Below are 57,671 nucleotides of genomic sequence, written 5' to 3'. Positions count from 1 at the left end.
CTAAAAGTGCGCCTGAACATAAGCCAGCACACGCTCATCGTGGGTCTTGGTTTTGACCTTGTCCAGGATGTGCTGAAGACGACCCTCCTTATCAATCAGGAAGGAGGTGCGCAGGATTCCCATAAACTCCCGGCCCATGAACTGCTTCAGGCCCCAGGCACCATATTTTTCGGCCACGGCATGATCCGGATCGGACAGGAGATCGAAATTGAGCCCCTGCTTGTCGATGAACTTGCGCAGCGCCGCTTCCTTGTCCGGGCTTACACCCAATATGACCGTATCGAGACTGGCGAGTTCCTTCTGGGCATCGCGCAAGCCGCACGCCTGAGTCGTGCACCCTGGCGTCGAAGCCTTAGGATAAAAATATAATACGACATTTTGCTTACCGCGGAAGTCTTTCAGACTGACGGCTTCGCCGTCCTGGTTGGTCAGCGTGAAATCCGGGGCAAGGTTGCCGATCTTGGGAAACGCCATACAAAGGTGCTCCTGATGTTCATGTTTGCGGATTAAGATTCATCAACGGATGGTGGGTGTTTCATCCCGACCGTTGGCTTCCGTCAATCCCGGTAAAGTTTTAGCAGGTCCCCGTAGTGATCCACACGGCGATCGCGCAGATAAGGCCAGATTCGCCGGACATTTTCACTGCGCGCCAGATCCAGGGTGACGACCGCATTGTCCGCCTCGTCGGTGGAGGCGCAATAGAGAAACTCGCCCTGGGGCCCGGCCGCAAAACTGGTGCCCCAGAAGTCGATGCCCTCACCACCGCCCGGGTCTGATTCGTGACCGATACGGTTGACGCTGATCACCGGCAGACCATTGGCAACGGCGTGCGAGCGCTGAATGGTAATCCAGGCCTGGCGCTGACGCTCCTGCTCGTCCGGGTCGTCTTCCCGACTCCAGCCGATGGCCGTGGGGTAGATCAACAGCTCGGCGCCGGCCATGGCCATCAACCGGGCCGCTTCGGGGAACCACTGATCCCAGCACACCAGTACACCGAGCTTACCCACCGAGGTCTGGATCGGTTCAAAACCCAGGTCACCAGGCGTGAAGTAAAACTTTTCATAAAACCCGGGATCGTCCGGTATGTGCATTTTTCGGTACTTTCCGGCAATGCGGCCATCGCGCTCCAGAACCACCGCCGTGTTGTGATACAGGCCGGCCGCCCGACGCTCAAACAGAGAGGAGACGATCACCACATCCAGCTCGCGCGCGAGCGCTCCCAGCGCCTCGGTGCTCGGGCCGGGAATCGGCTCGGCCAGATCGAAGGCATCGACCGATTCCTGCTGACAGAAGTACAGGCCCCGGTGCAATTCCTGCAGCACAATCAGCTGGGCGCCCTGCCCGGCCGCCGCCCGGATGCCATTGATGGTGGTCTCCAGGTTGGACGCCAGGTCCTCGCTGCAGGCGTGTTGAATCATTCCAACCTTAAGCTGGGTCATAAAGCACTCCTTCCGGTAGTTGCATGGTGATGCAATGCAAGCTGCCCCCCTGCTCGATCAACACGGAACAGGGAATGCCGAAAATATGGTAGCCGGGAAAGGCCTGGGTGATCTGCTCCAGCGCCACTTCGTCACTGGGGCAGTCGTACTGGGGAACCAACACAGCCTGATTGACCACCAGAAAATTGGCGTAGGTCGCGGGCAGGCGTTCGTCCTCATCATTGAGCACGGGGCCAGGCCAGGGTAAAGGCACGAGAGTATAGGGACGACCCTCGGCGTCGGTCATTTCGGCGAGCTCCAGAGCCATGGCTCTGAGCTCCGCAAAGTGCTCGTCCTCGGGATCGTCGCACTGCACATAGGCAATGACATTATTGGGGCAGAGCCGGGCCAGGGTGTCGATATGGCTGTCGGTATCGTCGCCGACAAGGTGCCCGTGCTTGAGCCAGTTGACCTTGCGCACGCCCAAGGCCTGCTGCAGGCGATGTTCAATCTCTTCCCGGCTCAGGTCGGGATTGCGATTGGGGTTGAGCAGGCAGGCTTCCGTGGTCAGCAGCGTGCCCCGCCCATCCACTTCAATGGAGCCGCCCTCGAGCACCCAGTCCTGCCGCTCCACAGGCACTTCGGGAAAGGCCCCGTCCCGGTGCAGAATTCCGGTCAGAGCATTGTCATGTTCGTGCTCGAATTTGTTGCCCCAGCCGTTGAACTGGAAATCGAGCAACTTGACCTGACCATTTTCCAGGACGGTAATGGGTCCGTGATCCCGTGCCCAGGTATCGTTGCTGGGGGCCGGCCGCAGATGCACAAATTCCATGGGAACCGACATGGCCTCAAGCCGCTCGGCGATAACGTCGAGCTCCGCTTCGGGAACGGCGATGATCAGATCGGCATAGTCGGCAATGACCGTCACCAGCCCTTCGTACAGCTGGGTCACTTCCTCCAGCAGTGGCGCCCAATCGCTGTCGCGATGGGGCCAGGTCAGAAGTATCGCGTCCTGGGGTTCCCACTCGGCGGGCAGTCGCACTTCGGGCGACGGGGCCCCGGCTTCTTGCATAATGACCTCAATTCAATACAGTCCAATGAGGCGCGGATTATACCTGATGGTGCGCCGCGCGGCCCACTACTCACTCCGTCTCAGCCGGTTCGGGGAAAATGAGCGCGTCGGTATCAAACCCCAACGCGTCGGCGCGCTCCACCAGACGCGCCTGAAGCTCATCATCCAACGTCGGAGTGCGCGCCAGAATCCACAGATACGAGCGGTCGGGCCCGGCCACCATGGCATACTCGTAGTTGTCGTCCAGCTCGAAGATGTTGTACCCGCCGTAAAAAGGCCCGAAGAATGACACTTTCAGACGCCCGGTGTCGGGCGAGTCAATAAAGTAGGCCTTACCCTCGGCCTGCTCCCAGCTGCCCTCTTCCGGATTGTAGCCCCGGTTGATCACCCGCACGCCGCCGTCATTGCGCATCTGATACTCGGCGGTGACTCGTTCCAGGCCACGCTCAAATGAGTGGTCCAGCCGGGCGATTTCATACCACTTGCCCAGATAGCGCGGCAACTCAAAACCCTCCACCGGCTCGATGCCTTCCGGTAGTTCGGTGTTGGAGCAGGCGGAGAGCATGAGGGCCGTCAATGCGATGAGCCAGGCGTGTCGTATCTGTTTCATGGGTTTACCCTGTCTTCTGTGAGCGGTGAGCCGTTATAATGCGCCCATTGTATACGTCGCCAGGTATTTCGCTAGATGAGTCCTCTATGATTCGATTGCTAATCGCCCTGATTGTCATGATCGGGGCCTGGGCCGGATTGGCTTATATCCGGCGCCTTCCTCCGGAGAAACAGCGCAAGTTGCTATGGCGCTGTGCGCTCTGGGGCGGCGGTTTGCTGCTGGTGTTGATGGTGGCCACGGGCCGCGTGCACTGGATTTTCGCGGTCATCGGTGCGCTTTTCCCGCTGGCCAAAACGATATTGGCGCTGGGGTTTCAGTTGTTTCCGCTCTGGAGGCAGCATAAAGCCAAGACGCAGCAACAACCCCCGCCGGGCAGTCCGCCCAGCGGTCAGATGACGGCACGCGAGGCGATGGATACGCTGGGCCTGAAAGGGGTGGAGTCGGAGGTCACCCGCGAGGAGGTGATCGCCGCACACCGCCGGCTGATGCAGAAGCTGCATCCGGACCGGGGCGGTAATGATTATCTGGCGGCCAAGGTCAATGAGGCAAAGGAGTTGTTGCTTAAGCAGCTTGGGTAGTTCGGGTTTTGAGGTTACTTGAACTTTTGGTTTGGGAAGACACTCGATGGGCGGCTTCACGTCCGGCCCGCTTTGGGGTGGACTGTTTCAAGACACGTGGCGAGTACATCCCTGTAACTCGTCAACACTAGTCCCGCGGTTGACGGTCTTGAAACAGTCCGCCCCAAATCGGTCCTACGAGCCTTGTAGAATCGGTCTCTCCAGAAAATTTGTTGGGAATTGGTACGCTCTGCGGCGGATGCGCTTGACGCTTATTCGCCCTACGGGCTCGCTCGGGGGTTACTACAAGGTGCGGAGGACCGATCTGGGGTAGGCTGTTCCCGGACCGTCACCAACAGGATGTTGGTGGAGAGGCCCCAGGGATGGGTTCACGCCGTGTCCGGGAACAGCCTACCCCTGAGCGGGCCGGACGTGACGCCAACCACCGAAACTAGTCAGGATCGTCTTAGTAGCAGGTGTAAATACCGGCCCAGGGAGCGATAAGGCTCCTGGCGGGAGAATTTGAGCTCCAACTCCAGGAGCGCTTGCGGGTCCTGCTCGCGGGCGGCTTTATCCAGAATATAATCGTGAAACACCCGGATACCACTCGAACACAGGCGCTCCAGCGGCCACTGCGCCAACCATTCATCCACGTCCTCCGGGTAGAGCGGATGAGTGGGCGAAAGACTGCCGCGGAAGCCGGCGTAATCCTCGTTTTTGACCTTCTTGAAATTGGTGCGCAACAGATTCTTGTAGACCGCGCCGTGCAGATTGTAATAACTGAGCGACAGATAACCGCCCGGCGCCAGACGGTTTACCAAATGTTCCAACACCTGCCGGGGATTGCTCACCCACTCCAAAACCGCATGGCAGATCACCAGATCAAAACTGGTGCTGTCGTCGGGCAGGTGAGACGCCAGCTCCTGGATCGGACTCTGGATCAACTGAACCCGCTCTGACACACCCTGCCGCTCGGCTTCCTCCCGGGCCGCGAGCAGCATCTGTTCGGAGATATCACACAGCACCAGCGAATGCCCGGCCCGCGCCAGCGGAATGGAGAACTGACCCTGACCCCCGCCGGCATCCAGAATGCGCATCGGGGGTTTACCAGTGTCCGGAATGAAGGGCGGCATGGGTATCTGCTGGGCGAAGTCCCGACGCAACACCGCCAGCCGTATCTGCCCTTTCAGGCCGCCATAAATATTGCGGCCAAAACGCGCGGACAAATCATCGAAGTTGCGATCGCCGCTGTTCGGTTGCTTGGGCATAAATTGATCCGTTAAGCGTAGTGGGCTGCGCGGCTAATTCGGTAACGCTCAGAGCGCCTGTGCCGGTGCGAATCAAGGCGCGTTTCGCAGGCCAGGGTGGTTCCCTTGTCAAGAAGCGCAACGCTGAGTCGTGCCGGCACAGGCGCTCCCGGAGGGCCGCCGCACAAGCGCCTTGGGCTGTGTTGCGCTCGCTTGAATTGACGACGGCCAGTCCTGCACTCGCGCGCCTTGCCCACGACGCTTGTGCGACGGCTGAGCATTACCGAATTAGCCGCGCAGCCCACTAGGGCACACCGCTGTGAAAGCGGAAGGTGTCATCCGGCTGTTCGATCAGCTCGCGCTCGCGCGCCAGAAACAGCTGTACCCGAGATTCGATCGACTCCGTTCCGGCGGCCTTCTGAGCCAGACGCAGGTAGTCCTGAAAGTGGCGCGCCTCGGACTTGAGCAGGGACTCATAGAACTGCTGCAGCTCCGGATCCAGGTGCGGCGCCAGCCTGGCGAAGCGCTCGCAGGAGCGCGCTTCGATGATGGCGCCCACAATAAGCGTGTCGACGTAGCGCCCGGGTTCATGGGTGCGAATGGGTTTGCGCAGCTCCGAGGCGTAGCGACTGGGGGTAATCTGGTCATAGGCCTGACCGCGCTTCTGCATCAGGCTCATCACCTGCTCATAGTGGCGCAGCTCCTCGCGCGCCAGCCGGGACATCTTGTGCATCATCTCGTAATCGCCCACATAGCGATACATCAGGGTCAGCGCGGTGGAGGCGGCCTTTTTTTCGCAGTTGGCGTGATCGAGTAACAAGAGTGCTTCGTTGTCCAGAGCCCAGGTGACCCAGGCGTCCGGGGTCTCGCAGGAAAGAAAGTCAATAATCGGTTTTATATCAGTCATTTACGTCACAATCTTCAAGTGTTTTGTGCCGCCTTCTGCAGCGCATCCTGGGCAAGACCGGGCTCGATGAAGCGCTCGTAGTGGGCGCAGGAAAGTTCGTAATAGTCGTGATCGATCTGGTCGCGCAACTGCGTGAGCGCCACCCCCTGCCACTCGGGTCGGACTCTCAGACCGAAATCACCCGGGTTCCTGATCTGACTGGCGCCCGCCTTGAGCAGGTCAAACACCCAGCAATAGGGGTCGCTGTCCGGGTTGAACCGCACCTGCTGATGCTGCATCTGCCGCTGCAGGAGCCCCTCGTCAAAAATCTCGAAACGCCGGCTCACGACCTGGCTCAAAAACGCCTCCAGACGCTTGACGATCAGGTACCGCTGCTCCTGATCGTAGGCGTTCCAGTCGATCACTTCGTGCGCAAAGCGTTTGCAACCCCGACAGACGCTATCGCCGATGCCGGTGGAGCAGACGCCTACACAGGGTGTTTTAACGCGCTTGAATACTGCCATATCAATAGGGAAATCCCGCTACATCCAGATCAATGTGCCACAGGGTCCCCGCACCGGTCAGGTACAGGGTTTTACGTTCGGGGCCGCCGAAGGCGGCGTTGGTGATGTTGGCATCCACCCTGATCTCGGCCAGAGGTTCGCCTTCAGGCGTAAAGACCCGAACGCGCTGGCGAGTATGCTCGGTCACATAAATATTGCCAAGACAATCGATCGCCATCCCATCGGGAACGGTAATATCGGCCAGGTCCCGGGCCTCACCCACACGGCCATCGCCCTGGAGTGGGTAGGCGCGCAACACGCCGTTTTCACCGCCGCCGGCTACATAGAGCGTTTTCTCGTCTGGCGAGAGCGATACCCCATTGGGGTTGGCCAGGGTGTCGTCCACCACGGTAACGCGATCGTCTTCTATACGATAGACCCGGGTCTTCGGTTGTCCGCCCGGGGCCGCCGAGCGCTGAAAGTCCGGGTCGGTAAAGTAAATGACGCCATCCCGGGTCATGGTCAGATCATTGGGCGAGTTGAAAGGACTGCCTTCGTACTCGTCGACAATAATCTCGCGCTCGCCACTATTCAGATCGTAGCGGGAGATCGCCTTGCGGTCGTGGGTCGCGGCCAGCAGGTGACCCTCGCCATCCACGGCCAGGCCATTGCTGCCGCTGTCCTCGAGGGCGGTTTCGAGGCTACCGTCGCCCTTCAGTCGCTGCACCCGGGAAGGGAAGCCTTCCTCAAAGGTGAAGTCGGAGAAGTACAGGGCGCCATCAATCCATACAGGACCCTCATACAGGCCAGCCTGCTCCCGCTGGCTGGCGGAGCCGGGAATACGCTCAGCGGTCAGTTGACCGGACGGGGCCGTTCCCGGCGCTGTGGGGCACGCCCAGCCCGTGTCCGGCGCCGACGCGCGAACGTTGCTGGTACTTTCCGCCTGCCCGGTAACGCCACCGGCGTCCGGCTCAGCGTTGTCATGTTCAGTCCCGCAACCGGCCAGAGCCAATAGCAGGCTCACGCCCAGAAGGCGTTGTGCAGAAATCGTGTTCAGCGTCATAAGATGTTCCTTTGTTTATGCCGACTCATGTTATAAACAGCCTCACATAACATGCTCAAGCTTCTGTTTTTATTGAAGTTATCATTCTTGTGAGACAGTCGGCCGTCAGGGCCAGCGTCATTATACAGGGCCCGAGGCCCAGAGCGAGCCCGCCACTGTCCCAATCACTCGCCCGCCCGGCGCTGACTTAACAGCAAGAGGGCCTTACTGTATAATTCGCGCCCGACCCGCCGCGCCATCAACCTTTCAGGGGTGCGGCACCGGGCTCCCGGCCCAGTTCGATCCATGACGATCATGGATAGTCTCTCAAGGCAGAGATCCTGTTGCGAGAGTAACCCCACAAAATCAGAGGAACTCAATCGTGCTTGAAGCCTATCGTAATCACGTCGCGGAACGCGCCGCGGAAGGTGTCCCCCCCAAACCCCTGAACGCTGAACAAGTCGCCGCCCTGGTGGATCTGCTTAAAAATCCCCCCGCTGGAGAAGAAGAAACGCTGGTAGAGCTGATCAGCCACCGCGTACCCGCCGGTGTGGACGAAGCCGCTTACGTGAAAGCCGCCTTTTTGAGCGCTATTGTCAAAGGCGAAGCCGAGAGCCCCCTGATTGACACCGAGCTGGCGGTAAAGCTGTTGGGCAACATGCACGGTGGTTACAACATCGAAGCCCTGGTGGGCCTGCTGGACAACGACAAGCTGGCCGCTCTGGCCGCCGACGAACTGAAGCACACTCTGCTGATGTTCGATGCCTTCCACGACGTGGAAGAGAAAGCCAGAGCCGGCAACCCCTTCGCCCAGGAGGTGATGAATTCCTGGGCCGAGGGCGAGTGGTTCACCCGCCGCCAGAAGGTCCCCGAGAGCATCAAACTGACGGTCTTCAAGGTGCCCGGCGAAACCAACACCGATGATCTATCCCCCGCCCAGGACGCCTGGTCGCGCCCCGACATCCCGATGCACGCGCGCGCCATGTACAAGATCGAGCGCGAGGGCCTGACCCCGGACGACCCGGGCACCGTGGGTCCGCTCAAGCAGATTGAACAATTGAAAGCCAAAGGCTACCCGCTGGCCATGGTGGGCGACGTGATGGGCACCGGCTCCTCGCGCAAATCCGCTACCAACTCCGTGCAGTGGTTTATCGGCGAAGATATTCCGGGCGTGCCCAACAAGCGCACTGGCGGTGTCTGCATCGGCAGCAAGGTGGCGCCGATTTTCTACAACACCATGGAAGACGCCGGCGCGCTGGTCTTTGAGGCCCCGGTGGACGATCTGAACATGGGCGACGTGATTGAAGTGCGTCCCTACGAGGGCAAGATCCTCAACGCCGAGACCGGCGACCTGATCTGCGAGTTCAGTCTCAAGTCCGACATGCTGCTGGACGAAGTCCAGGCCGGCGGTCGTATTCCGCTGATCGTGGGCCGCGGCCTCACCGGCAAAGCGCGCGAATCCCTGGGCCTGCCGCCCGCCGATCTGTTCCGCAAGCCCGAGCAGCCCAAAGACACCGGCAAGGGCTACACTCTGGCCCAGAAAATGGTCGGTAAAGCCTGCGGCATGGACGGCGTGCGCCCCGGCACCTACTGTGAGCCCTACATGACCACGGTCGGCTCCCAGGACACCACCGGCCCCATGACCCGGGACGAGCTGAAAGACCTGGCCTGCCTGGGCTTCTCCGCCGACCTGACCATGCAGTCGTTCTGTCACACCGCCGCCTACCCCAAGCCGGTGGATATTGACACCCAGCACACCCTGCCCGACTTCATCATGACCCGTGGCGGTGTCTCCCTGCGCCCGGCCGATGGCATCATTCACAGCTGGCTGAACCGCATGCTGTTGCCCGACACCGTGGGCACCGGCGGCGACTCCCACACCCGCTTCCCGTTGGGCATCTCCTTCCCGGCCGGTTCCGGTCTGGTGGCCTTTGCCGCCGCCACCGGTGTCATGCCGCTGGATATGCCCGAATCGGTTCTGGTGCGCTTCAAGGGCGAGATGCAGCCGGGCATCACCCTGCGCGACCTGGTCAACGCCATCCCCTACTACGCCATCCAGAAAGGCCTGTTGACCGTCGAGAAGAAAGGTAAGAAGAACATCTTCTCCGGCCGCATCCTGGAAGTTGAGGGGCTGCCCGACCTGAAGGTGGAGCAGGCGTTTGAAATCTCCGACGCCTCGGCCGAGCGCTCCGCCGCCGGTTGCACCATCAAACTGGGCAAAGACCCGATCATCGAGTACCTGAAGTCCAACATCACCATGCTGCGCTGGATGATCGAGCAGGGCTACGGCGATGTGCGCACCCTGGAGCGCCGCGCGCGCAAGATGGAAGACTGGCTGGCCAACCCGGACCTGATGGAAGCCGATGCCGACGCCGAGTACACCGAAGTGATCGAAATCGATCTGGCCGAAATCAAAGAGCCGCTGCTGGCCTGCCCGAACGATCCGGACGATGTCAAAAAGCTGTCCGACGTGCAGGACACCAAGATCGACGAAGTCTTTATCGGTTCCTGCATGACCAACATCGGTCACTTCCGCGCCGCGGGCAAACTGCTGGACGCCACCAAAGACGAACTGGCCACCCGCCTGTGGATCGCTCCGCCCACCAAAATGGACGAGCACCAGTTGATGGAGGAAGGCTACTTCAACATCTTCGGTCGCAAGGGCGCTCGCACCGAGATGCCCGGCTGCTCACTGTGCATGGGCAACCAGGCCCGGGTGGCTCCGAACTCCACCGTGGTCTCCACCTCCACGCGCAACTTCCCCAACCGTCTGGGACAGGGCGCCAACGTGTACCTGGCCTCGGCCGAGTTGGCCGCCGTGGCCGCCATTACCGGCAAGCTGCCCACGCCCGAAGAGTACCTGAGCTACACCCAGGACCTGAACAGCATGGCCAGCGACATCTACCGCTACCTCAACTTCAATGAAATTGAGAACTACCAGAAGTCGGCAGATGAAGGCAAACGCATTGCCTCGGTGCAGATCGAGCAAGTGGCGGTGTAACCGCCGTCTTGCCGTAACAATAAAAGCCCATTGGCCAACACCAATGGGCTTTTTTATGGGAGCTACAAAACATGATCATCCAAAACGAAAGCGTCGATCTGGAAACCCCGACCGGCACCATGCGCACCTACATTTACCGTCCCGTGGCCGAAGGACAGTATCCGGCGATCATTTTCTACTCGGAAATTTTTCAACAGACCGCGCCTATTGCCCGCTCGGCGGCGATCATGGCAGGCCATGGCTTCGTGGTGCTGGTGCCGGAGGTGGCACACGAACTGAACCCGGTTGGTACCGTGCTTGGCTATGACGATGCCGGCAAGGAAAAGGGCAACGCCGACAAGTTTGCCAAACCGCTGCGAGACCACGACACCGATACGCAAGCCATGGTGGATTTCCTGGCCAGACAGAGCTACTACTCGGGCTCGGTCGGGAGCATGGGCGTCTGTCTGGGTGGTCACCTGGCGTTCAGAGCCGCGCTCAATCCAGCATTGACGGCCGCCTGCTGCCTGTACGCGACCGACCTGCACTCCAACACTCTGCCGGCCGATGCGGATGACCAGACGCTGGTTCGTGCCGACGAAATCGGGGGAGAACTGCTGATGATCTGGGGACGCCAGGACCCCCACGTACCGGACGAACCCCGGGCCAGCATCAACCGGGCGCTGCGAGAAGCCGATTGCAATTTCAGTTGGGTCGAGGTCAACGGGCAGCATGCCTTCATGCGCGATGAAGGTGACCGTTATGATCCGGAATTGGCGCTGCAGTGTTATCAGATGGCAGTGAATCTGTTTCGCCGAGTGTTGCGTTAACGAGCCAAAAAGCACCACTGGACAACCATTCGTTCCCTCGTGGCGTAAACTATGAATATAGTGTTACTGACTCGAGTGCCTTCATGTTTGCCCTGACCTCCTTTCTTGCAAAACGCGCCCTCCCGGCGCTGCTGATTCTGGCAGCGACCGGCTGCCTGTTTCGCCCGCCGGCGGAGCGGCTTCTGGACGATTATCTGGGGCGCCTGTCCCGGGTACTGGACCAGCCCCGGCCCGAGCTTGAGCGGGGGACGCCACCGCGCATGCCACGTCCGCGGGAGCTACAACAGACCATAGAACCGCTGTCAGTCGGAGTGTTGGATTACTGGGGCTTTCGCGAATGTGGTCTGGCGGAAATTCTGGGAGAGCGCAACAGCGTGCTCGGCCGGGTGATGGTGCCCTCCCAGCATCTGCATATGGACGGGCGGCTGCTGATCCAGCTCGACTATTGCCAGCGCGAACTGGAAGACGAGGAGCTGCTCGAGTTGGCCGCCGACCTGGCGGAAAAAAAGTCCGAGCAATGGCCCGCACGTTACTGGAACGCCACTCTGGCGGCACCGGAAATGCGTCGCTTCTGGAGCACCTCCACCGAGCCGCTGACGCCCGACACCACTGTGGGCTATCGGGAGTCCGAGGCGGCGCTCAACTATCTGAGCAACTTGCCTGACCGGCTGGAGGCCGAGCAGTGGCCTTCGCTGTCGGACCTGGAGGGCCAATACCAGCACCTCGATGGCGATAAACTGGGCGGCAAGCTGCTGCAAAGCCTGCAACTCGCCCGGGATTATCTTGAGGCCGCCAACGATATGCTGGCCGAGGCGCGTCGCGAGGCGGCGCTCTGCCCCCGGGGGCTGCAGCAGCCAGAGCTCGAATACGCCCGCAACGTCATGGTCAAAGTGTTTGTCGGTGAGGTACAGCCCTGGCTGGCGAGCGTCGATCAACGCACCGGTGCCATCCTGACGGCCTACAACCAGTTGGCGGAAAAACAGCCGGAGAGCCTGAGCGCCTCCCTGAATGACTACCGACGGGCAGTCAATCAACTGCACACGGATTTTCAGCAGACCACCCGTGAGCACGTCGATCAATGGCAACAACTGTTTGAAAGCTGCGACAGTGAGGCTATCGAATCAGATTAGCCGGGGTGCTAGACTGGCCATCGACCACTTTTATAACTCCGGACAGCAGGGATACTCCGCACCATGAACCAATCCAGAACCCTATTCGTGACCGGCGCTTCCTCCGGCATCGGCCACTATTGCGCCCATGCACTCCAGAAAGATGGCTATCGCGTCATTGCCAGCTGCCGAAAGCTGGCCGACGTATCCCGGCTGCAGGCCGAAGGGCTCACCTGTATTCAAATGGACCTGGCAGACTCGGGCAGTATCCAGCGAGCCGTCGAGGAGACTCTGCAACTGTGCGAGGGCAAGCTCTATGGACTGTTCAACAATGGCGCTTACGGACAACCGGGCGCCGTGGAAGACCTCAACCGCGACACGCTCAGACGGCAATTCGAAACCAACTTTTTCGGCTGGGCCGAATTGACCAACGCCCTGCTGCCCTCGATGATCGCCAATGGCGAAGGGCGCATCGTGCAGAACAGCTCAGTGCTGGGTTTTGCGGCCCTGCCCTTTCGCGGCGCCTATAACGCCAGCAAATTCGCACTGGAAGGGCTGACCGACACTCTGCGGCTGGAACTGGAAGGAACCGGCGTCCATGTCAGCCTGATTGAACCGGGCCCCATTACCAGTGATTTTCGCAAAAACGCATTGAGCGCTCTACAGAGCAATATCAACATGGACGCCAGTCGTCATCGGGAAAAATACCAGAGCTCGGTAGAACGGCTCAGTAAGCCCGGCCCGGCCATGCGCTTCACGCTGGGGCCCGAAGCCGTCTACAAACGGCTGAAGAAAGCCCTCGAAAGCGCCCGCCCCCGGCCGCGTTACTACGTCACCTTCCCCACCTATCTGTTGGGCTACCTGAAACGGCTACTGAGCACCCGACAGCTGGACCGCTTCCTGAGAAAAGCCGGCAATTGAGTACCCAACCCCTACCCCAAAGCTTTAAGACACATGTCAACTAGCGCGCACGCATCGACATATAGCGCTCGTAGTCGGGAATTGAGCGTTCAACGGTGTTGTTGAACAGTGGTGAGGCCACCATAAAATCCGCCGAAATCTGATTACAGGCCACCGGAATATTCCACACCGCCGCGATGCGCAACAACGCCTTGACGTCCGGGTCGTGAGGCATGGGCTCGAACGGATCCCAGAAGAATATCAGAAAATCCACTTTGCCCTCGGTAATCAACGATCCCACCTGCTGGTCGCCCCCCAGAGGGCCGCTGATCAAGCGGGTAATGGGCAACTCCGTCGCCTCGCCAATGACCGTGCCCGTCGTGCCAGTCGCATAGAGATTATGCTGCGATAACGTCTCCCGATGTTTGGTACACCAGGCCACCAGATCTTTTTTCTTGTTATCGTGAGCCACCAGAGCAATGCTTTTTTTGGCGGGCAGGGTTACGTTTTTGAATTCCATCTTATATCTCTCGAACAAAGCGTTTATTGAAAGGCCGGGAGAGCCGTACCGTCAGCGCGTGGACAGCGCCCGAGTGACCTCGCCGACCAGTGACGGTCCTCGATAGATAAAGCCCGTGTAGGTCTGAACCAGGCGGGCGCCCGCCTCGATTTTTTCCCGCGCACTGGGCCCATCGCTGACCCCGCCAACACCGATAATGGGCAACTGGTCTTTCAGGTGTTCCCGCAGGGCCGATACCATACGGGTGCTCTTCTCACGCACCGGCAACCCGCTGAGGCCTCCCGCCTCTTCACTGTGCGGCAGCGACTCAACGCCCTCGCGACCAATCGTGGTATTGGTGGCAATCACCCCGTCCATACCCTGCTCTACCAGCACACCGGCCACCTGCTCAATCGCGGCGTCGTCCATATCCGGAGCGATCTTGACCACCAGAGGCACATAGCGCCCCTCGGCCTGATAGCGATCCTGCTGCTCGGCTTTCAGTCGTTCCAGCATACGGCTGAGACTGTCGCCAAACTGCAGATCCCGAAGCCCCGGAGTGTTGGGCGAAGAAATATTGAATGTGATGTACTCGGCATGCGCGTAAACCTTCTGCAGACACACCAGATAATCATCAACCGCATTTTCCAGTGGTGTGGTGGCATTCTTGCCAATATTGATCCCCAGTATCCCGGTGTAGCGTCGCCGCTTGACCCGCTCTACCAGGTAGTCCACGCCTTTGTTGTTGAAACCCATCCGGTTGATGATTGCTTCGCGCTCGGGGAGTCGGAACAGGCGCGGTTTGGGATTGCCCGGTTGCGGCCGGGGCGTGACCGTCCCGATCTCCACAGAGCCAAAACCGAGACCGCCCAGGGCGTTGAAGTAGTCGCCGTTCTTGTCCAGTCCCGCCGCCAGACCCAGGGCGTTGGAGAAGCGTAGCCCCATCACCTCCAGTGGACTGAAGGAGGGTCTGGATCGGATCAGGCCCAGCAGTTTCAAACGCTCGGCCGCCCCGAGCCAATCGAGGGAAATGTGATGGGCGGTTTCCGGGTCGAGTTGAAACAGGGCTTTGCGGATCAGGGAATACATGCGAGTGCTACCTAGCCTGGCGGGACCAATTGGCCTGCAAGTCCCGGGACAGGGGCCGGGACTTGCAGGTCCTTTCAATACGTAAACAATGGTCAAAGGATACTGGATTTGCGCTTTCTAGTCGATTTTTTCAATGGACTGGAAGCGGTTGTGCTGGTCAAAGGCGATTTTGAAGCGCCCACGAATGCCCTGTCGGGTGACAAATTGACGCAGAATCGGAGCGGGAAAGCGGACGCTGCGGCCATCGACCGTATAGGCCAGAACGTTCTGGGCACTGCCCTGGTACCAGCGTTGGTATTCGTCCGGAGAAATGGACAGATTGACAAAAACAGCGTTCACGGCTGGTACCAGAGCTCCTCACGATCCAGTGGTGTCTGCGGTGTCATCATGGGATTATCGATCCGCAGAATCTTGCGCTGGTCCAGCTTCGCTCGACGGATGGACTCTCCATGGTATGACAGGAACAATTCGTCGAACGAGCCATCCTCAATCGCACGATCAAGGCCCCGCTCTATGGCTTCGGCGACCTCCCGGTTGGCGCGATTGACAAAAAAGTAATAGGCCGAAGGGTACACCAGAGCGAGCGATTGATCGACCGAAAAATCAAGCTCGGAGAAGGCTTCCACTTCGTCCCAGACCTCCAGGGCCGAGCGCGGAAAGTAGTCCACCCGACCGGCGTAAAGCATTTTGAACATGCCCTCCCAACTGGCCGAGCGGACAACATTAAAACCGTTGTGAAGGAGCACATTGGTATCCGGCCAATCATGCCCCTGGACGGTTTTCAGCGACTTCAATGGCTCGAGACCATCCAGAGTCGCAAAACGCGCCTGGTCACCGTCGCGAATCATCAGAAGGCGCCAGCCAATCAGGCCTTTATACAGAGGAATCCGTATCGGTCGCAAAACCGACTCGCGACGCTCGTTGGTATTCATCCAATGGACATCGTACATCCCCTTGGCCACCGACATCACGCTTCGGCTTTCGCGGAATTCTGACATGATCACCGGCTCAAGACGATAGACTTTGCCCGAGCGGGAAAGCGCAAGATTAAGCAGCTCCAGAAAGTAATCGGTCTGGATTTGACCATACTCCTCACCCAGCGCCGGATAGCGGATGACCATTACCTCTTCTTCGCTCGCAACCGCTTCCTGCGCCCACGCGCCCCCGGCGAGAGCCCAAAGCAGGAGAACTCCCGAAATCAGGCGACTCTTTATAACGTATTTAGGCATAAAGGGGATGATTTCCAAGCGTTAGTTATTAGCACTGTCTTTTTAATCGTATGACAATACAATAGCCTACCCGAATGCGGAGCGCAATCGAATAGAGAGGATGCCAACCAACCACCGACCACCAGGCACAGAAGCATTCCCGCAGACGCCGAGGCGCTATTCATGCAGGGGGTTTTACTCGCGAATCCGGCCGTAAACCCGTAGAATCCGGTTCACGACAACCGCCCCTTCTGTTGCCAGTCAATACCGAGAGCTCCCGTGAATAATACCGACTTTTCATCACTGCCCCTGGATCCTGCCCTGCTCGAGAACCTGTCCTCTTTGCAGTACCACCGAATGACACCGATACAGGCCCAGAGTCTGCCGCCGATCCTCGCCGGAGAGGACGTGATTGCCCAGGCCAAAACCGGCTCGGGCAAAACCGCCGCGTTTGCCCTGGGGGTATTGCACAGGCTGCGAATCAGGAGCTTTGCGGTGCAGTCGCTGGTCCTGTGCCCCACGCGGGAGCTGGCGGATCAGGTGGCCGGAGAGATACGCAAACTCGCGCGCACCCTGCCCAACATCAAGGTGTTGACACTGTGCGGAGGCTCGCCTTTTGGCCCGCAGGTGGGCTCGCTCGAGCACGGGGCGCACATCGTGGTCGGTACGCCGGGCCGGATCGAAGACCATCTGCGCAAGGAGACTCTGACGCTGCGTCAGGTCAACACGCTCGTGCTGGATGAAGCGGACCGCATGCTGGACATGGGCTTTGAGGAGGTGTTGGATACGATCGTGAGTTATCTCCCTCGCACCCGCCAGAATCTATTGTTCAGCGCAACCTTCCCGGACTCGATAGAGACCATCGCCCGTCGCATCATGAGCTCGCCGGTTCGCATTACCGTGGAAGAGCCTCACGACGACACCAGCATTGAGCAGCTGTTCTGCCCGGTCAACAATCGTCCCCGAACAGAGGCCGTGCGCCTGTTGCTGCTGCACCACCGACCCGACTCGGCGCTGGTATTCTGCAATACCAAAAAAGCGGTGAAGGAGCTGACCAGCGCACTCAACCAGGCGGGGCTCAATACCCTGGCGTTGCACGGCGACCTGGAGCAGCGCGAGAGGGACCAGACCATGGTCATGTTCGCTAACAAAAGCGCTTCGGTTCTGGTGGCCACGGATGTGGCCGCCCGCGGCCTGGATATTGACGCGGTGGATCTGGTCATCAACTATGAAATTGCGCGCGACCGCGCGGTCCACACCCACCGGGTGGGTCGCACCGGCCGTGCCGGGCACAGCGGCAAGGCCATTACCCTGTACGAAGAGAAAGAGCAGTTCAAGCTGGAGCGGCTGGATTCACAGGGAAGAGTCACACCCACGGCTCTGCCCGATGCTTCCCTGCTGCAACAACCCGGTTACAAGGCCTCCATGGCCACGCTGCAGATAGACGGCGGCAAAAAACAGAAAGTCCGCCGGGGGGATATTCTCGGCGCGCTGACCGCACCGGGAGGCTTGCAGGGCAGCGAGGTGGGCAAGATCCATCTTCAGGACATGCGCACTTACGTCGCCGTCAGGCGGCCGCAGGCGCGCACGGCGCTGGATCTGATCAACAAGGGCAAACTCAAGGGTCGCCAGTTTCGGGCGCGCCTGCTTTAGTGCTCCACCCGGTCAATCGCCACAGAGTCAATCAAAGTCCTGCTGTTCCATCCAGGGGATGATGCGCTCGAACGCCTTTTCGATATTGTCCATGGAGGTGGAGTAACTCAGGCGCAGGGAGTTGGCACAACTGCTGCCAAAGGTCTCCCCGGGAATGGTGCACACACCGGTCTCCTTCAGCAGACGCAGGGCTACGTTCGTGCCGTTGGCTCCCTCCGGCAGAGAGGGAAACAGGTAAAAAGCGCCTTCCGGTTTATAGCCGGTCAAATGCGGAGTTTTCTCCACCAGCTCGACCAACCGGTCCCGCCGCTTGGTGTATTCCGCCAACATGTAATTGATAAAATCGTTGCTTCCGTGCAACGCCTCAACCCCCGCCCACTGACAGGGCGTATTGGCCACGGTGGTGGTGAACATGTGGTAGCGGCGCAACTTTTTGATCGCGCCCTGACTGCCGATCAGCCAGCCAATACGCATACCGGCCATGCTGTAGGTTTTGGAAAAACTGCTGACCACCATTACGTGGTCCAGGTCAGTGCAGGAGGCCAATACCGAGGGGTAGGTCTGACCGTCGTAAATCAGGTGGTCATACACCTCGTCGCTGATGATCTGAATCCCACGGTAAGCCGCCTCCTCGATAATGATATCCAGGGTTTCCTTCGGGTAAACAGTTCCCGTGGGGTTGCTGGGTGAGTTGAGCACAATGCCGTAGGTGTGGGGCTCAATTGCGTCAATCACTTCGTAGGGGTCGAGCTGGTGGTTGTTCTCCGCCCGGGTGGGAATTTCAGTCACTTCCCCACCATTCATGCGAATCAGCGGAGAATAGAGCATGAACGCCGGGTCGGGCACGATAAAGTGCCGTCCCGGAGCCGACACGGCCGTCAACGCGAGATAGAGCGCTTCGGTGGCCCCGGTGGTGATCATGATATTTTCCGGGCTCAGCGTGCGCTGGTACCGCTCGCCATAATAAATGGCCAGCGATTCCAACAGCTCCGGCAGCCCCGCATCCATGGTGTAGCCGGTCTGGCCGCGCTGCAACGCTTCGGTCGCGGCGTTGATCACATTCTGGGGTGTCGGCAGGTCCGGCTGGCCAATGGACAGATGAACGACATCGTCCAGTGTGGAGGCCAGATTCACCATTTTGCGGATACCCGGAATGGGAATGGTCATGAGCGCCGGATTCCAGATGGGATCTTCGGACTCGTAGAATTCGAAATCCATGTTGCTCAGTGGCATGACAGCACTCCCGTATTACTTCGTGGCGTATTGCTGGGCGACGCGGGGTTACCAGCGTCAATCGTTCTCTTGTCAATCATAGCTGCATCAGACCGGGGCGTCGGTCGGTCAGATCATTCGCCTGTTGGTAGGCATGACCAGCCTGCAGCACCAGGGCGTCATTGAAGCGCGCGCCCACCAGTTGTAACCCGATCGGCAGACCCTGGCTGTCAAATCCGCAGGGCACCGACAGGGCCGGCTGTCCGGTCATATTGAACGGATAGGTAAAGGGTGTCCAGGTCGGCCAACGGGTGTGGGGCCAGTCTTCGGGCACTTCCCGGCCGGTTTTGAAGGCGGTGATCGGAAGCGTCGGAGTCAACAACAGATCGTACTTCTGATGGAAGTGCGCCATGCGCTCGCGCAGCGCCATGGACTCATTTACTGCCCCCATATAATCGAGCATGGTCAAGCGGCTCGCTTTGGTGCCCACTTTGACCAGCTCCGGATCCATCTGGTCCCGTTTGCGGCTGCCCAGCTCACGGATGGCGTTGGCCACGCCGCTGTAGAACAGATGCCCGAACGCCGGCAGTGGATCACTGAAACCGGGATCCACCCGGAAGACTTCCGCTCCCAACTCTCTGAAGACTTCAACCGAAGCCGCCACGGCTTCTTCAACCTCGGGATCGACATCCACATAACCCAGGTTGGGGCTGTAGGCGATTTTCAGGCCCTTGATGCTGCGCCCGAGATTGGCCGTGTAGTCGATGTGGCGCCGCGGAATGGCATAGGTATCCCTGTGATCATTTTCGGACAGGACATTCATCATCAGAGCGCAGTCATCGACGGTCCGGGTCATGGGACCGGGATGCGCCAATGTACCAAAGGGGCTGGCGGGCCAGTGTGGCACTTCACCAAAGGAGGCTTTGAACCCGACGATGCCACAGAAAGAAGCGGGAATGCGAATGGAGCCGCCCGCATCGGTGCCCAGCGCCAGAGGCGCCATCCCCAGCGCGACCGCGACCCCGCTGCCGCCGCTGGAGCCGCCGGCGGTTCGCGCCGGGTCCCAGGGATTATTGGTCACCCCATCGGTGGGATTGTCGGTGACCCCTTTCCAGCCAAACTCGGGCGTTGTGGTCTTGCCGATGGGCACATAACCGTGTCGAGCCAGGGCGGCGGTTGCCGGCGCCGATTTGTCCAGCGTCGATTTGGGATCAACGGTTTTCGAACCTTTGAGGGTGGGCCACATGGGCGTGAGAAACACGTCTTTCACTGCGACAGGCACGCCGTCCAGCAGCCCCTGCGTCTGCCCCTGCTGATAACGTTGCTCCGATTCCCGTGCCAGGGACAGAGTGGTCTCCCGGTCCACCAGACAAAAACCATTGGTCACCGTGTCGACCCGCTCGATCTGATCGAGCATCTCCGTCGCCACGTCCACGGGTGAGAGAGTTTTATCCCGGAACTGCTGAAGCAACTGCACAGCGGTCATTCGCAGAATGTCCTGGTTCATCTAAGGCTTCTCCTCGCTTGTGGTTAACGCCCGACGCGCGCTTTGTCCACTTCGTTTTGCAATGAATCCCCCGCCTGCCAGCGAAGAAAGTTATCGACAAATTGCTCGCCCAGTGCACGGCGCCATCCGATAAAATCCCCCGCCATGTGGGCGGAAATCATCACGTTGGGCCGGTCCCACAAGGGGTGATCTTCGGCCAGCGGCTCCTCTTCGAACACATCCAGCGCGGCGCCCGCGAGCTCACCCTTATCCAGGGCTTCGAGCAACGCCCCTGTTTTTACAATGGGGCCACGACCCACATTGATCAAGTGGGCAGAGGGCTTCATGGCGGCAAAATTGTCGCGATCAAACAACCCCTCCGTGTCCGGGGTGAGTGGTGCGGTAATCACCACATAATCGGCGTGAGGCAGTAGCTGGGCCATATCCTCCTGGGCATGAACCGCGGCAAACCCCTCGATCTCGCGCGCCGTGCGCGCCGTACCGATCACTTCGAGTCCAGCGGCGGAGAGCAATTGCCCCACCGTGGTACCGATCGAGCCCGCCCCGACGATCAGTGCCTGCTGGCCCCGGATCAGTCGGGTTTCCCGATGCTGCCAGCGATGCTGTTTCTGGTAGTGAAGGTTGCCCAGAGTATCCTTGGCGAACATCAATATGGCGCCCAAAACGTACTCGGCAATCCCGCGATTGAACACGCCCCGGGCATTGGTTACCGGGATGTCGCTCTCGGCCAGGGCCGGGAACATGAGTGCGTCCACACCGGCGCTGGTGGCATGGACCCAGCGCACACTGGGTTGCTCGGGCCAGCACTCGGCGAGCATGTCCGAGCGAAAATCGGTCACCACCAGAACCTGCGCCCGGGTCAGCCCGTCACGCAGGCTCGCTTCATCCCGGACATGGGTCACGGTGACCGATTCGGGCAACTTGTCCAGGCCCGGCAGATCTTTTTCATCCGGGGCTGTGAGAATCAGAATTTCAGTCATAGCTCTTCCGCCACTGTCTCCAGAACCTTGTTGAACCGATCGGCCGCATCATCGATCTCCTCGGCGCTCACCACCAGAGGCGGCAGCCAGCGAACGATCTGCCCGGCCGTGCCGCAGCGCAGCAGCAGCAGGCCGCGGTGCTCGGCCGCCTCGGTCAGCTTTTGGGCGATATCGCCACGGGGCCGATCCGGACCGTTGGCGATTTCCATACCCAGCATCAACCCCTTGCCGCGCAGGTCGTCAATCCAGGCATATTCTTTCTTGAACGCATCGAGCCGTTCATACAGTTGCTCACCACGCTTGGCGGCGTTGGCGACCAGATCTTCTTCTTCCACCACATCCATCGTCGCCAGGGCGGCGGCACAGGCGACCGCATTGGCGCCATAGGTGCCGCCCTGGGAGCCCGGCAGCCCCTTGCTCATCAGAGTCTGGGAGGCCGCGATGCCCGACAGCGGGAAGCCACTGGCCAGCCCCTTGGCGGTGATCACGATATCGGGCTGAACGCCAAAGTGTTCCATGCTCCAGAACTTACCCGTGCGCCCGTAACCGGCCTGAATTTCATCGGCGATCAACAGAATATTGTGCTCTTTGCAACGCTGGGCCAGGCCCTGCATAAACGCCTTGTTGGCGGGATAGTAGCCATACTCGCCCTGCACCGGCTCAATGATCATGGCGGCGGTGTCGCTGGGGGCGCTGTGGGTCTTGAGAATTTCGTCCAGCTCACGCAGACAGAAGTCGGTGGCGGTCTGTTCATCCCAACCGTAACGATAGAGATGAGGAAAGGGAGCCACGACCACGCCGGCCATCATGGGATGAAAACCGGTGCGCACCTTGGTGCCAGAGGTCGTCATGGAGGCCGCCGCCATGGTCCGGCCGTGGAAACCGCCGTGAAAGGTCAGGATGTTGGCGCGCCCGGTTGCGTGGCGCGCCAGGCGCAAGGCCATTTCCACCGCTTCGGAGCCAGAATTGGCAAATGCCACCGAATCGATGCCCTTGGGCATTTTCTCCACCAGGCGGTCGGTGAGCTTGAGCATGGGCTCGTGGGTCACGGTGGTGTATTGGGCATGAATGACCTTGCCCACCTGTTCCTGTGCGGCTTTGACGACCCTTGGGTGGCAGTGACCGGTACTGGTCACGCCAATGCCGGAGGTGAAATCCAGGTAGGCCCGATCATTGCTGTCATAGAGCCAGGCGCCCTCGCCTTTTTTGACGTGCACCTTGCTCGACTGTTTCAACAGAGGTGACAGATGGCTCATGGTTGTTGCTCCTTTACTGGTTGATCGGTGTGTTCAACGCATCGGTTAACGCAGGTTATCGATGATTCCCCGCGTGACCTCCCGCGTGGTTCGCGCCCTGGCATCGCCCTGCTGTTGTGCTTGCAAATCTTTGGCCACCGCCGCTCGCAACTGTTCCGCTGGCGCGGAAAAGTCCAGCCACTCCAGCATCATCGCCGCGGTCAACAACATGGCCGAGGGGTTGGCAATCCCCTGTCCAGCGATGTCGGGCGCGCTCCCGTGGGTCGGTTCGAACAGGGCCGGCTGACTTTTGTCATCGGGGTTGATGTTGCAGGAAGGCGCTACACCGAGACCACCGGAGAGTACCGCTGCCAGATCCGTGAGAATATCGCCGTGCAGGTTACTGGCCGCCACCACATCGAACTGCCAGGGGCACTGGACAAACTTCATGCAGGCGGCGTCGACCAGCTCGTGATGTACGCCAATCTCGGGAAATTCCGGCGCCACCTGGTCGAGCACCTCGGTGTACATCTCGCCCCAGTTGGGCTGGGCATTGCGCTTGGTGATCAGGCAGACCTGAGCATTCTGATGCCCGCTGCGAGCACAGCTGTAATCGCGAATCTCGCCCGCTTCATGCCGCGCTTTCAAGCGTTCGGTGGCGCGGCGAAAGGCGTGGCGAATCAACCGTTCGGTCGCGCGGCGGGTAAACACTTCCAGCTGAGTGGCGACCTCATCCACCGTGCCGGGACGCAATCGCCCGCCCTGATTGACGTATTCGCCCTCGCTGTTTTCGCGAATCACCAGCATGTCGACATTCGCGGCGCGCGGGTCGGCCAGATATTGAGGTGCCCCGGGCAGCAACCGCGCCGGCCGCTCGCAGGCCCACAGGTCGAGGCCTTTGCGGAACGTCAGCAGAGGTGCCAGAGAGATTCCATCCGAGAGCCGGTACCGTTTTGGGTCACTGGTAGGCCCCGGGTCCCCCAGAGCGCCCAATAACAGTGCGTCGTAGCCGCGCAGCTGCTCAAGGGCATCGGCCGGCATCATCTCGCCATGCTCCCGATGCCAGGCCGTGCTGGGCCAGGGCAGCGTTTCCCAGCGCAGTGGCAACTGGTGACGCTCCCGCAGCGTCTCGAGCACCGTTTCGGCGGCGTCCATGACCTCCAGTCCGATACCGTCACCGGGCATCAACGCGAGCGTGATTTCCTTGGGTCGAGTCTGTGCCATCGGTGCTTACTCCCCGCCCATGCAGAGGTATTTGATCTCTTCGTACTCTTCCATACCGTGGCGTGAACCCTCACGCCCCAGGCCCGAGGCTTTCATGCCGCCAAAGGGCGCCGTGGCATTGGACACCGCGCCTTCGTTGACGCCGATGATGCCGCTGTCCAGGCCATCGGCGACCCGCCAGACCCGGTGGATATTCTGGCTGTAGTAATAGGCCGCCAGGCCGTAGGGAGTGTCGTTGGCGATGCGGATCGCTTCCTCTTCGGTTTTGAACCGGATGATCCCCGCCAGTGGACCAAAGGTCTCTTCATGACAGAGCTGCATATCCGGGGTAACGTCGGTCAACAACAGGGGTTCGACATAGTTGCCCTTTTTCCCCTCCGGCACCGGCCCGTAAACCCGTTGTGCCCCCTTGCTCATGGCGTCTTCGTAATGCTGGGTCACCTTTTCCACGGCGGCCCGGTTGATCAGGGCCGACTGGTTCACACCCTCTTCAAAGCCGTCACCGACTTTCAGTTTTTTCATGGCGGCGGTCAGCTTCTCGACAAAGGCGTCGTGCACACTGTCCTGCACCAGAAAGCGGTTGGCGCAGACACAGGTCTGGCCCGTGTTGCGGAACTTGGAGGCCATGGCCCCCTCCACCGCTTTATCCAGATCCGCATCGTCAAAGACAATAAAGGGCGCGTTGCCCCCCAGCTCCAGTGACACTTTCTGTATATGCTCGGCGCACTGGGCCATGAGTTTGCCGCCCACGACGGTGGAGCCGGTAAAGCTGAGTTTGCGCACCACCGGGCTGCTGGTGAAAGCCTCGCCGATGGGCCGGGGTTTGCCGGTAATCACATTGAGCACACCGGCCGGGATGCCCGCCTCGGCGCTCAAGTGGGCCAGAGCCAGGGCGGTATAGGGTGTCGCTTCAGCGGGCTTGACGATCATCGAGCAGCCGGCGGCCAGGGCGGCCCCCGCCTTGCGCGTGATCATGGCCGCCGGAAAATTCCAGGGAGTAATGGCCACACTCACGCCGATGGGCTGACGGGTCACCACGATGTGCTGATCCGGTTTGGCACCCGGGATGGTTTCGCCATAGGAGCGCCGTGCCTCCTCGGCAAACCACTTGATAAAAGAGGCGGCGTACTGGACTTCGCCTTTGGACTCGGCCAGAGGCTTGCCCTGCTCAAGGGTCATGAGTTTCCCCAAATCCTCGGTGTTATCCAACATCAACTGATACCAGCGATACAGACACTCGCTGCGCTCATTGGCTGTTTTCTTGCGCCAGACCTGAAACCCCTTGTCCGCTTCGGCGATCGCTCGGGCTGCGTCCTGGGCGTTGCAGTTGGGCACCTGCCCCAGGATATCGCCATTGGCCGGGTTATCCACGTCCAGTGTCTCGCCGCTCTGAGCGCCAACCCACTCACCACCGATATAACAGGCCTGCCGAAAAAGTTTGCTGTTGCTCAGTTTTGGCTGTGTCATTGGATATTCCTCCTGGGGTTCGATACTCATAGGGTGGTGTGCCTGGTAACGCCACAAAACTGTCGCAGGAGCCTCGTTTTGCCTGCAAACGTCGGGCTGTCCGCTCAACCACCGTTGCAACTTACTCTAGCAGACATTGGCCACCACCTGACAAATATGATGTAAAGTTTTGCTTCGAGTTCAATGGAGTTGTCTGCGTTCAACCCGGTTCTCCATACTGGGTTATCTGCACCAGATCCAGCAGCTCCCGCAGGGCAACGGAAAAAATGGCATAGTCACTGCCGCTGCTGTTCTGTACTTCATTCATCATGCCCCGCCAGCGATCCAGCTGAAAGCTCATCAGCACCTGCCACTGTTCAATGACCGACTCGACCGTCTGATCATTTTCCAGCCAGTGACACAGCGCCAACGTCAGACTTCGAAGCTGTGATTCCAGATCATCCAGGTAGGTTTCCCGTGCCATGGCCTGCCAGTAGTTGTCCACCGCCGCCTCGGATATCTGGCGGGCGAAGTCATGCAGCTGCAACTGTTCGTTAAGCTGTAAATACAGATCCGTCACGGTCATCAGGGGTAGCCGGGTCTGGCGTGAGGCTTCGGCAATACTCAGTCCCGAGTAGAGGTGGCCCGGGGCGGCAACCCGTGGTAACAGATCCTCCGGCACACCGGCCACCCGCAACCGCTCGCTCTGCTCGGTCCACTCTTCCAGCGCCCGCCCCTGCAGGTAATCGGGCAACGCCTGCATCACCTCCACAACCAGCGGCGCGAAGTGCTCGATCTCGGTTTGCGGCGTCAGTTGACTGCGACGATTGCGCAAGAACCAACGGGCGGCACGCCGGACACGGCGCATCATGGTTTTCATCAGCTCCATCTGCACCTCCGAGCTGACCACATAGTCGAGCGATTCCAGCGCTCGCCAGGTTTCATCCAGCTGGTAGATGTCGCGGGCGATCACATAGGCCTTGGCCATGTCGCCGGTATTGACGCCGGTCGAGTCGAGCAGTCGCTGGGCAAAGCTCAGGCCCATGGTGTTGACCAGATCGTTGGCCACTTGCGTGGCGACCAACTCTCCCCGCAACCGGTGGCGCTCGATCCACTCGGGAAAATCTTTCTGTAGCGGCTCTGGAAAGGCGCGCAGAGCGAAACGGGCCAGATAGGGATCGTCGGCCACGTCCGCTTCGGCCAGATCATTTTTAAGGATGACCTTGGCGTAAGAGATCAGCACCGACAACTCCGGGCGGGTCAGCCCCTGCCCCTGGGCCTGACGCTCGGCCAGGGTCTCTTCATCGGGCAGAAACTCCAGCTTGCGATCGAGCCGCCCCTGACTCTGCCAGACGCTCATCACCCGCCGGTACTCGGCATTGCGCCGCAATGCATCGGAGGCCGCCACACTGATCGCCTGGGTCTGGCGGTAGTTGTTGTGCAACACCAGCTCGGCCACCTGATCGGTCATCTCCACCAGCCGCTGGTTACGCTGCTTTCCGGTCAGATCACCATTCTCCTGAACTTCGTTCAGCAGTATTTTGATGTTGACCTCGTGGTCAGAACAGTCAACGCCGGCGGCATTGTCGATAAAGTCGGTATTGCAGGCACCGCCATTGAGCGCGTATTCCACCCGACCAAGCTGGGTCATCCCCAGGTTGCCGCCTTCGCCGATGACTTTACAGCGCAGTTGATCACCATCGACCCGAAGGGAGTCGTTGGCCTTGTCGCCCACTTCGGCGTGAGTTTCACTGGAGGCTTTCACATAGGTGCCAATGCCGCCGTTCCAAAGAAGGTCCACCGGCGCCTTGAGCAGTGCGGAAATCAGCTCGGTCGGGGTCAGCTCCCTCTCCTCGATACCGAAGCACTCGCGCATTTGTGGCGAGATTTTTATCGATTTGGCATCGCGGCTGAAAACCCCACCGCCTTTGCTGATCAACTTCCCGTTATAGTCGGCCCAGTTGGTTCCCGGCGTATCGAACAGGCGCTGTCGCTCCTCAAAGCTGCTGGCGGCGTCCGGCGTCGGGTCAATGAAAATGTGCATGTGGTTGAAAGCCGCCACCAGACAGATGTGTTTTGACAACAACATGCCATTGCCAAAGACATCGCCGGCCATATCGCCCACGCCCACCACGGTGAAGTCCTCGTTCTGGATATCCTTTCCCAGCTCCTTGAAGTGTCGCTGCACGGCCACCCAGGCACCGCGCGCAGTGATGCCCATGGCCTTGTGGTCATACCCCTGACTGCCACCGGACGCAAACGCATCGCCCAGCCAGTGGTGATATTCGTTGGATATTTCGTTGGCAATATCAGAGAAGGTGGCGGTCCCCTTGTCGGCCGCCACTACCAGGTAGGGATCGTCTTCGTCCAGACGCACCACCTGCTCCGGCACTTGAATCCGGCCTTCCACCAGATTATCGGTGATGTCCAGAAGCCCGCGGATAAACGTCTGGTAGCAGGCAATCGCTTCCTGCTGCAGTGCTTTGCGGTCGCCCCCACTGGGGGGCCGTTTGCACACAAAACCACCTTTGGCGCCGTTGGGAACAATCACCGCATTTTTGACCTGCTGGGCCTTGACCAGCCCGAGCACTTCGGTGCGGTAGTCCTGCAGACGATCCGACCAACGCAACCCACCGCGCGCCACCTTGCCCGCACGCAGATGGACGCCCTCCATACGCGGCGAGTACACGAATATCTCAAACATCGGGCGGGGCTCGGGGATATCCGCAATCTCCCGGGGCATCAACTTCAACGACAGATAGTTTTTGGCCTGACCCGACGCGTCGGGCTGAAAATAGTTGGTGCGAACACAGCCATCGAGAATGGCCAGGTAGCGGCGGATGATCCGATCCTCATTGAGGTTGCTCACCTGGTCGAGCGCTTTGATGATTTTTGCGCGCAGACGCTCGCCGCGCTCGCGCCGGGTTTTCTCATCACTGCGTGCGCGCGGATCGAAACGCGCCTTGAACAGGGCCACCAGATCGCGGGTGATGCGCACATGACTGGCCAGTGCCGAGGCGATGTACTGCTCGGTAAAGTTGAACAGCGTCTGGCGCATGTAGCAGGCGAGCGCCCGCAACAAAACGACCTCGCGCCAGCTCAGGCGCGCGCCCAGTACCAGGCGATTGAACGCATCACTCTCGGCCTCCTGGCGCCAGACCGCCGAGAAGGCCTCCTGGAAGTTATTGCGCACCGAAGCCACGTCCAACTTGTCACTGAGGTCGTGACTCAAGTGGAAGTTGTGCATCCACACGGATTTTTCATCCGCCGTCACAATCTCGTAGGGGTGCTCGGCCACCACCCGAAGTCCGAGGTGTTCGAGCACCGGAATCACATCGGACAACTCCATGGGGCGGTTGCGCCGGAACACTTTGAAGCGCAGCGCCCGGTCATCGACGTTGGGCGGTTGATAAAAGCTCAGCGCCAGCTCACCGTTGCCCCCGAGTGCCTCCATCTGGTCAATGTCCTGGACCGCCGAACGGGCATCGAAGTGATCCCGGTAGCCGGACGGAAAGGCGTCCTGATACTGCTCGAGCAACAACACCGCGCGCTCCTCGCCCTTGGCTTCGGTGAGCGCCTCCAGCAATTGATCCTCCCAGGAGCGGGTGATTTCAATAATCTGCGCCTCGAGCTGCTCGACATCGTAATCGCGCGCCACCTCCGGATCGACGCGGAACACCAGATGCACCCGGGCGAGGATGGATTCCGAAAAATAGGTGTTGAAGTCGACCTCATGGGCACCGAGTGCTTTGCCCAGAAGCGACTGGATGCGCATGCGAATGCGGGTGGTAAACAGATCCCGGGGCACATAGATGAGGCAGTTGATGAACTTCCCGAACACATCCTGACGCACAAACAGGCGCACGCGATAGCGCTCATTGATGCGCGCCACACCGGTGGTGATTTCGTACAACTGGGAGGTACTGCTCTGAAAGAGTTCATCACGGGGGAAGGTTTCCAGGATCTGGCGCAGCGCCTTGCCGTCATGACTCGCCGGGTCCAGCCCCGACCGTTCAAACACTTCACCGACCTTCTCCCGGATCAGCGGAATCTGATAGGGGCTCAGCGTATAGACCGCCGAGGTATAGAGCCCCAGAAACCGTGCTTCACCGCAGAACTCGCCCTGGTCGTCAAAGCGCTTCACTACCACATAATCAGAGTACGCCTGGCGATGAACACGCGAACGCCCGGGTGATTTGGAAAAGGCAATGAGCTTGGGCGACAGATGAAACTGCAGCGTACCGGCGCTATCATCATCCAGCACCTTGCGGTCGGGTTCGGTCTCGTCCAGACGAAACAGACCCAGGCGCTTGTCGGCGTTTTCCTTCAGAACCCGGGTGCCGTTTTCGCTGACAATGTCATACTCGACATATCCCATGAAGGTGAAGTGGTTATCCCGCAACCAGGCGAGGAAGGCCTGGCTTTCGTTGATTTTGCTATCCATCGGCGGGTGGGTCGCATGGGTCAGCTGAGCCTCAGCGGTTTCGGCTTCGGCCAATAACGGATGGTAGTCATTCACCACCACCTTGACCTGGTTGAGCACCACTTGCAGTGAACGGCGTATATCCCTCAGAACCCCGCTGTCGGTATGCAGGCGAATCTCCATGTAAATCAGGGCTTCTCTGCTGAGCCCGGGGTCATCGGTGCGCCCACAGGCGGCCTCGGTATCCGTCTCGCACCCGGCGGCCTCCAGGCGATTCAGCTGCCCTTTTGCGTTCCGCTCCACAGCGATGACCGTACTCTTGATGCTGTGAATGGCAATGTTGCGCCGGTTGAGTTCGATGCGGATGGAATCCACCAGGAAGGGCATGTCGGCGTGCTTGACCAGCAACACTGTGTGCGGGCACAGCCAGCCATCCTCTTCCAGGTTGGGATTGAACAGGCGTATCGAGGGCGCGCCGGGGGTATGGTCTTCGAGCAGGCGCCAGGCGCTGTAAACCGCGCCGAACACGTCCTGAATCGGGCGGCCCACCCATTCCTCCAGAGGCAATCGCGCAAAAAACGTTCGACGGAAGACTTCCCAGTGCGTAAAGTCAGATTCAGTGATGAGGTCACGCCCCAATCGGTCCAGGTCCGCAAACAACCCCTGAAGATCGTCGGCGTCCACCAGTCGTCTTTCCATGCATTCCTCCCGATCAATGGTCATTTTCTCTGAAGTACTATTCAGTGTGGGCCCGACATCTGTAAATGTCGAGCTTGAAAAAACAGGGAACTGACTCCACTAAGATGAGTCTACTGCGCAGCTTGGCAACAATAGGCGACACCTGATCAGTTTTTAATCAGACCCCGAACCGTACTTCATCAAATAAGCAGGCAAAAAAGTAGGCACCTATGCAGGCATACGACTCGCTAACCACTCTGAATCACTGGCTCAACAACCAGATCGTCGGCCAGGAGCACCTGGTCCAGCGTATGCTGATCGCGCTGCTCGCCGACGGCCATCTACTGGTGGAAGGCGCGCCCGGACTGGCAAAGACCAAGGCGATCAAAACCCTGGCCGAAGCGATCGAGGGCAACTTCCACCGGATTCAGTTCACCCCGGACCTGCTGCCCTCCGATGTCACCGGCACCGACATCTACCGCCCCGAACAGAACACCTTCGAATTTCAGCCGGGCCCCATTTTTCACAACCTGGTGCTGAGCGATGAAATCAACCGGGCGCCGGCCAAGGTGCAGTCGGCTTTGCTGGAGGCGATGGCCGAGCGGCAGGTCAGTGTGGGCAGTACCACCTACCCTCTGCCGGCACTGTTCATGGTGATGGCCACCCAGAATCCGATCGAACAGGAAGGTACTTATCCGCTCCCGGAAGCGCAGCTGGACCGCTTCCTGATGCAGGTACTGGTGGACTACCCCGATATTGAGTCGGAACGCCGGATCCTCAAACTGGCCCGCGACGAAGCCGCCCATATCGAAGGCGAAGCGCCCAGTGAAATCAGCCAGGAAGTGCTGTTTACCGCCCGCCAGGAAGTGCTGCAGATTCATATGGCCGAACCCATCGAGGAGTACATCGTTCAGCTGATCAACGCCAGCCGCCGACCCAATGAATACGATCAGGAACTGGCCCAATGGCTGGACTATGGTGCCAGTCCGCGCGGCACCATCGCGCTGGATCGCTGCGCCCGCGCCCACGCCTGGATCGATGGCCGAGATTACGTCAGCCCGGACGATGTCCGGGCGGTGGCGCACGACTGCCTCCGCCACCGGCTGATCCTGAGCTTTGAAGCGGAAGCCACCGGCGTTACCAGCGAGAAGGTCATTGATCGACTCCTGGAAACGGTACCTCTGGGTTGATGGCAATGACGACGGCTTCCGACACTCTGCTGGGCCCCCGGGGCGCGCACTGCGATCTGGCCGATCTGCTGCGTTTGCGCTTTGCCGCGCGCGACCTCACGCTCTTTGCCCAGCGCCCGGCCCGCAGTCTGCTGACCGGTGGGCTGCGTACGCGCATGCGTGGTCGGGGGGTGGATTTTGAGGAGGTTCGTCTCTATCACCCGGGCGACGATGTGCGCTCGATTGACTGGCGGGTCACGGCCCGCACCCAGGTCCCCCACACCAAGGTGTTCCGCGAGGAGCGCGAGCGCCCGGTCTTTGTGGTGGCTGACCAGCGCTCGCCCATGTTTTTCGGCAGCCGCACCTGTTTCAAGTCGGTGCTGGCCACCCATCTCGGGGCCCTGATCGCCTGGGCCGCGCTGCACCAGAGCGACCGGATTGGCGGCCTGGTGTTCGGCGACACGAGCCAGCGGGACATTCGGGCCCGTCGCAGCAAGCATGCGGCGCTGGAGCTGCTGCACCAGTTGCACGACTACAACCGGGAGTTGAACGACCCGGTTCCGGCGGACAATGCCGTTCACCTGAGCACCATTCTTGAAGACACGCGGCGGATCGCCAAACCCGGCAGCGCCGTTTTTCTGCTGAGCGACTTTCACGACTTTGATCGGCGCTGCGAACAGCAGCTGTTTGAATTGGCCCGGCATACGGATGTGACCCTGATGCATCTGTACGACCCGCTGGAAAAACAACTGGCCAGCAACAGCGGCCTGACCGTCAGCGACGGCGAGCAGCGGTTGCAATTGCCCGCACAGGATCCGGCATTTCAGCGGGCCTATCGGTCGCGCTTTGAGCAACAGCTGCACTATCTGACCGGCCGCTGTCAGCGACTGGCGCTGCCGCTGCTGTCCTACGCCACCAACGATGATATTCACACACTGATGCGCGAGCGCTTCGGGGCACGCACACGCCAACCGGGGCGTCGATCAGCCAGATGAGTGAGGGTATGAACGCACAAGATCCACTGGCACAACTGCGCGACATCCATCTGCCGGAGTCCACCGGCTGGTGGCCCCTGGCCTGGGGCTGGTGGCTGGTCCTGGCGCTGATTGTCCTGGGCCTGGGCTTCGCCCTGTACCGCCTCCGGATAAAGCGCCGTCGGCAGCGCTATCGGCAGGAGGCGCTGGCCGAGCTCGAGCGGGCCTACCGCCACTTTCGGGAGTATTCCGATACCGCCGCCTACCTCCAGTCGCTGAATCAGCTGCTGCGCCGGGCGGCGCTGAGCGCACTGCCGCCCGAACAACATTCCCGGGTGGCCGGACTGTCGGGCGAAGCCTGGCTGGAATTTCTCGATGGGCAGCTCCCCGAGAAACACCGGCCCTTCACCGAGGGGCCCGGCCGGGCGCTGCTGGCGGGACCCTATCAGGCCAACCCCGAGGCGGATGTCGAGGCGCTGCAGCAACTCGGCCGGGAGTGGTTGAGAGACCACCGCCTCCAGCGCCCTGCAAACCATCGGCGCGGAAAATCCGGCCACAGCCAACCCCATTCACCCCGTCGTCCGGAGGCCACGCGCAATGCTTGAACTGCAATGGCCCTGGTTGCTGATGCTGCTCCCGCTGCCGTTGGTCATGTGGTTCGTTCCCGCCGAACCCAGCCGCGAAGCGGCCCTGCGGGTCCCCTTTTTCCAGAAAGTACGGGAGCTGCGGGATACCCCCGGCCGCCGCACCCCCCGGCGCCTGTTGCCGCTGATACTCTGGCTGATATGGGGATCGACCCTGTTCGCCGCCAGTCACCCCCAGTGGGTGGGCGAACCGGTGAGCCTTCCCAGCAGCGGGCGCGATCTGCTGATGGCGGTGGATATTTCCGGCAGTATGGAAATTGAAGACATGCAATACCGGGGCGAGCCCCTGAACCGGCTCCAGGCGGTCAAAGGGGTCGTGGGCGAGTTTGTGCGCGAGCGCAAAAGCGACCGGCTGGGTCTGGTGCTGTTCGGCACCCGAGCCTATCTGCAGGCGCCGTTGACCTACGACCGCAACACCGTCGACCAACTGCTGCAGGAGACCGAGATCGGCTTTGCCGGCGAAAAAACCGCCATTGGCGATGCCATCGGGCTGGCGGTGAAGCGCCTGCGCGATCGGCCCGAAGCCAGTCGGGTCCTGGTATTGCTCACCGACGGCGCCAACAATGCGGGCGAATTGACCCCGCAACGGGCCGCTTACCTCGCGGAGCAGCACGACGTGAAAATCTACACCATCGGTTTTGGCGCCGAGGAGATGGTGACCAACACCATTTTCGGACAGAGGCGGGTCAACCCCTCGCGCGATCTGGATGAAGGCACCATGCGCGAAATTGCCGAGCAGACCGGCGGTCGCTACTTCCGGGCGCGCAACCTGGAAGAGCTGGCGCAGGTGCACGACACCCTCAACCGCCTGGAGCCGATTGAATTCGAGGACGAAACCTTCCGGCCCACCAAAAGTCTGTTCTTCTGGCCCCTGGGGCTGGCCTTGGGTCTCAGCCTGCTGCTGGCCCTGGGACGACTGTGGAGCCAGCGCCTCGAGCAGCCCTGGCAAGGGGGGATATCATGATGGAGTGGAGCCAATTGATCACCCAGTTTCACTGGCTGAGACCCTACTGGCTGCTGGCCCTGGTGCCCGTTGTTCTGCTGGCCCTGCTGCTTTGGCGGCAGACCCGTCGTGCGCGCCAATGGAGCCAGTTGGTCGACCCCGAGTTATTGCAGCACCTGGTGGACCCCGACTCCGGGCGCAAGCGCCGATCCTATCTGTGGGCCCTACTGCTGGGCTGGATTGTGGCGACGCTGGCACTGGCCGGCCCCAGCTGGGAAAAACGGCCCCTGCCGGTCCACAAAAACGAAAACGCTCTGGTGATCGTCCTGGACCTGTCACCCTCCATGCTGGCCGAAGATCTGACCCCCTCGCGCCTCGCCCGCGCCCGATTGAAAATTGCCGACGTGCTGCGCCTGCGTGAAGACGGTTTTACCGGTCTGGTCGCCTATGCCGGTGATGCCCACGTGGTATCCCCGCTCACCGACGACACCGCCACAATCAACAGCCTGCTCTCTGCCCTGCACCCCAACATCATGCCTCAGGCCGGGAGCAACACCGAAGCCGCCATTGCCCAGGCGCAGACTCTGATGGAGGATGCGGGTATGTCCGAGGGCCGGATTCTGCTGATTACCGACGGCGTGGTGGAGGCGGCCGAAAGGCCCATTCTCGACCGGCTGCAGGAATCGGGATTCCGCCTGTCAATTCTGGGCATCGGCACGCCGGACGGGGCGCCCATTCCCAACGAGCGCGGCGGTTTTGAGCGCGACCGTTCGGGGGAAGTGGTCGTGGCCCGGCTGGAAGAAGATCGGCTCGAGCGCCTGGCCGGGCGAACCGGGGGGCGCTACACCCGTATCGGCGATCGCAATGATATCGAGTGGCTGCTGAACCAGCCCACCCTGGGCGAGGAACGCCACCGGGAACTCGAGCGGGAGTTCGACACCTGGTACGACCGGGGCCACTGGCTGGTCCTTCTGCTGCTGCCGCTGATTCTCTACAGTTTCAGGCGGGGCCTCCTGGTTCTGGTGGTCGCCCTGCCCATGGTCGGCCTTTACCCTGCACCGGCCCAGGCCGCCGATTGGCAGGCGCCCTTTCTCACTCCCAATCAGCGCGGTGAGCGGCGCCTGCAGGCCGATGACCCCGAGGCCGCCGCCGAGGTCTTTCAGGACCCGGAATGGCTGGGCTCGGCCCTCTACCGGGCGGAGGACTACGAGGCCGCGGCCGAGGCCTTTGCCCAGAGCGACAGTGCCCGCGCCCATTACAATCGCGGCAATGCCCTCGCTCGGGCGGGTGATCTGGCGGCGGCCATCGAGGCTTACGAGCAGGCCCTGTCGCAGGCGCCGGAGATGGAAGATGCCCAGGCCAACAAACAACTGGTGGAACAGCTGAAAGAACAACAGGAACAGGAACAGCAGCAACAGGAATCCGACGAAGAAGGCGAGTCCGGAGAGGACGGCTCCGATGAACAGAACCAGGACGGTAGCGATTCCGACTCCGACGATTCCGGACAACCTGAGGACTCGGAACAGAGCCAGAGCGATTCTCAATCAGGAGATCAGGACGACGGACAGCAGAACCCGTCGGAACCCGACGATCAGGAACCTGAAAACGACCGGGATCCCTCTAACGACCGCGAAGGCAATGGACAGGACGACGGAGAACAGCAGGACAGGGAACAGGAACAAACGGGCGAACAGGAAGAGGAGTCCGACGAGCCGACCGAAGAGATGTCCGCACCGGCCACACTGGAGGATTCGGACCTGAGCGACGAGGAGCGACAGGCCATGGATCAGTGGCTGCGCCGGATTCCCGATGACCCGGGTGGTCTGCTCAGACGCAAATTCGAGCACCAGAGTCAGGAGCGGCGTCTGGAACGCTACCGCGGTGAAACCCAAACCCAGGCACCCGATGCCGAAAAGCGCTGGTAAGGATTCAAGACTCAAGCTATGAACACACTATTGCATTCACACAAGTGGCAAACGGTTATGAGATCACCCTCCCTATTGACCGACTGGGTCCTCCGGCTGGTGACGATCGGCCTGCTCCTGCTGATGAGCGCGACCGCCAGCGCCCAGGAACTGCAGGCCGAGGTGGACCGGCGCACCATCAGCCTGAATGACACCGTTACACTGACGCTGCGCAAAAGTGGGCGCACTCTTCAGGGCGGACCCGACTTCGAACCCCTGCGCCGCCACTTTGATGTGCTCAGCAATCAGCGCAGCCACCAGATGCGGATCGTCAATGGCGACATGCAATCCTGGACCGAGTGGCGTCTGACACTGTCACCCAAAAAACCCGGCACACTGATCATCCCCGCCTTTGAGTTCGAAGGCGAACAGAGCCAGCCCATTGACATTACCGTCGAGGAACGTCAGCGCGATCCGGAGCGCAGCGGTGAGGAGCTGTTCATTGAAACCGAGCTGAGCAAAGACTCGGTGTACGTTCAGGAGCAGTTGCTGTTTACCGTGCGCCTCTACAGTCAGGTCAACCTCGATGGCGCCGAAATGGAACCCCTGGAGTTTGAAAACGCCATGGTGACCACGGTTGATGAGAACAACTTCATCACCCAGATCGACAACCGCCAGCACCTGGTGCTCGAAGCCACCTTTGCCATCTTTCCCCAGGAAAGCGGCACCCTGGAAATTCCCTCGCGCGCCTATGAAGTGGCGCTCAGCCGGGGTCAGCGTGGCCCCTGGGGCGGCAACACCCGCAAACGCCTGCGCACCGAAAGCCGGCAGGTGGAGGTTCGCCCCACCCCCAGTGAATTCGATGGCAGCACCTGGTTGCCCGCCCGCAGCCTGCGCCTGAGCGAGCACTGGAGCAAGGATCCGACCAATCTCAAACAGGGCGAGCCGGTGACCCGCCGCATCACGCTGGAGGCGGAAGGTCTGGCCGCCGCGCAATTACCCGAGTTGGTCCTGCCGCAAGCCGATGGCGTCACCTTCTACCCGGACCGTCCCCAGACCGACGAGAAAACCAGCGCCGCCGGCCTCCAGAGCACCAGCACCTATACCGTCGCCATGGTCCCCAACGACAGCGGGCGCATGACCCTGCCCGCCATCGAAGTGAAGTGGTGGGATACCCAGGCCGAACAGATGCGCACCGCGGAAATCCCGGAAACCCGGATCCAGGTGGCCGCCACCCCGGGCAGCCGATCCGAACGCCAGAGCAACGGCGGTCGCCGTGAGGGCGACCGCCAAGACCCTGAAGGTGACGGACAGGCCGGCCCGGATTCGCTCCCCGGTCAAAGCGACCAGAGCGGCTGGAACCTCTGGCACGGACTGCTGCTGACGCTCTCGCTCGCGCTGCTCGTGCTCTGTCTCTGGCTCGCCTACACGGGGTGGCGGCTGAAGCAGGAACTGAACGCCATCCACGACCTGCACCGGGAAGACCTCCGCCGCGAACGCATCGCCCGGAGCCAGGCCTGGCAGGCCATCAAACAGGCGGCTCAGAAGAATGACCTCAAACAACTGCGCCAGGCCCTGTTGGTCTGGGCCCAGACCAACTGGCCCGAAGATCCGCCCCAGGGGCTGACCGAGATCGGCCAGCAGATCGGCAGCAAACGGCTACGCACCCAACTGGCCGACCTGGACGCCGCCCTCTTCCGGGGCAACACCGATGCCGTCTTTGATGCCAAAGTCCTGGTCAAGGAACTCAACCAGTGGCGCGTCAGCCACCGCTCCCGATCAACACCCGACAGCGGGCTCAAACCCCTCTACCGGAGCTCCCAGTGACTGAGGCTGGTACGGAGAATTCGCAGAGCAGCTGGTACGTCTACATCATCCTGGGCGACGATGAATGCCTCTATACCGGCATTACCACCGATATCGCCCGCCGCTGGCGCGAACACACCAGCGGCCCCCGGGGCGCCCGCTACTTTCGCGGGCGCCGACCGCGCGAGCTGTGCTACCTGGAGCCCCACCCGGATCGCAGCAGCGCGAGCCGCCGGGAGTGGCAGATCAAACAACTGACACGGGCCGGCAAGGAACAACTCATCGCCGCCCACCCCAAACCCCGAGTACCGGAACTGTCGTGAAGACGAAACCCGTGAAGTCGAACACCATGAGCCTGTTCCTGTGAGCCGAGCCCTCTGCCCTCGCTGCGAACGCCCCCTGCGCACCTGCCTGTGCCAGTGGATCCGCCCCTGCGCCAACCAGATGCCGGTGCTCATCCTGCAACATCCGGACGAAACGCGCGAAGCCAAAAACAGCGCCACCCTCCTGCAACTGAGCCTCACCCACTGCGAACGCCAGGTGGGCGAACACTGGCCACCGGAAACACTGGAGGAAATTCTCGGCGCGCCGGAAGACAACCTGCTACTCTACCCCGACACTTGGGCCGCCGGTACACAAACGAGCCCGACCCTGACACCCGAAGCCATCGACACAGCTTCCAGACGCCTGGTGGTCATCGATGCGACCTGGCGCAAGAGCCGCAAAATGCTCCACCTGAACCCGGCCCTGCAGACCCTGCCGCGCCTGGCACTGGCGGACACCCCGCCCTCGCGCTACCGCATCCGCCGCGCCCAAAAGCCCGGCCAGCTTTCCACGCTCGAAGCCAGCTGTTACGCTCTCGCCCGTTTGGAGCGCGAACCGATCGACTACGAACCGCTCCTGGAAGCCTTCGACGGTTTCAACGACCAACAACTGGCGTTCAGACCCAAGTGATAAAATTGCCGAAATAGCACCACTGAACATTAAAGAGAGAGGCCCACCGATCGCGGCCATTGGCACTGAGGGCCGCTTTGGGAGGGACTGTCCCAAGACCGTCAACCGCGGGACTAGTGTTGACGAGTTACAGGGACGTAGTTCACTCGCCACATCCATGTGGCTCGCCCTACGGGCAGCCTGCGGCTGTGCAAATCGGCTATCCTGCCGATTAGTGCCACGTGTCTTGGGACAGTCCCTCCCAAAGCGGACCGGACTAGCCCCAAGCACCGAAACCAGAATCGAGAGCAAACCCAACAAACACAGAATATTCCGGAGACAAAGAATTCTATGACCCACAGCCATTCCGCCTTTGAACACCTGCGCAGCCAGACCATCGACTCACTCAACCTGCGCGTGGAAGAATATCGCCACAAAGTCACCGGCGCCCAACACGTCCACCTCGCCACCGACAACAGCGAAAACGTCTTCCTCGTCGCCCTGCGCACCGTCCCCCAGGACTCCCGCGGCGTGGCCCACATACTCGAACACACCGCCCTGTGCGGCAGCGAAAAATACCCCGTGCGCGACCCCTTCTTCATGATGATCCGGCGCTCACTCAACACCTTCATGAACGCCTTCACCAGCGCCGACTGGACCGCCTACCCCTTTGCCAGCCAGAACCGCAAAGACTTCGACAACCTGCTCGACGTCTACCTCGACGCCGTCTTCTTCTCCAAACTGGACCCACTCGACTTCGCCCAGGAAGGCCACCGCCTGGAATTCAAAGAGCCGGACAACCCCCAGTCCCCGCTCACCTACAAAGGCGTCGTGTTCAACGAAATGAAAGGCGCCATGAGCTCGGTCCCCGCCCAGCTCTGGCAATCCCTGTGCCGGTACCTCTACCCCACCACCACCTACCACCACAATAGCGGCGGCGACCCGGAGCATATTCCGGACCTGACCTATGACCAGCTCAAAGAGTTCTACGAGACTCACTACCATCCGAGCAACGCCATCTTCATGACCTACGGCAACATCCCCGCCGAAGAGCACCAGGCCGTTTTTGAAGAGAGAGCGCTCCACCGGTTCGAGCGGCTGGAAGAAGAAATCGCCGTGGGCGAAGAAAAACGCTACCACGCCCCCATCGCCGTGGAAGAAGCCTACCCACTGGAAGAAGGCGAAGACCCAGCGCGCAAGACCCATGTGGTCCTGGGCTGGCTACTGGGCAACATCACCGACCTGGAACAGACCCTGGAGGCTCAACTGCTGACCAGCGTACTGCTGGACAACAGCGCCTCTCCCCTGATGCAGGCGCTGGAAACCAGTGAGCTGGGTCAGGCACCCTCCCCCCTGTGCGGAATCGACGACTCCCAGTACGAAGTCGCGTTTGCCTGTGGCCTGGAAGGCTGCGCGCTGGAGAGCGTGCCCGAGGTGGAACAGCTGATCCTGGACACACTGAAAACCGTGGCCGAAGAAGGCGTCCCCCAGGACCTGCTCGACTCCGCCCTGCATCAACTGGAACTGCAGCAACGGGAAGTGGGCGGTGATGGCTTCCCCTACGGCCTGCAGCTGATCATGAACTGTCTGCCCGCCGCCACCCACCGCGCCGACCCCCTCGCCCTGCTGGATATGGACTCAGCGCTGGTGGAGCTGCGCGATAAAATTCTGGACCCGGATTTCATTCCCGGTCTGATCCGCACCTGGCTGCTGGACAACCCCCACCGCCTGCGGCTGACCCTGCGCCCGGACAGCGCCTACAACCGGCGCGCCCAGGACGCCGAGCAACAGCGACTGACCCGCATAGAACAAGAACTTACGGACGACGATCGCCAGATCATTGTCGACCGGGCCAAAGCGCTGCAGGAGCGCCAGGTACAGGAAGACGACGACAGCATCCTGCCCAAGGTGGGCCTGGACGATGTCGCCCGGGAAATGCCCTACGTGGAGGGCAGCCGCGAGGCGCTCGACCCAGAGCGCCCGGAGGGTTACGCCCTGCGCCGCTATGGCGCCGGCACCAACGGCCTGGTGTACGAGCAGGTGACCTGCCGGCTGCCGGCCCTGAGCGACAACGAACAGTCACTGCTGCCGCTTTACTGCAACCTGCTGACCGAAGTCGGCCTGGGCCATCGCGACTACCTGGACACCCAGCGCTGGCAGGCCGGAGTGGTCGGTGGCATCAGCGCCTCCAGCAGTGTGCGCGGTGCCAGCGATGACGTGCAGCGGATCGACGCCTACCTGTCACTGGGGGCGAAAGCGCTCAGTCGTCACACCGGCGCGATGAACGACCTCCTGCGCGCCACTCTGACCGAAGCGCGCTTCGACGAGCTGGCCCGTCTGCGTGAACTGGTGGCGCAACTGCGCACCCGCCGGGAACAGGGTATTACCGGCAACGGCCACGGTCTGGCCATGCTGGCCGCCTGCTCGGGCATGGCGCCGAGCGCCAGGATGGCTCACCACCTGGGTGGCCTGGCCGGTCTGCGTTCGCTCAAGCAGTTGGACAAAACCCTGGATCAACCCGAGGCCTTGCAGGCGTTCGCCGACCAGCTCTCGGGGCTGCACACGCTGGTGCGCAATGCGCCGCGCGAGTTTCTGCTGATTGGCGAACCCCATCAGTTGGACGAGCTGCGCGAGCGCACCCGTGAGCACTGGCCCCAGGAAGCGCCGGCCGAGGACTTCCGGCCCTTCCAGCTGGACCCGGTGCGCGAACCGGTGAACGAGGCCTGGTTGACCAACACCCAGGTCAACTTCTGTGCCCAGGCCTACCCCACCGTCCCTTCGGATCACCCCGATGCGGCGCCCCTGACCGTGCTCGCGGGCTTTCTGCGCAACGGTTACCTGCACCGCACCATCCGCGAACAGGGCGGTGCCTACGGTGGCGGTGCCAGCCAGGACAACAACATTGCGGCCTTCCGCTTCTTCTCCTACCGGGACCCGCGTCTGACCGACACTCTGGACGACTTCGAGGCCGCGGTGGACTGGCTGCTCTCGAACGAACATCCCTGGCAGCCCCTGGAAGAGGCGATTCTGGGCGTGGTCAGCAGTATCGACAAGCCCGGCTCGCCCGCCGGCGAGGCGCGTCAGACCTACCAGGCCGAACTCTTCGGGCGGACCCGGGCCAAGCGGGAAACCTTCCGCAACCGCGTCTTGGGCGTGACCCTCGCCGATATCCAGCGGGTCGCCGGGGAGTACCTCAAACCGGAACGCGCCAGCACCGCCGTGGTTACCAACAGCGAACAGCGCGCCCTGTTGGAAGAGCGGGGATTGACCATCCAGGTCCTGTAAGCAAGTGGGCGGCGCGGCTTGGCGTTATGGAACGAGCCACGCCACCTGCCGGGCGCGCGAAGGCAAAACGCGCGCCGGTTCGTGGTTTTTAGCGGCAAAGTGTTTTAGCATTCCGAAGCGAGAGCACCGCTATTAGCACAGAGGTGCACGTAACAAGATTGGTTCAACGGATTACCTATGCCCGAATCCAGACTGGAATACAGTGCCGCCACCAATGCGGGCCTGAAGCGCGACAACAATGAGGATACCTACCTCTGCCTGCCCGAACGCGGCCTCTGGCTGGTTGCCGACGGCATGGGGGGCCACGAGGCGGGAGAGGTCGCCAGTGCCATCGTGCGCGACACCCTGCTCGATCAGCGGCATAAAACCCTGACTCAGGCCATCCAGGCCTCTCACCGGGCGGTGCTCAGTGCCGCCTCCCACGGCGAAGGCGCACCGGGCATGGGTTCCACCATTGTCGCGCTGCGCAGTCAGGGGCAGGAGTACGAAGTCGCCTGGGTGGGCGACAGCCGCGCCTACCTCTGGACCTACACCCCCGATGGCGGACGCCTGGAGCGCCTGACCCGCGATCACTCCTATGTGCAGATGCTGCTCGCCTCCGGCGCCATTGGCGAGGATGAGGTGGAAGGCCACCCGGACAAGAACATCATCACCCAGTGCCTCGGCTCCCACGAGCTGAACCAGGTGCAGGTGGACTCCGTGCACGGCCAGTGGCAGCGGGACCAGTGGATTCTGCTCTGCAGCGACGGGCTGACCGATGAGCTGGATGATCGGGAGCTCGCCCGGCTGCTGTTCACCAGTCGCTCCCCGCGCTCCGCGGTGAGCCGTCTGCTGCGCGCCGCCCTGCGTTCCGGGGGACGGGATAACATCACGCTTCAGCTGGTGCAGTCGCCCTTCAGTCGCCCCTCGGCCTGGCACAGTCTCTGGCAGTGGGTGCCGCACATTACCGGCCGGCGGACAGCGGATCTGGCGCTTTACGGCGCCGCCCTGGTGTCATTGCTGCTGGTTCTGTACTGGGTCGCTCGCTGATGCATATCCCCGGGTACCGAATCATCCGCAAGATCAACCAGGGCGGCATGTCCAGTGTCTACCTGGCGATTCAATTGAGCGTCGGCCGGGAGGTCGCGCTCAAGGTGATGTCCCCGGCGCTCAATGGCGACCCGGTGTTCAGCGAGCGCTTCCAGCGCGAGGCCAACATCGTCGGGCAGCTGTCCCACCCCAACATCGTGTCCATTTACGATATCGGCCGCTACAAGAACCTCAATTACATCGCCATGGACTATCTGGCCGGGGGGTCCATTCACGAGAAGATGGCCTCGGGCCTGAGCACCCAGGAAGCGCTGCGCATTACCCGGGAAATCGCCAATGCCCTCGACCACGCCCATGAAAAGGGCTATATCCACCGCGACATAAAACCCGAAAACATTCTGTTCCGGGAAGACGGCTCCGCGGTGCTCTCGGATTTTGGTGTGGCCCGCACGGTCAGCAGCGCCTCGCGCATGACCAATGCCGGCACCGTCGTGGGCACCCCCCACTACATGAGCCCGGAGCAGACCCGGGGCAAGCCGGTGGACGGCCGGGCCGACATCTACAGCCTGGGCGTGGTCTTCTATGAAATGCTGACCGGCCAGGTGCCCTACCAGGCCGACGAAGCGGTGGCCATCGCGATCAAGCATCTGACCGCGCCCATTCCCAAGCTCCCGCCGCAGTACCAGGCCTATCAGAAAATCCTGAACCGCCTGCTGGCCAAGGAGCCGGACAACCGTTTTCAGCGCGGCCGCGAGCTGGTGGCGGCCATTGATGCCCTCGAGGGGCCGAGCGGCCTGCCTCCAGGCTATGCCACCAGCGCGGACTCCACCCGGGTGCAACTGCTGTCTCTGTTCCGGGCGCTGCTGGCGACCAGCCTCGGCGCCTTGCAGGAGCAGCTGCGGCGAGCCTGGACCGGCCTCGGTTCACTGCGCTGGACGCCGCGCCGGGGGCTGTACCGACACCCGCAGATCCGGGTCACGGAGATCAAGGGCCGGACCGACTCAACGCAGGAGCACGACACCGTTGTCTCCACCCGGGTGCAACAGGCCGCCCACTACCGCTCGATCGGACCGGGACGCTGGTTTTCACGCAGCCTCACACTGGTCCTGTTTCTGGCACTGATCTGGGGCGGATTCAGTCTGGTGTTCGATCATTTGAGCCCCGAGGGCCGCTCGATCCTGCCCGCGCCTGTCGCCTCAGCGGCCCGCCACACGGCCCGTCTGATCATGGCCGAAGAACCCGCACCGCCACCGGCCTCATCCGTGTCACCACCGCGTCTGCTGGACTCGCCCGAGCCTCTGGTCCTCAGACCAAAGGAGGACCCACAAGGCGAGCCAGACGCGCTGGATCTGGACGCCCAGGCCGAGGAGCCGGTCTCGGTGCCGGAAGCCGCTCCGCCCCGCCACCCCCTTGAGGTTCAACCGGAACCGGAGAATGCCCGGGTTCGGATTCTCAATATTCCCGAGCGCTACTACCCCGGCATTCCGCTGCTGCCCGGTCGTTATCACATCGAAACCAGTTATCGCGGCTACGATACCGATACCCGCTGGATTGAGGTACGAGAAGAGCCCGTGGAGCTGTCGGTCAGCCTGAAGAAAACGCCGGTGGCCGGAGCCAGTTTTGTCAATGACCTCGCCGATGGCGGACGCGGCCCATCGATGGTGATCGTTCCCAGCGGCCAGTTCACGATGGGAAGCAAGCTGGAGGACAACAGCATGCCACGGCGAGATATTCGCATTCCCTATGCCTTTGCCATCAGCCGGTTCGAGATCACTTTTTCCGACTACGCCAAATTTGCCGAGGCCACGGAGCGGCAATTGCCCAGTGACAATCGCTGGGGACGCGGCAACCGTCCGGTCATCAATGTCAGCTGGAACGATGCGGTGGCCTATACCGAGTGGTTGAGTGAGGCCACGGGCAAGCGCTACCGCCTGCCCAGTGAGTCGGAATGGGAATACGCGGCCCGCGCGGGTACCGAAACAACCTTCTGGTGGGGCGAAGCCGGCGCCGAGGCCGATGGGATGGCCAATTGCCGGCGCGGCTGTAACAGTGAGTACACCGGGCTTTTTTCCAGTAAGAGCGCACCGGTGGGCTCCTATCCGGCCAACCCCTTCGGCTTGCACGATACGGCGGGCAATGCCGCTGAGTGGGTGCAGGATTGTTATCAGACGCATTTGCTTGAGATGCCGACCAATGGAGAGCCTCTGGAGCTCCCGGAGTGTGAGCAGCGCTCAATCCGCGGGGGTTCTTATGCGGACAGTGTCGGGCAGGTAGGCTCGCATATTCGTACCGGGCGGGCGCCGGACAGTGTGGAGGGTACGGTGGGCTTCCGGGTGGTGGTGGAGCTGTATTGATGTGGAGTTGTCTTGATAGTGGTACCGTACTGTTATGAAAGCATGGTTGTTGCGTTTTTATGAGTATCTGATCAGTGGCACGGACCGGCAGTTGTTTCGCCGGTCGATGGTGTTATTGATCATTCTGGTGGCTTGTGTGCAGATTGGTTTCAATACGGGGCACTGGTTGAGTTACATTGCGTCTTTTCTGGCCGGCATTGTGTATGTGTATGTCTGGTGGGAGTTGTTCAAGCGATTTATCAATCGTAAAGATCAGTGAGTTGTACAAACACCTAAAGTTGGTAGCTTTACGTCCGGTCCGCTGTACCGAAGGGTGTTACAAGACACGTTGCAAGTACGTCCCTGTAAACTCGAGAGCGCTAGTCCCACGGCTCATGGTCTTGTAACACCCTCCGGTACAGCGGACCTCAGAGCTTCGTTGTACTTTCCGCGGATCCCCTGCGTTGTTTTTATTACCGACAACTTTCGGAAAAAAACTGGCTGACAATCTAGTGTGGGCAGGTACAGGCTCGTTTAGTCGTGCCCAAAGTTACGTAGGGGTTGGGTGAGGCACTCGGAAACCTTCGACGACAGGATGTCGGCGCAGAGCCCCCAGGGATGGGTTTACGGCGTGTTTCCGAGTGCCTTACCCAACCCCTGCCCCAAGGTCAGATTAGTACTTTGATTCAGTAAACCCTGGGTTCGGGCTCCAGGTCGATGCCGTATTCCGAGGCGATGGAGTGGCGGATTTCTTCGGCCAGGGCCAGCACCTCCGCGCCCATGGCGTGGCCGGGGTTGGTGAGTACCAGAGCCTGCTCCGAGTGCACCGCCACCGGCCCCCGACTCGCGCCCTTCCAGCCTGCCCGCTCGATCAGCCAACCGGCGGCAACTTTTACATGACGGGCATCCACCGGGTAAGAAACCAGCCCCGGGTGGAGGATCTGCAGCTCGAGAAACTGGGTGAGGCCGATGACCGGATTTTTGAAAAAACTGCCCACATTGGGAATCCGGGCCGGGTCGGGGAGTTTGCTCCGACGGATGCGGCAGACCGCCTGGCTGACCTCAACCGGTGTCAGTTCAGAGACCGGGATCGCCTTGAGCTCTTCGCGCAGGGACGGGTAGCTGATTTTCAAGTGCGGTTGTTTGAACAACTTGAAGGTGACCGAGGTGATCAGGTAGCGATCCCGGCCCTCGTGTTTGAACAGGCTGTCGCGGTAGCCGAACGCACAATCATCCTTATCAAATTGCATTCGCTCGCCCGTCACCAGGTCGAGCGCTTCGAGCGATTCGAATACGTCTTGCAATTCTACCCCGTAGGCACCGATGTTCTGTATCGGGGCGGCGCCCACCGAGCCGGGAATCAGTGACAGATTTTCCAGTCCCCAGTACTGATGCTCCAGTGTGTATTCGACCAGCTTGTGCCAGTTTTCTCCGGCCGCGACTTTAAGCCAGACATGCTCCCGGTCTTCGCTGATTTTTTCCCGGCCGTGCAATCCGATATGGATGACCAGACCGTCAAAATCTTCGCGTAACACCAGGTTGCTGCCACCGCCCAACAGCAACAATGGCAGGGAGTTGGCCTGGGCAAACTCGAGCCACTCGGGCAGCTGCGCGGCGTCGGTCACCCGGGCATAGAAGCGCGCCCGCGCGGGCACGGCCAGGGTGTTGTGGGGTTGCAGGTCAACGTCGGTCTGTAATTCGCTCACGGCAGCTCTTGTGTTGAGTGATTCGGAATTAAGTGGTTCTTGCGGGCTAAGCCGACCGGCTTTTGATTTCGTTCAGCAGTCCGTCACTGGCTTCTTCCACCAGATCGAGCACCAATTCAAAGCCCTGATCGCCGCCGTAGTAAGGATCGGGCACTTCCCGGTGGCCGGAAGCCGGGGCGAAGTCCAGAAACAGCCCCAGGTGGCCCCGATAGTGCTCGGGCGCTATCAACTGCAGCTCTTCCAGATTACTCTCATCCATCGCCAGAATGTAGTCGAAGCGTTCAAAGTCCTGCGGGCTGACCTGCTGCGCAATCAGCGCAGACAGATCGTAGCCGCGCTCCAGGGCTTTGGCCTGAGCGCGTGCGTCAGGGGATTTGCCCACGTGCCAGGGGCCGGTGCCGGCGGACTCGATCAGCACCGAGTCCCGCAAGCCGGCCTGTTCGACTTTGCGTTGAAAAATGCCGTGGGCGGTCGGCGATCGACAGATGTTGCCCAGGCACACAAACAGGACATTGGTCGGCATGGTTAACGCTCTCTTGATGATGACTGAGGGTGTTCGATGAGGTAGTCCCTGACCCGCTCCAGATCCTCGGCGGTGTCGACTCCGCCCGGAACCGGCTGACAGGCATCCGCCACATGAATGCTCTCGCCCTGCCACAATACCCGCAACTGCTCCAGCGACTCCAATTGTTCCAGCGGCGCCTGATGCCAACCCACAAACCGGTGCAGCAGGCCAACGCGGTAGGCATAAATGCCGATGTGCCGCCGGGCCGACAAATTTTCGGGCAGGCTCTGTGAGGATGATTCGGCAAAGGCATCTCGGGGCCAGGGAATGGGGGCACGGCTGAAATACAGGGCGCGCCCCGAAACATCAGTGACCACTTTGACAATATTGGGATTGCAAAAGTCGGTCTGCGTTTCAATCGGTTCACACAGGGTCGCCACGCTCGCTTTCGAATCTGCGGCCAGGTTCCCGGCGACCTGATTGATCACCTCGGGCGGAATCAACGGTTCATCGCCCTGGACATTGACCACGATGGCCTCGTCGGGTAATGCCAACTGGGTCGCCACGGATTGCAGGCGATCGGTGCCCGAGGGAAGATCGGGCGAGGTCATACACACCCTCGCGCCAAAGGCATTGGCCGCCTGTTCGATGCGCGCATCATCGGTGGCGATAATGACCTCTTGCGCGTCGCTTTCGCAGGCCCGCTCGTAGACGTGCTGAATCATGGGCTTGCCGGCAATGTCCTTCAGAGGCTTCGCGGGCAGGCGCGAGGAGGCATAGCGGGCGGGAATGACCACATAAAAACTCATGTTTGGTGCTCCGCAGAAAAATCGCGTTTCAACAAATCCAGACGCGTATCGAGTGTCTGCCAGAAGCGATCCGGCAGGTCGGCGCTCACCGACAGATACCACCAGTCAGGCCTGGCAAAAGCCTGACACTTTACCGCATCCTTGGCCGTCATCACCACCGGAGCGGGCGGGTCGAAGTCCAACTGCCCGGGCGTATACTCATGATGGTCGGGAAAGGCGTGCGGAATCGGCGTCAGTTGCAGCTGTTCCAGAGTCGTGAAAAAACGCTCGGGGTGTCCAATTCCCGCCACCGCATGCACGCTCTGGCCCTCCCGGAAACGGCTCAGGGGTTCGGGTGCGCCGCCCGAGACGGGGCACCAGGATCGGGGCTGGATCGACATCCGGTAAGGACCGGTGGGGTTTGATGAGTCTGAGAGCGGGGATAAACCGGACAAACGTTCGGACAGCGCGTCGTCGGGCGCGCCATTGACCACGATCCAGTCCACTTCCTGTAGACGACGGACCGGTTCGCGCAGAGGGCCGGCCGGCAGGCAGTGGCCGTTGCCAAAACCGCGCCTTCCATCCACGACCGCAATTTCCAGCGCGCGGGCCAGACGGTAGTGTTGCAGACCGTCATCGCTCAGAATCAGATCGCACCCCTGATCACATAGCCTCTGTCCGGCCGCCACGCGATCGGGCCCCACGACCACAGGACAGCCCGTCGCCCGGGCAATGGCCAGGGGTTCATCCCCACTGTGGTGGACCGGCGTGTCGGGCGTTACCGCCAGAGGATAGTTCGGTGCCCGCCCGCCGTAGCCCCGGCTGACAATGCCCGGACGATAGCCGCGCTGCTGCAGGTGCTCGGCGAGCGAGATGATAAGCGGTGTCTTGCCGGTGCCCCCGACACTGATATTGCCCACGACAATCACCGGTACGGACAGTTGCTGCTGATGCCGTTTTTCGAGCCAGACACGGCGGGCGGCCGCGAGCAACCGAAACAGACCGGTCAGGGGCAATAGCAGATACACCCAGCGACTCCGGCCATACCAGACACCCTGCCAGAACGCTTCTGCGCCTTGCGCCATCCGAGCCCCCTAGTCCCCGGTGTCGGGTCGCCGCGTGGTAATGCTCAGGTGCACAAACCCCAGCTGGCCCGCCGCATCCATGGCACGCACCACGCTCTCGTGGGGCGCCTGGGCGTCAGCGGTAATGGTGAGCGGCAGTTGGGTGTCGCCCCCGGAGGCTTTCTCCAGCGCAGACCGCAGGGTCGCGATTTTGGCGTTCATCAGACTGCGGCCATTGACCGAGTAGTCGCCCTCGGCGGTGATCAGAATGTCCAGCGGCTCCCGGGCTTCCTGAGCGCTGGGTTCACCCTCGGCTTCGGGCAGGTCGATGCTCAAATGGGTTTCTTTGGTAAAAGTGGTGGACACCATGAAAAAGATCAACAGCAGAAACACCACATCGATCAGTGGTGTCAGATTGATGCTGTCATTTTCTCTGGGTTGACGACGAAATTGCACCCGCGACTCCTCAACCGATCAGTTGGATTTCACATCGACCCGGCGGTCGCTGTGCAGTGCATCGACCAGTTTCACCGCTTCCTCTTCCATGGTCACGACGATCGTGTCGACCCGGCGTTGGAAAAAGCGGTGCAGAATCATCGCGGGAATGGCCACGGTAAGACCCGCCGCCGTGGTGATCAGCGCCTCGGAAATACCGCCCGCCAGCACCGCCGCATTGCCGGTGCCCTGCAGCATGATGGCGGTAAAGACCTTGATCATGCCGATGACGGTGCCGAGCAGGCCCAGTAGCGGAGCGATGTTGGCGATTGTGCTGAGGATGGTCAGGTAGCGTTCCATGTCGTGAATGACCTGACTGGCGGCTTCCTGAATGCTGTCTTTCATCACTTCCCGTCCGTGCCGGGAGTTACTCAGCCCGGCCGCAAGGATTCGGCCCAGGGGTGAGGATTGTTTCAGTTCCCGCAATTTGCTGGCATCGAGCTGGTTGTTTTTGATCCAGCTCCAGACCTGCGCCAGCAGGTGACGCGGCGCAATTTTTTTGGGCTCCAGGGTCCAGTAGCGCTCGCCACCGATACCGATAACCAGGATAGAGCAGATAATAATGGGCACCATCAACCAGCCGCCGGCGGTAATAATCTCAAACACAAACAGATCCTCTACTCATTTTTGCTCGTTGTTACGTTCTGGTCACTGTGTAACCCAATAGATACCCCGACTCGGCATGGGGTAAGGCTTTGCAAGACACGCAGCAAGTACATCCCTGTAGCTCCTCACCACTAGTCCCGCGGGTGAGGGTCTTGCAAAGCCTTACCCCACACCGAGTCTCAGTGCCACATTTATTGCCTGGTTCGCCTTAGAACGCGCATGGCCGAAGACGGTCCCACATGTATCTACCCGACCGTCTACCCTCACAGTTGCAGCAGCGAACAGTCTAAAAAACCGGAACAATAGCACAGCCACAAACGCTGGTGAAAACACTACGTCACATAAAAACACATTCGGCTCATTCCAGCGACGGAGTACAAAACCCAGAATCTGGCACCGAGCCCGGAGGGCTGACCCCTTTCCGGGACCGTCGAAGGGAGGGACCCCGCCGACGAGCTTACAGGGATGTATTTACAGACAATTGCTCCTGCATTGTCTGCATACACGCCATCCCTGGCGATAACAGCGTGTCCCGGAAAGGGGTTACCCCACCTGGCGACCAATGTAGAACTCCAAATCGTGAAACTCGATCACTGATACCAATACCGCCGCTGATACTCCCGATAGTAGCGCCGGCTCATCGACCCATCCTCATCCCACCAGAACTCCAACGCCCCCAACTCCCCCGTGTGCAGCAACTCACTGCCCTGCTCCCGATAACGCGCCTCAACATCCGGATGCGGATGGCCCAGATGGTTCTCATAACCGGCACTGACCACCGCCCACTCCGGCCGCACCCGCTCGACCCAGACCGGAGTGGACGAACTGACACTGCCGTGATGGGGCACCTGCAGCAGCGTCAACGCCTCGGGCACACGCTCCCGCCCGATCAGACGCCACTCCACCTCCCGCTCGATATCACCGGCCAACAACAAACGCTGACCGGCGTATTCGATCAGCAGCACACAGGAGTGATTGTTACTGTTGGCCTCTGCCGGCTGACCCGCGAACAGCAGGCTGAAACGCACCCCATCCCACCGCCAGCTCCTGTTCTCATGGCAATCGCGCGGCTCCGGCGCTGCCAGAGACTCCGGAAATGGGGCGCCCGAGTCCAGTCTCGACGGCTCCCCCAACCAGAGTCGGGTCGTGGGAATGGCGGTCAGTAAGCTTTTCAGGCCGCCGGCGTGATCATTGTCGCCGTGGCTGACCACCACCGCGTCCAGCTCCGACACGCCACGGCGGCGCAGATAGGGGGCCACAATCGCCCCACCGGCGTCCATGCGGTCGCTGTAGCGCGGGCCGGTATCATACACCAGGCTGTGCCGGGGCGTCTGTACGACCACGGCCAGCCCCTGCCCCACGTCCAGAAAGGTCAGCCGCAGCGGGGGTGGCCGCTCGCCGGGCAGGCAGAGCGCGAGCACCAGGGCCGGATACCCGAGCCAGCGACCGGGCAGCCCCGCCGGCAATAACAGCATCAATATCGCCAGCGACGCCAGCACCAGCCCCGGCCAACCAAAATGGGGCTGAAATTGCAGAGCCTCACCCGCCAGTTCATCCAGAATGACCAGCCAGAGCTCAAGTCCCGTCAGGCCCCAGTCCGCCAGCCGGAGCAACAGTCCGCTCAGCCCCGGCCAGACCCCGACCAGAGAGGCGGCAAAAAGCAACCAGGGAACGACGGCAAAGGTGACCAGGGGGATGGCCAGCATGTTCGCCAGCGGCGCCAGCAGTGTGGCCCCCTGGGTCAGCATGACCAGCGGAATCAGCAATCCGAGGAAGACCACCCACTGGGAGCGGATCAGGCTCGCGCCCGGGCGTGGCTGACGGGAGGGCGTGCGCCCGACAAACGCCAACAGCAGAACCGCCACGGCGGCAAACGACAGCCAGAAGCCGAGATCGAACCCGGCCAGGGGATCGAGCAGGAGCACTGTCGCCAGGGCGAGGATCAGAAGGTCGGAGGGGCGCACATGGCGCCGCCCGAGCAGTGCCAGTTGCACCACCGCCACCATGACCAGGGCCCGCTGGGTGGGCAGACTGAAACCCGCCAGGGCGCTATAGGCCAGTGCCAGCACCAGGGCCAGAGCATGCCCTACCCAGACGGCAGGCACCCGATAAAACAGCAGGTTCAGCGGACGTCCCAGCAAGGAGCCCAGTGTGAAGCCACACAGCGCCACAAAGCCGATGTGCAGCCCTGAGATTGCGATCAGATGATTGGTGCCGGTGCGCTGCAACCGCTGCCACTGCTCGTTGCTCAGGCCCGAGCGCTCCCCGATGAGCAGTGCCTGCAACATCGCCCCCTGCACCAGACCCTCGCCTTCGGGCCAACCCGGATGAGCTTCCAGCCAGGCGCGAGCCCGCTGGCGCCAGTATCCCAGGGTCAGTCTGGAGGCGGACGCCAGGCGTCGATTGGCCTCGTCAGTGCGCACATAACCCACCGCATCCACCCCCTGGCGCATGAGCCAGAGCTGGTAATCAAAAGCCGATGGATTCACAAAACCCCGGGGCGGGCGCAGGCGCAGTCTGAGTTGCCAGGTTTCACCGCTGTTCACCGCCGGTCCGCCGTACCAGCTCACCCGGATGCGCCGCACCGGCGGGTTGATCCCGGAGTCCTCTGGCCACTGGGAGACATCCAGCAAAAATCGCTGCCGACGACTGTCACTATCAGGCAACCCCACCACCTGGCCACTCACCACAAAGGATTCACCCGAGCGCGACTCCGGTATCCGGTGGGCCAGCGTCCAGTGGGCCCAGACCAGGGACCAGAGCGCGCCCAGCAGACAACCGGCCACCACCGGGAGCACCGGGGTGGGCAGTGAGCTCTTCAGACGGGATCGGAGCGGAGGAAGCAGCCACGCGCTGACGGGGACCAGTAACAGTAACAGCCAGCCACGAGCGGGCAGCGTGGGGAGGCCCCCCAACGCCACCAGGGTGACACTGAAACTGAGTAATGCCGCACGCATAGCCGCTCCCTGGCCGGTTTGTTTCGCTCAGCGGAGTATGCCGCAAACACAGGACACTACCAAGCGTGAAATCTGACTATACTGGGGTCAGCTCCTCAAACTGTGAGATTGAGCGCATTTTACGAGGTAACAAGCGCCGGTATGCTCAACACTCTGACCCTGACCAACATCATTCTGGGCGAACTGATCCTGGTGCTGCTGCTCGGCGGCGGACTGCTGACGTTCGTTCTGTTCCGGGAGCGGCGCAAGCACCGCCGGGTGCTCGACGCCTACCATCGGCTGCGCCAGACGCTGCGCACCGAGCGTACCCAGAAGCGGGAGCAGACCGAGGTTCAGCCCGAGGGCGCCGATGACGCCGTGGCGACCTACCTGGCCAACAGCAAGGAGGCGGCCCAGCAGCGCTACCAGAACATCACCCAATCGACCGTCCCCCGTCTGGCGCCGGAACAGCCATTCAACGCCAAAGTGGCCGCTCTGCGCTACCTCTACATTGAAGCGGAAGCCCGCGCCCACCGCAAGGAGCAGGCGTCGGGCGATGCCTGGGTACTGTTGGAGCGCCAGTTGTACGATATCGCCCGCTGGATCGTGGATCAGGGCAAGCCCAGCCGACAGCGGAACAATCAGGTCAAGCTGCTACAGCAGCGGATCGAAAAACTGAAGGGGTTTGAGAAGCTCAGCCGCGATCTGCAGCGCAAACTGGATCTCAACCAGATCAAACGCGACGAGCTGGAAGCGCTGCAGGAGGAGAACCGGATCACCATCGACAAGTTGCGTCGGATCAATCAAGCCTTGAGCCTCAGCCAGAGCGAACCGGATCGCGGAACCGACAGCCTGCGCCGGGAACTGGGCGAGATCATGGGCGATGATGCGCCCACCATTATCGGTGCCCAGCAGCGAGTGGCCAAAATCGAGCATTTCTCCAATGATCACCAGCGTCTGCAGCGCGAACTCACCCAGGGGCTGCGCGAGTACAATGGCGAATACCCTTCCGCTCGGGGCCCGGAGCTGGAGAGCACCATCCAGCGCCTGGAGGCCGAACTCTACCGCTCAGAGCGCCACATCAACGAGCTGAAGCAACAACTGCAAGCGCCCTCCTCGACTCAGGCGGGCGTGACCTCGGCTTATGTCACGGCCAATGCGGGTGTCCTGGCTCCCGAGGAAAACCCGGAGACGGCCATGGAGCAAATCCAGGAAACCCTCCGTGTCATTCACACCAACATGGCGGACAGTACCTCGGCACTCAACCAGGCTGCCAATGAGCGACCGGGCCAGTCGCCCTACTCGCTCGCCGAGATACAGCAACTGCGCAATAACAACCAGCGCCAGCGCAACCTGATCGTCGATCTTGAAGGCGAAATGAAGCATTTGCGCGACGCCATCCCCGAGACCGAGGATAGTGAACTGAAAGACCAGCAGATCGCCGAGTTGCACCGCCTGGAGCGGCTGGTCAAGGAGTGCGAACACTGCATACTGGCACTGGAGAGCGAAGTGGACATGCTCTACAACCAGCTCATGGAGCGGCAGAGCACGGCACCGGAGACCAGCGTTTCACCGGAAAGCCTGGAGCAACTGCAGGGGGAGCTGGAGGTCATGTCCGAACGCCTGGAAGCCAGCCGGGTCGACAGCGAACAGGATGCACTCCTGCGCCAGTTCTCCCTCGACAGCCTGCACGCTGAGAGTATCGAGGAGCTTGCCCGCGATCTGATCAAGATACTGAAAAAAGCCGAGCTGAGAGCGGGCTTCTACATCGAGTCCAAAATCGGTCATGCTGAATACTTCCCCGGCAAACTCTTTTCCGAAAAAGACCGCGCCACAGTGCGTCGGACCACATTGGCAGCGGAAGTCGCCTACCTGAACGAGGGCATTCTGTTCGCCAGCAACCATATGCACCTGATGCTCAAATATCCGCCCGAGGAGGACGAAGCACTCTCTGACAGCGAGAAACTCCTACACAACCTGCTGGCATTGGCCAGCACGCGTATCGAGAACCTGGAACGACAGCAACTGGCGGGAAAACACAATCAACTGCTGGAGGAGTGGTCGGTCAACGCCCACAACACACTCGTGAACATGGAGATCACCTATGCCTACCAGACGGAAGAAACCCTGAGGCTGATGGACAACCTTGCCGACCAGCTTCATCGGGCACTCAAGCTGACGACCACAACCGACAGCACCCGCGCCGTCGTAGAAAATGCCCTGAGCGAGTGCCAACACCGGATTCGCCACTTGCTCACCAACGAAGAGAGCGTGGATCAGGGCTGCGTGCGACTACTGGAGTACCTGCAGCACTTGCCTCATAAAGGGCGGTGAGGCCGGCCCGTAAGCCTTGACAGGCACAGCTGTGAACGCCCAGAGTGATTTTGAACAACGCGGAAACATCGTTTTTTTCCGGTTGAGCAGGCATAATGCCCCTCTTTCCACGGCCGTCATGTGATTGAGTATGGCACGTAAGCTACTTCGGCGATTGATCCCCAGCGCTGCAACCATCAAAAACACCCCGGCGCTGCATTTTCTGGGCGACATGCTGCACGATCCCAACCTCTTCCACCTCAACCGCCACTCGGTGTCGGTCGCCTTTTTTGTGGGCATCTTCGTTGCCTTTATTCCCCTGCCGGGTCAGATGCCCATCGCAGCGCTGATGGCACTGCTACTGCGTTGCAACCTGCCCATTTCAGTCGTGCTGGTCTGGATCAGCAACCCTGTGACCATGCCCGCCATGTTTTTTGCCACCTACCAACTGGGCCGATGGTTGCTGGGCACGCCCCCGGTCAGCGTATCGCTGGAGTTGAGCCTGCACTGGTTGGTGCACGAATTCAGTCTGATCTGGAAGCCACTGTTGGCGGGCTCACTGATCAGCGGTCTGATCTTCGGGAGTCTGGGTTACATCACCATGCGGATTTTCTGGCGCTGGACCGTAGTGAAAAACTGGCAGCGTCGAAACCGCTGGCGCCGCGAACGGCGCGCCAGCGAAGACGGCCCCAACGAAAAGAAGGGCCCCAGCGAAGAGAAACCCGGCAAAAAATGAGTTATTCGAACCGCAGCGCCTCGGCCGGCTGTACCCGCGTCGCCCGCCAGGCGGGGTAGAGGCTGGCGACGAGACTGAGCACCAGCGCCGTCACGGAGACCTGGGCGACATCGGGCCAGTGAATGGCCGAGGGTAGGTAGCTGATGGGATAGACATCGGAATGCAAAAACTGAAAATTCAGCAACTGCTCCAGCCACTGAACAAACTCCGTCACCCAGAGTGACATTCCGATTCCGGCCAGCGTTCCCAGGGCCGTTCCGACAATGCCGATCACCCCGCCCTGCACCATGAAAATCCCCAGAATTTCGCCGCTGGAGGCGCCCAGTGTACGCAGGATGGCGATATCGCCCTGCTTGTCGACCACCACCATGATCAGGGTGGAGACCAGGTTGAAGGCGGCGATGGCGATGATCAGGAACAGCAACAGGCCGACCATCTGCTTGGACATATGAATGGCCTGGTAGAGGTTGCCGTGCGTGCGGGTCCAGTCGGACGTGTAGAAACCGCCCGGCAGCTCTCGCGCCAGCTGGCGCACCAGATCGGGCGCGATAAACAGGTCGTTGACCTGCAGCCGGATACCGCTGGCGGCCCCGGGTGCGCGAGTCAGATCTGAGGCGCGCGCCAGCGCCATCAGCGCCAGGTTATTGTCCAGCTCGGTGCCGGTATCAAACACGGCCAGCACTTCCAGTGCCTCGATCGTGGGCGCGCCCTCTCCGGCTCCGGGCGGCACGACCAGGGTCAGTTTCTCGCCCTCGCCCACCGACAGTTTTCGCGCCAGTCCGGCCCCGAGCATCACACCGCGCGGGTGCTGTGCCAGCGACTCCCAGGCCGCCTCGGGCACCGAGTCGGCCAGCACCGCCAGCGACTCCCGCTCCGCCGTGGGAATGCCATAAATCCGGGTGGGCGCGACCTCCCGGCGAAAAGAAAGCAGGCCTTCCATCTGCACAAAAGGGATGGCCGTGTCCACGTCCGGATGGGCTCTGAGCCGGTCGGCCAGGCTTTCGTACTCGACAATCCCATCCCGGTGGTAGAGCGCCGCATGGGGCATAATCCCGAGAATCCGTTCGCGCAACTCCCGATCAAAGCCATTCATGATCGACAGCACCAGGATCAACAGGGCCACGCCCACCACCAGCCCGACAATCGAGACCGACGAGATAAACGACACCAACTGGCTATGACGCTGGGAGAGCG

At 61.1% G+C, this 57,671-nt stretch carries 47 protein-coding genes (1 of these 47 cut by a window edge); 20 read left to right on the top strand and 27 right to left on the bottom strand.

Going from position 1 to position 57,671, the window contains the following annotated elements; translation table 11 throughout:
- From bcp to AAE484_RS04295, 4 genes are all read right to left on the bottom strand, one after another.
- On the bottom strand, nt 1–474 hold the full coding sequence (gene bcp / locus AAE484_RS04310; protein WP_341937106.1) for a thioredoxin-dependent thiol peroxidase: 474 nt from the start codon (nt 472–474) through the stop codon (nt 1–3).
- An 83-nt stretch (nt 475–557) separates the two neighbouring features.
- A complete protein-coding gene (locus tag AAE484_RS04305) occupies nt 558–1,439 on the bottom strand; it encodes a carbon-nitrogen hydrolase (protein WP_341937105.1) in 882 nt (293 codons plus the stop codon).
- Nucleotides 1,426–2,490 (bottom strand): agmatine deiminase family protein, encoded by a 1,065-nt coding sequence (locus tag AAE484_RS04300; protein WP_341937104.1) that lies wholly within the window; start codon nt 2,488–2,490, stop codon nt 1,426–1,428. Before AAE484_RS04300 ends, AAE484_RS04305 begins: the two co-directional genes overlap by 14 nt.
- Before the next feature lie 70 nt (nt 2,491–2,560).
- Nucleotides 2,561–3,100, bottom strand: coding sequence for a lipocalin family protein (locus AAE484_RS04295; RefSeq protein ID WP_341937103.1), 540 nt, complete (start codon nt 3,098–3,100; stop codon nt 2,561–2,563).
- A gap of 86 nt (nt 3,101–3,186) precedes the next feature.
- On the opposite strand from AAE484_RS04295, the gene AAE484_RS04290 reads away from it, so the two are divergent.
- The gene (locus AAE484_RS04290; protein ID WP_341937102.1) at nt 3,187–3,678 is read left to right on the top strand and encodes a molecular chaperone DnaJ; all 492 of its coding nucleotides are present in this window, start codon (nt 3,187–3,189) and stop codon (nt 3,676–3,678) included.
- Nucleotides 3,679–4,112: 434 nt separating this feature from the next.
- Here AAE484_RS04290 and AAE484_RS04285 read toward each other — a convergent pair whose 3' ends face one another.
- From AAE484_RS04285 to AAE484_RS04270, 4 genes are all read right to left on the bottom strand, one after another.
- Entirely contained in the window at nt 4,113–4,925 is an 813-nt protein-coding gene (locus AAE484_RS04285) for a methyltransferase domain-containing protein (RefSeq protein WP_341937101.1), read from the bottom strand.
- Nucleotides 4,926–5,208: 283 nt separating this feature from the next.
- Nucleotides 5,209–5,811 carry a tRNA-(ms[2]io[6]A)-hydroxylase gene (locus tag AAE484_RS04280; RefSeq protein ID WP_341937100.1) on the bottom strand — a complete coding sequence of 201 codons (603 nt, stop codon included), beginning with the start codon at nt 5,809–5,811 and terminating at the stop codon, nt 5,209–5,211.
- 14 nt (nt 5,812–5,825) lie between these two features.
- Nucleotides 5,826–6,314, bottom strand: a complete 489-nt coding sequence (locus AAE484_RS04275; RefSeq protein WP_341937099.1) for a DUF1289 domain-containing protein — start codon at nt 6,312–6,314, stop codon at nt 5,826–5,828.
- A gap of 1 nt (nt 6,315) precedes the next feature.
- Nucleotides 6,316–7,356: an SMP-30/gluconolactonase/LRE family protein gene (locus AAE484_RS04270; protein WP_341937098.1), complete on the bottom strand. Its 1,041-nt coding sequence runs from the start codon at nt 7,354–7,356 to the stop codon at nt 6,316–6,318.
- Nucleotides 7,357–7,717: 361 nt separating this feature from the next.
- Here AAE484_RS04270 and acnB point away from each other — a divergent pair, with 361 nt between their 5' ends.
- From acnB to AAE484_RS04250, 4 genes are all read left to right on the top strand, one after another.
- The gene (acnB, locus tag AAE484_RS04265) at nt 7,718–10,336 is read left to right on the top strand and encodes a bifunctional aconitate hydratase 2/2-methylisocitrate dehydratase (protein WP_341937097.1); all 2,619 of its coding nucleotides are present in this window, start codon (nt 7,718–7,720) and stop codon (nt 10,334–10,336) included.
- A 71-nt stretch (nt 10,337–10,407) separates the two neighbouring features.
- Nucleotides 10,408–11,145: a dienelactone hydrolase family protein gene (locus tag AAE484_RS04260; RefSeq protein WP_341937096.1), complete on the top strand. Its 738-nt coding sequence runs from the start codon at nt 10,408–10,410 to the stop codon at nt 11,143–11,145.
- Between the two features lie 83 nt (nt 11,146–11,228).
- Nucleotides 11,229–12,275, top strand: coding sequence for a DUF3080 family protein (locus AAE484_RS04255; protein WP_341937095.1), 1,047 nt, complete (start codon nt 11,229–11,231; stop codon nt 12,273–12,275).
- Between the two features lie 63 nt (nt 12,276–12,338).
- Nucleotides 12,339–13,175 carry an SDR family oxidoreductase gene (locus AAE484_RS04250; protein WP_341937094.1) on the top strand — a complete coding sequence of 279 codons (837 nt, stop codon included), beginning with the start codon at nt 12,339–12,341 and terminating at the stop codon, nt 13,173–13,175.
- A 40-nt stretch (nt 13,176–13,215) separates the two neighbouring features.
- Here AAE484_RS04250 and AAE484_RS04245 read toward each other — a convergent pair whose 3' ends face one another.
- The 4 genes from AAE484_RS04245 to AAE484_RS04230 all read right to left on the bottom strand — a co-directional run bounded on the left by AAE484_RS04245 (nt 13,216) and on the right by AAE484_RS04230 (nt 15,863).
- Nucleotides 13,216–13,674 (bottom strand): methylglyoxal synthase, encoded by a 459-nt coding sequence (locus AAE484_RS04245; RefSeq protein ID WP_341937093.1) that lies wholly within the window; start codon nt 13,672–13,674, stop codon nt 13,216–13,218.
- 51 nt (nt 13,675–13,725) lie between these two features.
- Nucleotides 13,726–14,742 (bottom strand): quinone-dependent dihydroorotate dehydrogenase, encoded by a 1,017-nt coding sequence (locus AAE484_RS04240; RefSeq protein ID WP_341937092.1) that lies wholly within the window; start codon nt 14,740–14,742, stop codon nt 13,726–13,728.
- A gap of 117 nt (nt 14,743–14,859) precedes the next feature.
- Nucleotides 14,860–15,081, bottom strand: a complete 222-nt coding sequence (locus AAE484_RS04235) for a DUF2835 domain-containing protein (RefSeq protein WP_341937091.1) — start codon at nt 15,079–15,081, stop codon at nt 14,860–14,862.
- Nucleotides 15,078–15,863 (bottom strand): transporter substrate-binding domain-containing protein, encoded by a 786-nt coding sequence (locus tag AAE484_RS04230; RefSeq protein WP_341937090.1) that lies wholly within the window; start codon nt 15,861–15,863, stop codon nt 15,078–15,080. Before AAE484_RS04230 ends, AAE484_RS04235 begins: the two co-directional genes overlap by 4 nt.
- A 366-nt stretch (nt 15,864–16,229) precedes the next feature.
- On the opposite strand from AAE484_RS04230, the gene dbpA reads away from it, so the two are divergent.
- Nucleotides 16,230–17,603, top strand: coding sequence for an ATP-dependent RNA helicase DbpA (dbpA, locus tag AAE484_RS04225; protein ID WP_341937089.1), 1,374 nt, complete (start codon nt 16,230–16,232; stop codon nt 17,601–17,603).
- A 27-nt stretch (nt 17,604–17,630) separates the two neighbouring features.
- On the opposite strand, the gene AAE484_RS04220 is transcribed toward dbpA, so the two are convergent.
- From AAE484_RS04220 to AAE484_RS04190, 7 genes are all read right to left on the bottom strand, one after another.
- Complete coding sequence (locus tag AAE484_RS04220; protein ID WP_341937088.1) at nt 17,631–18,836, bottom strand: pyridoxal phosphate-dependent aminotransferase; 1,206 nt, start codon at nt 18,834–18,836, stop codon at nt 17,631–17,633.
- Nucleotides 18,837–18,912: 76 nt separating this feature from the next.
- Nucleotides 18,913–20,322, bottom strand: a complete 1,410-nt coding sequence (locus AAE484_RS04215; RefSeq protein ID WP_341937087.1) for an amidase — start codon at nt 20,320–20,322, stop codon at nt 18,913–18,915.
- A 23-nt stretch (nt 20,323–20,345) separates the two neighbouring features.
- Nucleotides 20,346–21,302 (bottom strand): D-2-hydroxyacid dehydrogenase, encoded by a 957-nt coding sequence (locus tag AAE484_RS04210; protein ID WP_341937085.1) that lies wholly within the window; start codon nt 21,300–21,302, stop codon nt 20,346–20,348.
- Entirely contained in the window at nt 21,299–22,558 is a 1,260-nt protein-coding gene (locus AAE484_RS04205) for an aspartate aminotransferase family protein (protein WP_341937084.1), read from the bottom strand. The genes AAE484_RS04210 and AAE484_RS04205 overlap by 4 nt, the downstream gene beginning before the upstream one ends.
- 45 nt (nt 22,559–22,603) lie before the next feature.
- Nucleotides 22,604–23,761, bottom strand: a complete 1,158-nt coding sequence (locus AAE484_RS04200; RefSeq protein ID WP_341937083.1) for an isocitrate/isopropylmalate dehydrogenase family protein — start codon at nt 23,759–23,761, stop codon at nt 22,604–22,606.
- Between the two features lie 6 nt (nt 23,762–23,767).
- Nucleotides 23,768–25,228 (bottom strand): NAD-dependent succinate-semialdehyde dehydrogenase, encoded by a 1,461-nt coding sequence (locus AAE484_RS04195; protein ID WP_341937082.1) that lies wholly within the window; start codon nt 25,226–25,228, stop codon nt 23,768–23,770.
- Between the two features lie 199 nt (nt 25,229–25,427).
- On the bottom strand, nt 25,428–30,329 hold the full coding sequence (locus AAE484_RS04190) for an NAD-glutamate dehydrogenase (protein ID WP_341937081.1): 4,902 nt from the start codon (nt 30,327–30,329) through the stop codon (nt 25,428–25,430).
- Nucleotides 30,330–30,538: 209 nt separating this feature from the next.
- Here AAE484_RS04190 and AAE484_RS04185 point away from each other — a divergent pair, with 209 nt between their 5' ends.
- The 12 genes from AAE484_RS04185 (at nt 30,539) to AAE484_RS04130 (ending at nt 45,608) form a co-directional block, all read left to right on the top strand.
- Nucleotides 30,539–31,498 carry an AAA family ATPase gene (locus AAE484_RS04185; RefSeq protein WP_341937080.1) on the top strand — a complete coding sequence of 320 codons (960 nt, stop codon included), beginning with the start codon at nt 30,539–30,541 and terminating at the stop codon, nt 31,496–31,498.
- 5 nt (nt 31,499–31,503) lie between these two features.
- Nucleotides 31,504–32,472: a DUF58 domain-containing protein gene (locus AAE484_RS04180; protein WP_341937079.1), complete on the top strand. Its 969-nt coding sequence runs from the start codon at nt 31,504–31,506 to the stop codon at nt 32,470–32,472.
- A gap of 8 nt (nt 32,473–32,480) precedes the next feature.
- Nucleotides 32,481–33,056, top strand: coding sequence for a DUF4381 domain-containing protein (locus AAE484_RS04175; RefSeq protein ID WP_341937078.1), 576 nt, complete (start codon nt 32,481–32,483; stop codon nt 33,054–33,056).
- On the top strand, nt 33,049–34,059 hold the full coding sequence (locus tag AAE484_RS04170; RefSeq protein WP_341937077.1) for a vWA domain-containing protein: 1,011 nt from the start codon (nt 33,049–33,051) through the stop codon (nt 34,057–34,059). The genes AAE484_RS04175 and AAE484_RS04170 overlap by 8 nt, the downstream gene beginning before the upstream one ends.
- Nucleotides 34,056–35,963 (top strand): vWA domain-containing protein, encoded by a 1,908-nt coding sequence (locus tag AAE484_RS04165; RefSeq protein WP_341937076.1) that lies wholly within the window; start codon nt 34,056–34,058, stop codon nt 35,961–35,963. The genes AAE484_RS04170 and AAE484_RS04165 overlap by 4 nt, the downstream gene beginning before the upstream one ends.
- 57 nt (nt 35,964–36,020) lie before the next feature.
- Nucleotides 36,021–37,769: a BatD family protein gene (locus AAE484_RS04160; protein ID WP_341937075.1), complete on the top strand. Its 1,749-nt coding sequence runs from the start codon at nt 36,021–36,023 to the stop codon at nt 37,767–37,769.
- Nucleotides 37,766–38,071: a GIY-YIG nuclease family protein gene (locus AAE484_RS04155; RefSeq protein WP_341937074.1), complete on the top strand. Its 306-nt coding sequence runs from the start codon at nt 37,766–37,768 to the stop codon at nt 38,069–38,071. The genes AAE484_RS04160 and AAE484_RS04155 overlap by 4 nt, the downstream gene beginning before the upstream one ends.
- A 40-nt stretch (nt 38,072–38,111) precedes the next feature.
- Entirely contained in the window at nt 38,112–38,702 is a 591-nt protein-coding gene (locus tag AAE484_RS04150) for a tRNA-uridine aminocarboxypropyltransferase (RefSeq protein ID WP_341937073.1), read from the top strand.
- A 330-nt stretch (nt 38,703–39,032) separates the two neighbouring features.
- A complete protein-coding gene (locus tag AAE484_RS04145) occupies nt 39,033–41,966 on the top strand; it encodes an insulinase family protein (protein ID WP_341937072.1) in 2,934 nt (977 codons plus the stop codon).
- A 177-nt stretch (nt 41,967–42,143) separates the two neighbouring features.
- Nucleotides 42,144–42,995, top strand: coding sequence for a PP2C family protein-serine/threonine phosphatase (locus AAE484_RS04140; RefSeq protein WP_341937071.1), 852 nt, complete (start codon nt 42,144–42,146; stop codon nt 42,993–42,995).
- Nucleotides 42,995–45,349, top strand: a complete 2,355-nt coding sequence (locus AAE484_RS04135) for a bifunctional serine/threonine-protein kinase/formylglycine-generating enzyme family protein (protein WP_341937070.1) — start codon at nt 42,995–42,997, stop codon at nt 45,347–45,349. The genes AAE484_RS04140 and AAE484_RS04135 overlap by 1 nt, the downstream gene beginning before the upstream one ends.
- Before the next feature lie 34 nt (nt 45,350–45,383).
- On the top strand, nt 45,384–45,608 hold the full coding sequence (locus tag AAE484_RS04130; RefSeq protein WP_341937069.1) for a hypothetical protein: 225 nt from the start codon (nt 45,384–45,386) through the stop codon (nt 45,606–45,608).
- 406 nt (nt 45,609–46,014) lie between these two features.
- On the opposite strand, the gene murB is transcribed toward AAE484_RS04130, so the two are convergent.
- From murB to AAE484_RS04095, 7 genes are all read right to left on the bottom strand, one after another.
- Complete coding sequence (gene murB / locus AAE484_RS04125) at nt 46,015–47,034, bottom strand: UDP-N-acetylmuramate dehydrogenase (protein ID WP_341937068.1); 1,020 nt, start codon at nt 47,032–47,034, stop codon at nt 46,015–46,017.
- Nucleotides 47,035–47,080: 46 nt separating this feature from the next.
- A complete protein-coding gene (locus AAE484_RS04120) occupies nt 47,081–47,557 on the bottom strand; it encodes a low molecular weight protein-tyrosine-phosphatase (RefSeq protein WP_341937067.1) in 477 nt (158 codons plus the stop codon).
- Nucleotides 47,558–47,559: 2 nt separating this feature from the next.
- Nucleotides 47,560–48,348 (bottom strand): 3-deoxy-manno-octulosonate cytidylyltransferase, encoded by a 789-nt coding sequence (gene kdsB, locus AAE484_RS04115; RefSeq protein WP_341937066.1) that lies wholly within the window; start codon nt 48,346–48,348, stop codon nt 47,560–47,562.
- Complete coding sequence (lpxK, locus tag AAE484_RS04110) at nt 48,345–49,412, bottom strand: tetraacyldisaccharide 4'-kinase (RefSeq protein WP_341937065.1); 1,068 nt, start codon at nt 49,410–49,412, stop codon at nt 48,345–48,347. Before lpxK ends, kdsB begins: the two co-directional genes overlap by 4 nt.
- A gap of 9 nt (nt 49,413–49,421) precedes the next feature.
- Nucleotides 49,422–49,847 carry an ExbD/TolR family protein gene (locus AAE484_RS04105; RefSeq protein ID WP_341937064.1) on the bottom strand — a complete coding sequence of 142 codons (426 nt, stop codon included), beginning with the start codon at nt 49,845–49,847 and terminating at the stop codon, nt 49,422–49,424.
- 18 nt (nt 49,848–49,865) lie between these two features.
- Nucleotides 49,866–50,492, bottom strand: a complete 627-nt coding sequence (locus tag AAE484_RS04100; protein ID WP_341937063.1) for a MotA/TolQ/ExbB proton channel family protein — start codon at nt 50,490–50,492, stop codon at nt 49,866–49,868.
- Nucleotides 50,493–51,082: 590 nt separating this feature from the next.
- Complete coding sequence (locus tag AAE484_RS04095; RefSeq protein WP_341937062.1) at nt 51,083–53,449, bottom strand: DNA internalization-related competence protein ComEC/Rec2; 2,367 nt, start codon at nt 53,447–53,449, stop codon at nt 51,083–51,085.
- Nucleotides 53,450–53,590: 141 nt separating this feature from the next.
- Between AAE484_RS04095 and AAE484_RS04090 the strand changes: the two genes are divergently transcribed.
- Together AAE484_RS04090 and AAE484_RS04085 are read left to right on the top strand one after the other, a co-directional pair.
- Nucleotides 53,591–55,762 (top strand): hypothetical protein, encoded by a 2,172-nt coding sequence (locus AAE484_RS04090; RefSeq protein WP_341937061.1) that lies wholly within the window; start codon nt 53,591–53,593, stop codon nt 55,760–55,762.
- A gap of 130 nt (nt 55,763–55,892) precedes the next feature.
- Nucleotides 55,893–56,477, top strand: coding sequence for a DUF2062 domain-containing protein (locus AAE484_RS04085; protein ID WP_341937060.1), 585 nt, complete (start codon nt 55,893–55,895; stop codon nt 56,475–56,477).
- A gap of 1 nt (nt 56,478) precedes the next feature.
- On the opposite strand, the gene AAE484_RS04080 is transcribed toward AAE484_RS04085, so the two are convergent.
- Nucleotides 56,479–57,671: the 3' portion of a lipoprotein-releasing ABC transporter permease subunit gene (locus AAE484_RS04080; protein WP_341937059.1), read on the bottom strand. It continues 43 nt past the right edge of the window; the window shows 1,193 of its 1,236 coding nt (coding positions 44–1,236); the start codon falls outside the window, past its right edge; it ends in the stop codon at nt 56,479–56,481.

The organism is Marinimicrobium sp. C2-29, from assembly GCF_038419845.1.
Lineage (GTDB): Bacteria > Pseudomonadota > Gammaproteobacteria > Pseudomonadales > Cellvibrionaceae > Marinimicrobium.
This window is presented reverse-complemented; position numbering and strand designations above follow the sequence as displayed.

Coding starts and splice junctions, on each gene's coding strand:
- bcp (WP_341937106.1), bottom strand. CDS start 474: ATGGCGTTTCCCAAGATCGGCAACCTTGCCCCGGATTTCACGCTGACC.
- AAE484_RS04305 (WP_341937105.1), bottom strand. CDS start 1,439: ATGACCCAGCTTAAGGTTGGAATGATTCAACACGCCTGCAGCGAGGAC.
- AAE484_RS04300 (WP_341937104.1), bottom strand. CDS start 2,490: ATGCAAGAAGCCGGGGCCCCGTCGCCCGAAGTGCGACTGCCCGCCGAG.
- AAE484_RS04295 (WP_341937103.1), bottom strand. CDS start 3,100: ATGAAACAGATACGACACGCCTGGCTCATCGCATTGACGGCCCTCATG.
- AAE484_RS04290 (WP_341937102.1), top strand. CDS start 3,187: ATGATTCGATTGCTAATCGCCCTGATTGTCATGATCGGGGCCTGGGCC.
- AAE484_RS04285 (WP_341937101.1), bottom strand. CDS start 4,925: ATGCCCAAGCAACCGAACAGCGGCGATCGCAACTTCGATGATTTGTCC.
- AAE484_RS04280 (WP_341937100.1), bottom strand. CDS start 5,811: ATGACTGATATAAAACCGATTATTGACTTTCTTTCCTGCGAGACCCCG.
- AAE484_RS04275 (WP_341937099.1), bottom strand. CDS start 6,314: ATGGCAGTATTCAAGCGCGTTAAAACACCCTGTGTAGGCGTCTGCTCC.
- AAE484_RS04270 (WP_341937098.1), bottom strand. CDS start 7,356: ATGACGCTGAACACGATTTCTGCACAACGCCTTCTGGGCGTGAGCCTG.
- AAE484_RS04260 (WP_341937096.1), top strand. CDS start 10,408: ATGATCATCCAAAACGAAAGCGTCGATCTGGAAACCCCGACCGGCACC.
- AAE484_RS04255 (WP_341937095.1), top strand. CDS start 11,229: ATGTTTGCCCTGACCTCCTTTCTTGCAAAACGCGCCCTCCCGGCGCTG.
- AAE484_RS04250 (WP_341937094.1), top strand. CDS start 12,339: ATGAACCAATCCAGAACCCTATTCGTGACCGGCGCTTCCTCCGGCATC.
- AAE484_RS04245 (WP_341937093.1), bottom strand. CDS start 13,674: ATGGAATTCAAAAACGTAACCCTGCCCGCCAAAAAAAGCATTGCTCTG.
- AAE484_RS04240 (WP_341937092.1), bottom strand. CDS start 14,742: ATGTATTCCCTGATCCGCAAAGCCCTGTTTCAACTCGACCCGGAAACC.
- AAE484_RS04230 (WP_341937090.1), bottom strand. CDS start 15,863: ATGGTCATCCGCTATCCGGCGCTGGGTGAGGAGTATGGTCAAATCCAG.
- AAE484_RS04220 (WP_341937088.1), bottom strand. CDS start 18,836: ATGCCACTGAGCAACATGGATTTCGAATTCTACGAGTCCGAAGATCCC.
- AAE484_RS04215 (WP_341937087.1), bottom strand. CDS start 20,322: ATGAACCAGGACATTCTGCGAATGACCGCTGTGCAGTTGCTTCAGCAG.
- AAE484_RS04210 (WP_341937085.1), bottom strand. CDS start 21,302: ATGACTGAAATTCTGATTCTCACAGCCCCGGATGAAAAAGATCTGCCG.
- AAE484_RS04205 (WP_341937084.1), bottom strand. CDS start 22,558: ATGAGCCATCTGTCACCTCTGTTGAAACAGTCGAGCAAGGTGCACGTC.
- AAE484_RS04200 (WP_341937083.1), bottom strand. CDS start 23,761: ATGGCACAGACTCGACCCAAGGAAATCACGCTCGCGTTGATGCCCGGT.
- AAE484_RS04195 (WP_341937082.1), bottom strand. CDS start 25,228: ATGACACAGCCAAAACTGAGCAACAGCAAACTTTTTCGGCAGGCCTGT.
- AAE484_RS04190 (WP_341937081.1), bottom strand. CDS start 30,329: ATGGAAAGACGACTGGTGGACGCCGACGATCTTCAGGGGTTGTTTGCG.
- AAE484_RS04185 (WP_341937080.1), top strand. CDS start 30,539: ATGCAGGCATACGACTCGCTAACCACTCTGAATCACTGGCTCAACAAC.
- AAE484_RS04180 (WP_341937079.1), top strand. CDS start 31,504: ATGACGACGGCTTCCGACACTCTGCTGGGCCCCCGGGGCGCGCACTGC.
- AAE484_RS04175 (WP_341937078.1), top strand. CDS start 32,481: ATGAACGCACAAGATCCACTGGCACAACTGCGCGACATCCATCTGCCG.
- AAE484_RS04170 (WP_341937077.1), top strand. CDS start 33,049: ATGCTTGAACTGCAATGGCCCTGGTTGCTGATGCTGCTCCCGCTGCCG.
- AAE484_RS04165 (WP_341937076.1), top strand. CDS start 34,056: ATGATGGAGTGGAGCCAATTGATCACCCAGTTTCACTGGCTGAGACCC.
- AAE484_RS04160 (WP_341937075.1), top strand. CDS start 36,021: ATGAGATCACCCTCCCTATTGACCGACTGGGTCCTCCGGCTGGTGACG.
- AAE484_RS04145 (WP_341937072.1), top strand. CDS start 39,033: ATGACCCACAGCCATTCCGCCTTTGAACACCTGCGCAGCCAGACCATC.
- AAE484_RS04140 (WP_341937071.1), top strand. CDS start 42,144: ATGCCCGAATCCAGACTGGAATACAGTGCCGCCACCAATGCGGGCCTG.
- AAE484_RS04135 (WP_341937070.1), top strand. CDS start 42,995: ATGCATATCCCCGGGTACCGAATCATCCGCAAGATCAACCAGGGCGGC.
- AAE484_RS04130 (WP_341937069.1), top strand. CDS start 45,384: ATGAAAGCATGGTTGTTGCGTTTTTATGAGTATCTGATCAGTGGCACG.
- AAE484_RS04120 (WP_341937067.1), bottom strand. CDS start 47,557: ATGCCGACCAATGTCCTGTTTGTGTGCCTGGGCAACATCTGTCGATCG.
- kdsB (WP_341937066.1), bottom strand. CDS start 48,348: ATGAGTTTTTATGTGGTCATTCCCGCCCGCTATGCCTCCTCGCGCCTG.
- lpxK (WP_341937065.1), bottom strand. CDS start 49,412: ATGGCGCAAGGCGCAGAAGCGTTCTGGCAGGGTGTCTGGTATGGCCGG.
- AAE484_RS04095 (WP_341937062.1), bottom strand. CDS start 53,449: ATGCGTGCGGCATTACTCAGTTTCAGTGTCACCCTGGTGGCGTTGGGG.
- AAE484_RS04090 (WP_341937061.1), top strand. CDS start 53,591: ATGCTCAACACTCTGACCCTGACCAACATCATTCTGGGCGAACTGATC.
- AAE484_RS04085 (WP_341937060.1), top strand. CDS start 55,893: ATGGCACGTAAGCTACTTCGGCGATTGATCCCCAGCGCTGCAACCATC.